50 protein-coding genes and 1 pseudogene (1 of these 51 running past the window's edge) are annotated in these 57,671 nt (G+C 64.1%); 20 read left to right on the forward strand and 31 right to left on the reverse strand.

What is annotated here, in order from left to right:
• On the forward strand, positions 1 to 483 hold the 3' portion of the coding sequence (gene hpaH, locus C8K18_RS19330; RefSeq protein ID WP_107708899.1) for a 2-oxo-hept-4-ene-1,7-dioate hydratase. The gene continues 321 nt to the left of window position 1, outside the view; only the last 483 of its 804 coding nucleotides appear in the window; its start codon lies off the left edge, out of view; the stop codon is at positions 481 to 483.
• 8 nt (positions 484 to 491) lie between these two features.
• Positions 492 to 1,295, forward strand: coding sequence for a 4-hydroxy-2-oxoheptanedioate aldolase (gene hpaI / locus C8K18_RS19335; RefSeq protein WP_107708901.1), 804 nt, complete (start codon positions 492 to 494; stop codon positions 1,293 to 1,295).
• A 33-nt stretch (positions 1,296 to 1,328) separates the two neighbouring features.
• Here hpaI and C8K18_RS19340 read toward each other — a convergent pair whose 3' ends face one another.
• Positions 1,329 to 3,662, reverse strand: coding sequence for a bifunctional diguanylate cyclase/phosphodiesterase (locus tag C8K18_RS19340; RefSeq protein WP_107708903.1), 2,334 nt, complete (start codon positions 3,660 to 3,662; stop codon positions 1,329 to 1,331).
• 92 nt (positions 3,663 to 3,754) lie between these two features.
• Positions 3,755 to 5,023: a DUF2252 domain-containing protein gene (locus C8K18_RS19345; protein WP_107708905.1), complete on the reverse strand. Its 1,269-nt coding sequence runs from the start codon at positions 5,021 to 5,023 to the stop codon at positions 3,755 to 3,757.
• Between the two features lie 394 nt (positions 5,024 to 5,417).
• Here C8K18_RS19345 and C8K18_RS19350 point away from each other — a divergent pair, with 394 nt between their 5' ends.
• From C8K18_RS19350 to C8K18_RS19365, 4 genes are all read left to right on the forward strand, one after another.
• On the forward strand, positions 5,418 to 8,135 hold the full coding sequence (locus tag C8K18_RS19350) for a response regulator (protein ID WP_107708907.1): 2,718 nt from the start codon (positions 5,418 to 5,420) through the stop codon (positions 8,133 to 8,135).
• A 211-nt stretch (positions 8,136 to 8,346) separates the two neighbouring features.
• On the forward strand, positions 8,347 to 8,607 hold the full coding sequence (locus tag C8K18_RS19355; protein ID WP_006049309.1) for a hypothetical protein: 261 nt from the start codon (positions 8,347 to 8,349) through the stop codon (positions 8,605 to 8,607).
• Positions 8,608 to 8,925: 318 nt separating this feature from the next.
• Positions 8,926 to 9,168: a hypothetical protein gene (locus C8K18_RS19360; RefSeq protein ID WP_006049308.1), complete on the forward strand. Its 243-nt coding sequence runs from the start codon at positions 8,926 to 8,928 to the stop codon at positions 9,166 to 9,168.
• The gene (locus C8K18_RS19365) at positions 9,168 to 10,085 is read left to right on the forward strand and encodes a formate/nitrite transporter family protein (RefSeq protein WP_006049307.1); all 918 of its coding nucleotides are present in this window, start codon (positions 9,168 to 9,170) and stop codon (positions 10,083 to 10,085) included. The genes C8K18_RS19360 and C8K18_RS19365 overlap by 1 nt, the downstream gene beginning before the upstream one ends.
• Before the next feature lie 35 nt (positions 10,086 to 10,120).
• On the opposite strand, the gene C8K18_RS19370 is transcribed toward C8K18_RS19365, so the two are convergent.
• Positions 10,121 to 11,371, reverse strand: a complete 1,251-nt coding sequence (locus C8K18_RS19370; RefSeq protein WP_053859494.1) for an arsenic transporter — start codon at positions 11,369 to 11,371, stop codon at positions 10,121 to 10,123.
• A 298-nt stretch (positions 11,372 to 11,669) separates the two neighbouring features.
• On the opposite strand from C8K18_RS19370, the gene C8K18_RS19375 reads away from it, so the two are divergent.
• The 4 genes from C8K18_RS19375 (at position 11,670) to dinB (ending at position 14,973) form a co-directional block, all read left to right on the forward strand.
• On the forward strand, positions 11,670 to 12,233 hold the full coding sequence (locus C8K18_RS19375) for a YceI family protein (RefSeq protein ID WP_107709079.1): 564 nt from the start codon (positions 11,670 to 11,672) through the stop codon (positions 12,231 to 12,233).
• Between the two features lie 59 nt (positions 12,234 to 12,292).
• Positions 12,293 to 12,871 (forward strand): YceI family protein, encoded by a 579-nt coding sequence (locus C8K18_RS19380; protein WP_107708909.1) that lies wholly within the window; start codon positions 12,293 to 12,295, stop codon positions 12,869 to 12,871.
• Positions 12,872 to 13,030: 159 nt separating this feature from the next.
• Entirely contained in the window at positions 13,031 to 13,738 is a 708-nt protein-coding gene (locus tag C8K18_RS19385; protein ID WP_006049303.1) for a hypothetical protein, read from the forward strand.
• Positions 13,739 to 13,806: 68 nt separating this feature from the next.
• On the forward strand, positions 13,807 to 14,973 hold the full coding sequence (gene dinB / locus C8K18_RS19390) for a DNA polymerase IV (RefSeq protein ID WP_107708911.1): 1,167 nt from the start codon (positions 13,807 to 13,809) through the stop codon (positions 14,971 to 14,973).
• On the opposite strand, the gene C8K18_RS19395 is transcribed toward dinB, so the two are convergent.
• The 6 genes from C8K18_RS19395 to C8K18_RS19420 form a co-directional block, all read right to left on the reverse strand.
• Entirely contained in the window at positions 14,940 to 16,430 is a 1,491-nt protein-coding gene (locus C8K18_RS19395; RefSeq protein ID WP_107708913.1) for a heavy metal sensor histidine kinase, read from the reverse strand. The two genes, dinB and C8K18_RS19395, sit on opposite strands and share 34 nt — an antisense overlap.
• Positions 16,427 to 17,131 (reverse strand): heavy metal response regulator transcription factor, encoded by a 705-nt coding sequence (locus tag C8K18_RS19400; protein WP_006049300.1) that lies wholly within the window; start codon positions 17,129 to 17,131, stop codon positions 16,427 to 16,429. The genes C8K18_RS19395 and C8K18_RS19400 overlap by 4 nt, the downstream gene beginning before the upstream one ends.
• Entirely contained in the window at positions 17,128 to 18,636 is a 1,509-nt protein-coding gene (locus C8K18_RS19405; RefSeq protein WP_107709081.1) for an efflux transporter outer membrane subunit, read from the reverse strand. Before C8K18_RS19405 ends, C8K18_RS19400 begins: the two co-directional genes overlap by 4 nt.
• 50 nt (positions 18,637 to 18,686) lie before the next feature.
• Complete coding sequence (locus C8K18_RS19410; RefSeq protein ID WP_006049298.1) at positions 18,687 to 19,910, reverse strand: efflux RND transporter periplasmic adaptor subunit; 1,224 nt, start codon at positions 19,908 to 19,910, stop codon at positions 18,687 to 18,689.
• An 88-nt stretch (positions 19,911 to 19,998) separates the two neighbouring features.
• Positions 19,999 to 23,202: an efflux RND transporter permease subunit gene (locus tag C8K18_RS19415; RefSeq protein WP_006049297.1), complete on the reverse strand. Its 3,204-nt coding sequence runs from the start codon at positions 23,200 to 23,202 to the stop codon at positions 19,999 to 20,001.
• A 235-nt stretch (positions 23,203 to 23,437) separates the two neighbouring features.
• On the reverse strand, positions 23,438 to 23,872 hold the full coding sequence (locus C8K18_RS19420) for a VOC family protein (protein WP_029966336.1): 435 nt from the start codon (positions 23,870 to 23,872) through the stop codon (positions 23,438 to 23,440).
• A 128-nt stretch (positions 23,873 to 24,000) separates the two neighbouring features.
• Between C8K18_RS19420 and C8K18_RS19425 the strand changes: the two genes are divergently transcribed.
• Both C8K18_RS19425 and C8K18_RS19430 read left to right on the forward strand, forming a co-directional pair.
• Positions 24,001 to 24,876 (forward strand): LysR family transcriptional regulator, encoded by an 876-nt coding sequence (locus C8K18_RS19425; RefSeq protein WP_006049295.1) that lies wholly within the window; start codon positions 24,001 to 24,003, stop codon positions 24,874 to 24,876.
• A gap of 118 nt (positions 24,877 to 24,994) precedes the next feature.
• Positions 24,995 to 25,630, forward strand: coding sequence for a LysE family translocator (locus C8K18_RS19430; RefSeq protein WP_107708915.1), 636 nt, complete (start codon positions 24,995 to 24,997; stop codon positions 25,628 to 25,630).
• A 6-nt stretch (positions 25,631 to 25,636) separates the two neighbouring features.
• Here the strand turns inward: C8K18_RS19430 and C8K18_RS19435 are convergent, their stop codons facing one another.
• From C8K18_RS19435 to C8K18_RS19450, 4 genes are all read right to left on the reverse strand, one after another.
• On the reverse strand, positions 25,637 to 27,334 hold the full coding sequence (locus C8K18_RS19435) for a SulP family inorganic anion transporter (RefSeq protein ID WP_107708917.1): 1,698 nt from the start codon (positions 27,332 to 27,334) through the stop codon (positions 25,637 to 25,639).
• A 495-nt stretch (positions 27,335 to 27,829) separates the two neighbouring features.
• Positions 27,830 to 29,032 carry a DUF2252 domain-containing protein gene (locus C8K18_RS19440; RefSeq protein WP_107708918.1) on the reverse strand — a complete coding sequence of 401 codons (1,203 nt, stop codon included), beginning with the start codon at positions 29,030 to 29,032 and terminating at the stop codon, positions 27,830 to 27,832.
• Between the two features lie 42 nt (positions 29,033 to 29,074).
• On the reverse strand, positions 29,075 to 30,037 hold the full coding sequence (ftrA, locus tag C8K18_RS19445; RefSeq protein ID WP_006049291.1) for a transcriptional regulator FtrA: 963 nt from the start codon (positions 30,035 to 30,037) through the stop codon (positions 29,075 to 29,077).
• Between the two features lie 51 nt (positions 30,038 to 30,088).
• Entirely contained in the window at positions 30,089 to 30,496 is a 408-nt protein-coding gene (locus C8K18_RS19450; RefSeq protein WP_107708920.1) for a rhodanese-like domain-containing protein, read from the reverse strand.
• Positions 30,497 to 30,852: 356 nt separating this feature from the next.
• On the opposite strand from C8K18_RS19450, the gene ald reads away from it, so the two are divergent.
• A complete protein-coding gene (ald, locus tag C8K18_RS19455) occupies positions 30,853 to 31,971 on the forward strand; it encodes an alanine dehydrogenase (protein WP_006049289.1) in 1,119 nt (372 codons plus the stop codon).
• Between the two features lie 196 nt (positions 31,972 to 32,167).
• Here ald and C8K18_RS19460 read toward each other — a convergent pair whose 3' ends face one another.
• Entirely contained in the window at positions 32,168 to 33,478 is a 1,311-nt protein-coding gene (locus C8K18_RS19460) for an MFS transporter (RefSeq protein ID WP_044020996.1), read from the reverse strand.
• A gap of 241 nt (positions 33,479 to 33,719) precedes the next feature.
• Here C8K18_RS19460 and C8K18_RS19465 point away from each other — a divergent pair, with 241 nt between their 5' ends.
• Together C8K18_RS19465 and C8K18_RS19470 are read left to right on the forward strand one after the other, a co-directional pair.
• On the forward strand, positions 33,720 to 35,798 hold the full coding sequence (locus C8K18_RS19465) for a bifunctional diguanylate cyclase/phosphodiesterase (RefSeq protein ID WP_053859503.1): 2,079 nt from the start codon (positions 33,720 to 33,722) through the stop codon (positions 35,796 to 35,798).
• Between the two features lie 82 nt (positions 35,799 to 35,880).
• Positions 35,881 to 36,687, forward strand: a complete 807-nt coding sequence (locus tag C8K18_RS19470) for a hypothetical protein (protein WP_107708922.1) — start codon at positions 35,881 to 35,883, stop codon at positions 36,685 to 36,687.
• A 27-nt stretch (positions 36,688 to 36,714) separates the two neighbouring features.
• Here the strand turns inward: C8K18_RS19470 and C8K18_RS19475 are convergent, their stop codons facing one another.
• The 5 genes from C8K18_RS19475 to C8K18_RS33345 form a co-directional block, all read right to left on the reverse strand.
• Positions 36,715 to 37,158, reverse strand: a complete 444-nt coding sequence (locus C8K18_RS19475; RefSeq protein ID WP_006049285.1) for a polymer-forming cytoskeletal protein — start codon at positions 37,156 to 37,158, stop codon at positions 36,715 to 36,717.
• 49 nt (positions 37,159 to 37,207) lie between these two features.
• Positions 37,208 to 37,585 carry a hypothetical protein gene (locus C8K18_RS19480; protein WP_107708924.1) on the reverse strand — a complete coding sequence of 126 codons (378 nt, stop codon included), beginning with the start codon at positions 37,583 to 37,585 and terminating at the stop codon, positions 37,208 to 37,210.
• Positions 37,578 to 38,588, reverse strand: a complete 1,011-nt coding sequence (locus tag C8K18_RS19485; protein WP_107709083.1) for a M23 family metallopeptidase — start codon at positions 38,586 to 38,588, stop codon at positions 37,578 to 37,580. Before C8K18_RS19485 ends, C8K18_RS19480 begins: the two co-directional genes overlap by 8 nt.
• A gap of 236 nt (positions 38,589 to 38,824) precedes the next feature.
• Positions 38,825 to 39,688, reverse strand: coding sequence for a 4-hydroxy-tetrahydrodipicolinate synthase (gene dapA, locus C8K18_RS19490; RefSeq protein ID WP_053859506.1), 864 nt, complete (start codon positions 39,686 to 39,688; stop codon positions 38,825 to 38,827).
• A 126-nt stretch (positions 39,689 to 39,814) separates the two neighbouring features.
• The gene (locus tag C8K18_RS33345) at positions 39,815 to 40,093 is read right to left on the reverse strand and encodes a hypothetical protein (RefSeq protein ID WP_044020994.1); all 279 of its coding nucleotides are present in this window, start codon (positions 40,091 to 40,093) and stop codon (positions 39,815 to 39,817) included.
• Between the two features lie 20 nt (positions 40,094 to 40,113).
• Here C8K18_RS33345 and C8K18_RS19500 point away from each other — a divergent pair, with 20 nt between their 5' ends.
• On the forward strand, positions 40,114 to 41,406 hold the full coding sequence (locus C8K18_RS19500) for an aspartate carbamoyltransferase (protein WP_006049281.1): 1,293 nt from the start codon (positions 40,114 to 40,116) through the stop codon (positions 41,404 to 41,406).
• A gap of 61 nt (positions 41,407 to 41,467) precedes the next feature.
• On the opposite strand, the gene C8K18_RS19505 is transcribed toward C8K18_RS19500, so the two are convergent.
• Positions 41,468 to 42,310 (reverse strand): alpha/beta hydrolase family protein, encoded by an 843-nt coding sequence (locus tag C8K18_RS19505; protein WP_107708926.1) that lies wholly within the window; start codon positions 42,308 to 42,310, stop codon positions 41,468 to 41,470.
• Between the two features lie 185 nt (positions 42,311 to 42,495).
• Entirely contained in the window at positions 42,496 to 43,272 is a 777-nt protein-coding gene (locus tag C8K18_RS19510) for an NAD(P)H-dependent oxidoreductase (protein ID WP_107708928.1), read from the reverse strand.
• Positions 43,273 to 43,348: 76 nt separating this feature from the next.
• Here C8K18_RS19510 and C8K18_RS19515 point away from each other — a divergent pair, with 76 nt between their 5' ends.
• Positions 43,349 to 44,257 carry a LysR family transcriptional regulator gene (locus tag C8K18_RS19515; protein ID WP_107708930.1) on the forward strand — a complete coding sequence of 303 codons (909 nt, stop codon included), beginning with the start codon at positions 43,349 to 43,351 and terminating at the stop codon, positions 44,255 to 44,257.
• An 18-nt stretch (positions 44,258 to 44,275) separates the two neighbouring features.
• Here C8K18_RS19515 and C8K18_RS19520 read toward each other — a convergent pair whose 3' ends face one another.
• Positions 44,276 to 45,169 carry an aldo/keto reductase family oxidoreductase gene (locus tag C8K18_RS19520; RefSeq protein ID WP_107708932.1) on the reverse strand — a complete coding sequence of 298 codons (894 nt, stop codon included), beginning with the start codon at positions 45,167 to 45,169 and terminating at the stop codon, positions 44,276 to 44,278.
• Between the two features lie 117 nt (positions 45,170 to 45,286).
• Here C8K18_RS19520 and C8K18_RS19525 point away from each other — a divergent pair.
• From C8K18_RS19525 to C8K18_RS19535, 3 genes and pseudogenes are all read left to right on the forward strand, one after another.
• Positions 45,287 to 46,182: pseudogene (locus C8K18_RS19525) on the forward strand (LysR substrate-binding domain-containing protein).
• A gap of 104 nt (positions 46,183 to 46,286) precedes the next feature.
• Positions 46,287 to 47,513, forward strand: a complete 1,227-nt coding sequence (locus tag C8K18_RS19530; RefSeq protein WP_006049275.1) for a sensor histidine kinase — start codon at positions 46,287 to 46,289, stop codon at positions 47,511 to 47,513.
• A gap of 270 nt (positions 47,514 to 47,783) precedes the next feature.
• Entirely contained in the window at positions 47,784 to 48,161 is a 378-nt protein-coding gene (locus C8K18_RS19535; RefSeq protein WP_006049274.1) for a DUF2917 domain-containing protein, read from the forward strand.
• A 104-nt stretch (positions 48,162 to 48,265) separates the two neighbouring features.
• On the opposite strand, the gene C8K18_RS19540 is transcribed toward C8K18_RS19535, so the two are convergent.
• The 9 genes from C8K18_RS19540 to C8K18_RS19580 all read right to left on the reverse strand — a co-directional run bounded on the left by C8K18_RS19540 (position 48,266) and on the right by C8K18_RS19580 (position 57,645).
• Entirely contained in the window at positions 48,266 to 48,847 is a 582-nt protein-coding gene (locus tag C8K18_RS19540) for a hypothetical protein (RefSeq protein WP_107708934.1), read from the reverse strand.
• Positions 48,848 to 49,079: 232 nt separating this feature from the next.
• Entirely contained in the window at positions 49,080 to 50,282 is a 1,203-nt protein-coding gene (gene pcaF / locus C8K18_RS19545; RefSeq protein WP_053859514.1) for a 3-oxoadipyl-CoA thiolase, read from the reverse strand.
• 371 nt (positions 50,283 to 50,653) lie between these two features.
• Positions 50,654 to 51,634 (reverse strand): D-erythronate dehydrogenase, encoded by a 981-nt coding sequence (gene denD / locus C8K18_RS19550; protein ID WP_107708937.1) that lies wholly within the window; start codon positions 51,632 to 51,634, stop codon positions 50,654 to 50,656.
• Positions 51,635 to 51,684: 50 nt separating this feature from the next.
• Entirely contained in the window at positions 51,685 to 52,470 is a 786-nt protein-coding gene (otnI, locus tag C8K18_RS19555) for a 2-oxo-tetronate isomerase (RefSeq protein ID WP_006049270.1), read from the reverse strand.
• 76 nt (positions 52,471 to 52,546) lie between these two features.
• Positions 52,547 to 53,881, reverse strand: coding sequence for an MFS transporter (locus tag C8K18_RS19560; protein WP_107708939.1), 1,335 nt, complete (start codon positions 53,879 to 53,881; stop codon positions 52,547 to 52,549).
• Between the two features lie 73 nt (positions 53,882 to 53,954).
• Entirely contained in the window at positions 53,955 to 54,653 is a 699-nt protein-coding gene (locus C8K18_RS19565) for an aldolase (protein ID WP_107708941.1), read from the reverse strand.
• The gene (gene otnK, locus C8K18_RS19570; protein WP_107708943.1) at positions 54,653 to 55,960 is read right to left on the reverse strand and encodes a 3-oxo-tetronate kinase; all 1,308 of its coding nucleotides are present in this window, start codon (positions 55,958 to 55,960) and stop codon (positions 54,653 to 54,655) included. Before otnK ends, C8K18_RS19565 begins: the two co-directional genes overlap by 1 nt.
• Before the next feature lie 15 nt (positions 55,961 to 55,975).
• Entirely contained in the window at positions 55,976 to 56,866 is an 891-nt protein-coding gene (gene ltnD, locus C8K18_RS19575; RefSeq protein WP_107708945.1) for an L-threonate dehydrogenase, read from the reverse strand.
• 74 nt (positions 56,867 to 56,940) lie between these two features.
• The gene (locus tag C8K18_RS19580; RefSeq protein WP_107708947.1) at positions 56,941 to 57,645 is read right to left on the reverse strand and encodes a FadR/GntR family transcriptional regulator; all 705 of its coding nucleotides are present in this window, start codon (positions 57,643 to 57,645) and stop codon (positions 56,941 to 56,943) included.
• Positions 57,646 to 57,671: the final 26 nt, after the last annotated feature.

The following is a 57,671-nucleotide window of genomic DNA, read 5'->3' on the forward strand; positions in this document are numbered from 1 at the left end:
GAACTGGCGTTCGTGCTGAGCAAGCCGCTCAAGGGCCCGGGCATCACGCTATTCGATGTGCTCGACGCCACCGCGTACGTCACGCCCGCCGTTGAAATCATCGACGCGCGCATCGAGCAGTTCGACCGCGACACGCGCGCGCCGCGCAAGGTGTACGACACGATTTCCGACTTCGCGGCCAATGCGGGCATCGTGCTCGGCGGGCGTCCGGTGCGTCCGCTCGATGTCGATCTTCGCTGGGTCGGCGCGCTGCTGTATAAAAACGGCGCTGTCGAAGAAAGCGGACTCGCGGCCGCAGTGCTCAACCATCCCGCCACGGGCGTCGCGTGGCTCGCGAACAAGATTGCTCCGTACGACGAAATGCTCAACGCAAACGACGTGATTCTGAGCGGCTCGTTCACGAGCCCGATCGCCGCGAAGGCGGGCGACACCTTTCACGTCGACTATGGTCCGCTCGGCGGAATTGGTTTGAACTTCATTTGAGTGCGCACATGTCCTTGCCGCAAAACACATTCAAACGCGCACTGCGCGAAGGCACGCCGCAATTCGGCTTGTGGGCCGCGCTCGCCGATGCCTACGTGACCGAGTTGCTCGCCACCGCCGGGTTCGACTGGCTGCTGATCGACAACGAACACGCGCCGAACGACGTGCGCAGCACGCTCGCGCAATTGCAGGCGGTGGCCGCGTACGCATCGCATCCGGTCGTGCGGCCGGTGCGCAGCGACAGCGCGCTGATCAAGCAGTTGCTCGACATCGGCGCGCAGACTTTGCTTCTGCCGATGATCGACACCGCCGAACAGGCCGCCGATGCCGTCGCGGCCACGCGCTATCCGCCGCACGGCATTCGCGGCGTGGGCAGCGCATTGGCGCGCGCGTCGCGCTGGAACCGCGTGCCCGATTACCTGAACCGCGCCGCCGACGAACTGTGTGTGATCGTGCAAGTGGAGACCGTGCAAGGCATGGACAATCTGCCGGCGATTGCAGCGGTCGACGGCGTCGACGGCGTGTTTTTCGGTCCTTCGGATCTGAGCGCGTCGATGGGTCTGCTCGGCAAGCCGGGCGATAGAAGCGTGCGCGAAGCGATTCGCGGCGGCATAGAAACCGTGCGGCGTGCGGGCAAGGCCGCAGGTGTGCTCGCGCCGGATCGCGCGATCGCCGATGAATATCTTGCAGCAGGCGCGACGTTTGTTGCCGTTGGAACGGATACGGGGTTGTTGAGCCGCGCGGCGGCGGATCTGGCCGCGTCGTATAAAGGCCAAGCTCAGACGGATGCGGCCGTGAAAGGCGGGTACTAAAAGCGAGCGAGCGGCCGACGATCTAAACGCCGCTCACTCCCCCGCCGGCCAGGGCAACCCTTGCGCCGACCAATCCAACTCCACCCCGATCACCGAGCGCTCATCCGCGAACTGCGCCGCAAGCGTCACTGCAATACAGGGCCGTCCACTCGCGAGCGAAAGATAAGGATTACTGGCAATCGCCACGCCCGGCAGCAGCACGGCATTGCGATAATACGGCCGATGATCCCACCGCGCATCGCGCGGATTGGCCACCGGATGCAGCGACGCGCCTTCCATGCTCCACGCCGGCCCCGGCACTTCAGGACCGACCTGTCGACCCGAATCGTCGAGAACAAAGCAGCTCACGCAACGCTCGAACGACGCAAGAGCAGCGAACGCGCGCTCCATCGCGGCCCCCGCGTGCAGCGCGTCCGCGGCCTCGCGCAGCGCGAGGCGATACGGCTCCACCACAGACTCGAACAACGCGTGCTGATGCGCGCGGCCTTGCGCGATCACATCGAAAGCATCGTCGATTCGCAGATGCACCGAGCCTGGCGACGCGATCTCCGGCGCGGGCCGCCCGAGCAGATAACCTTGCGCGAAGTCCACATTCGACTCAACCGCGAGTATCAGTTCCTCGGTCGTCTCCACGCCCTCCACCACGACTAGCATGCCCGCCTGATGCAGCAGCGACACGAGCTTCGGCAAGATCGGCTGCTCGGTGCCGTGCCCGGTCGCGCGTATCAGTTCGCCGTCGAGCTTGACGATGTCCGGACGGATGCGCAGCAGCCGGTCGAGGTTCGATTGACCGGCGCCGAAATCGTCGACGGCAATCAGGAAACCGTGCTCGCGGTACAACGCCGCCGCGCGCGACATCTCGTCGACGCTGCCGCCGTGCGACTCCAGAATCTCGAGGATCACCTGCTCCGGCGCGAGCCCCACTCTGCGCACGATCCCGGTCAGTTCATCGGCATAGCCCTCGGCGACGAAAGTGGCCGGCAGAATGTTGAGGAAAAGCCAGCCGTCCGAGGGCAGCGACGCGCGCGCGTTCGCCAGATGCACGGCATGACTCGCGCGGTCGAGCACCCCTTCGTCGTTGGCGGGCTTGCGCGCGAACAGCACCGCGGGCGGCAGCAAGGTGCCGTCGTCGAGTTCGCCGCGCAACAGCGCCTCGAAGCCGACCTGCTTCTGATGCGACAAACTGAAGAGCGGCTGAAAGTGCGAGGTCAGGTAATAGTCTTCCCATTTATGCCGCGAGCCGGCCGCGCCCGCTGTGCCGCAGGCGTCCTCGATCAGCAGTTGCAGCGGCGCATCCGGCACCGGCCGCTCCGCGCATACGCGGTTCCTGCCGGACTGCTTCGCGCGTAGCAGGGCTTCGTCGGCGCGATCCAGCAGGACCATGATGTTTTCGTCGCCGCGATGCTCGGCCACGCCGAAGCTCGCGGTCAGATGACCGTCCGGGCGTTCGAGCGCGGCAATCGCACCGCGCAGCCGCTCGGCAAGGCGCAGCGCGCCGGCAAGTCCATCGCAGGACAGCACCGCGAATTCCTCGCCGCCGATCCGGCTCACACTGTCGCCGCGCGTGGTTTGCTCGAGCAGAACCTGCGCGACCTGGCGCAACGCGAGGTCGCCCACCGCATGACCGAACCGGTCGTTGAGCGACTTGAAATTGTCGATGTCGAGAAAAATCGCGCTGGCCTCGCCGCCGCGCGCGAGTTCGGCGAGGCGCCGCTCCGCCTGCGCGACAAACGCACGGCGGTTTTGCAGGCCGGTCAGCGGATCGGTCGCGGCCAGTTGCGCGAGCTGATCCTCGAGCAGAAAGTGATTGCGCCGGAACCCGTAAAAACCGAAATGAAAGACGACGGCGGTAGGCATGCCGATCGCGGCGATCCACATCCACACGACCACATCGACGTCGGCCGTGTGCGGCGCGGCGGGCAGCAAGCCGATCGCCGCCGCATAGAAAAGCGCGCTGCCGACCACGAAATGCGTCGGCGTCAGCCACAGCGGCGCGGCGCAAACCGGGATCACGACCATCGCCGGCAAGGTCCACAGCAACGGCTGCTGCACGCCCGCCACGTTCAGTGCAAGACCAGCGACGAGCGTCAGCGAGAAGGCCACGCCGATCGCGCCGAACGTCCACGTCGATTTCGCGAGCGGAATGGCCAGCACCAGCAAGGCCAGCACGAGCGCGCAGCCGAGCCGGTACGCGAGCGGCTCGGCGGGCCCGGCGACGAGGCCGCGCGCCGCCACCAGACAGAGAAACGCGACGACTGTGAACGCCATCGTCACCGTCGAAAGCGGGCGCTGATGTTCAAGCGAGCGCTGGTGAAAGCGCTGGCGCAGGCCGGCATCGGCGGAGTGCTGCGGCGAGGTCAGGAGCATAGGAAGGGCTAGCAGGCGGGTCCGGTCACTCTACCGATGTATATCGGCAATCATCGGACGAATATTTAGCCCTTCGTGAAAAAAACCGCGCTTCAGCCCTCGCCGACGCCCGTTGCGTATTTGCGGCAATGCTCGAGATAGCCGGCCGCGTGAGTGCTGACCAGTTGGACGATGCTCTTCCACAGCCAGCCGGGCGCATCGAGCGTTTTCGAGCGGTTCTTGCGCAACTCGGCCAGCCATGCCTTGCGTTCGGCGAGGCCCATCTGCCGCGCGTGCGCCTTGCCGACCACGAGCGCGAGAAAGCGCGCCGCCCTGGTCGCTTCGTCGCGGGTCAGTTGCTCGATGGTCAGCTTCATGTCCTGCGGCAGCAGTTCGCGCAACACGACGGGGCGGTCCGTGAGGCGCGCGGGCCTCATCCGTTCGCCGAGCGATGGCGACAGATGCCGCGCGCCTTCCACCACGCGCTCGGCGTGATCGCGCGGCATTCTCACCCCCGAGCAGCGCGGCGCCGCGGCCTGCGCGGCTTCCTTGATGTCGACGAGGCATAGGTCGTCGCCGTCGGCCGCGGCGCCGTCGATGTCGAGCAGCACCGCGTAGCGCAACCGTCCGAGCGAGCTGCAGCCCTTGACCCAGTACGCGGCGTCGAGCACCTGGACTTGCGCGTCGGCGCCCGCCCCGCGCAATGCGGTCGCGAGCGCTGCGATCGACCTGGTCCTGCACAGCTTGTCGATCTCGCGGCGCTCGGTTTTGTCGAGCGGCCAGAAACGCGAACCCAACGGAATATACGGCTCGGCGTCGTCGATACGCTCTTCGGCGAGATGACGCCACGTACGATGGATCGCCTCCTTCATCACGACGCGTACGGCCTCGGGTTTTTCCGCGTGAATGTCGGCCTCGCCCGCGGTTTCGTCGAAGGCGCGTTCGTAGCCGTCGGCGAGCGCTTCCATCATGTGGACGATCGTCACGCCGGGCAGATCGGAGCCGCGCGCGGCCGTCGCAAGCGAGAGCCCGAGGCGGATCAGATCGTGCGCGGGATTGCCGATCACCGTCTGATCGAAGTCGCGCATCTGGATCTCGACGCGCCCGTAGGCATCCGCGACCGGCCCGATGTTGCCGGTATGGCAATCGCCGCAAATCCACACCGCCGGACCTTCGGGCAGCGCGTGGCCCTCGATGCCGTCGAGCCACTCATAGAACCGGCTCGTGCTGCCGCGCACATACGCATGCGCCGAGCGCGCCATTCTCGCGTTGCGGCGCGCGGTCAGGAGCGGCTGCCGGCCGTCGGCGCGAGGCATTTTCCTGGAACGCTTGCTGGGAGATTTCTTCGCCAGCTTGCTGGTTGCGACGGGCTTCTTCGGCATCGTACGGTCCGCTCTTATCGATCTGCGAAGCCGGCGACATTCGCCGTCGCCAGCGCTCGCGGCGCGCATTCGTCGCGCGCGCGTGCACTCGACATCCAGCAGAAAACGAGCCTATCGCGTGAAGGATTCTGTAAGGACGCGCAGCGCAACAACGACCATCGCGCGAACGATGAACCGCCGCAAAAGCAAACACGCAAAGGCTCGCTTCGACAGAAATGCGTATGCGCTTATTGCCGCTTTCGAATGCGCGCGCGAGCGCCGCAGGTAAAACTTGCGAGCGTTTAAGGTGCGCGCGCAACTAAACGGCATACGCGGCGTATCGGCCCTTTACGCGGAGAATGTGAAACGGCAGACTGGACACCCACCTCATTAACGCGATCTCGTGGAGCGACGCATGCCCTTTCCGGCACAAGATCATGGCTGTACAGGCTGGAGCGGCGAAATGGCGCGGCGCATCAGTGAATTCGACTGGGCGGCGACCGGCGTCGGCGCGATCGCGGACTGGCCGCGCAGCCTCACCGCCACGGTGCAGTTGCTGCTCGCTTCTCCAGTGCCGCTCGTGCTGCTGTGGGGCCGCTCCGGCTACATGATCTACAACGACGCCTACGCGGTTTTCGCGGGCGGACGGCATCCGTATCTGCTGGGATGTCCGGTCGAAACAGGCTGGCCCGAAGTCGCCGAATTCAATCGCCACGTCATGACTACGTGCCTCGCGGGCGGCACGCTCTCGTATCGCGACAAGGAACTCGTGCTGCTGCGCGAAGGCAAGCCCGAGGACGTGTGGATGGACCTGTACTACAGCCCCGTCGCCGACGACAGCGGCGCGCCCGCGGGCGTGCTGGCGGTCGTCGTCGAAACGACTGGGCGCGTGCTGACCGAGCGCTGGCGGCAACGCGCCGAAGCGGAACTGCACGAGACCAACGAACGTCTGCAACTCGCGCTCAATACAGGCGCCGTGCTCGGCACTTGCGTCGTCGACATGCAGACCGGAAAGATCACCGGCGACGAGCGCTTTGCCCGCACGTTTTCGTTCTCCGTCGAAGAAGCGGCGGGAGGCGTCGACCACAGCGCCGCCGCCCGAATGATTCATCCAGACGATCAGTCGCTACTCGAACGCCTGAGCGCGGATGCGCTGCAAGAAGGCAAGCCGTTTCGCGCCGAGTACCGGATTCGCCGCCCTGACGGCGACTATGTGTGGGTGCAGGCAAACGGCCAGTGCGAGTTCGACGAACACGGTCAGCCGACACGCTTGCCGGCTGTGCTGATCGATATTCACGAACGCAAGATCGCCGAACAGTCGCTGCGCCAGTTGACGGAGACGCTCGAACAGCGCGTGGCCGACGCGGTCGCCGCGCGCGCGCTCGCCGAAGAACAACTGCGCCAGGCGCAGAAAATGGAAGCGATCGGGAGCCTCACCGGCGGCGTTGCGCACGACTTCAACAACGTGCTGCAAGTGATCAACGGCAACCTGCAGATGATGGCCGCCGACGCGAGCGGCAATCCGGCCACGCTGCGCCGTTTGTCGGCAGCGACCGACGCGGTGAAGCGCGGCGCGAAACTCGCCGCGCATCTGCTTGCGTTCGCGCGGCGCCAGCCGCTCTCGCCCACTGTGCTGAACCCGCGCCGCCTGCTTGCCGGCATGAGCGAGATGCTGCATCGCGCGCTCGGCGAAACCATGCGGATCGAAACCGTATTGAGCGACCATTTGTGGCACGTACAGGTCGATCGCAACCAGTTGGAAAACGCGCTGCTCAATCTCGCCATCAATGCACGCGACGCGATGAAGGCCGACGGCACGCTCACCGTGCGCGCCGCGAACCGCGTGCTGGACGCAGCGTTTTGCAGCGACAAGCCGGAGCTTTCGCCGGGCGAATACGTGGTGTTTTCCGTCACCGATACCGGCGCGGGCATGCCGCCCGACGTGCTCGAGCATGCGTTCGAACCGTTCTTTACGACCAAACCTCACGGTCATGGCACGGGTCTGGGTCTCAGCATGGTGTTCGGCTTCGTGAGGCAGAGCGGCGGGCATACGCTGATCGAAAGCGAGTTGGGGCGCGGCACGACGGTATCGCTGTTTTTCCCGCGCTGCTGCGAGCCCGAAACGGCCGAAGCCGCCGATGAAACCAGCGCGCCGGTGGGCGGCGGCGAAACGGTCCTCGTGGTCGAGGACGATGCCGACGTGCGCCTGACCGCCGTCGAAATGCTGGTGCAGCTCGGCTATAAGGTGCTGACGGCGTCGAGCGGCGACGCGGCGCTCGAATTCATCGACAGCGATGTGCCGATCGACCTGCTGTTCACCGACGTCGTCATGCCCGGCAAGATCAAAAGCGTGGAGTTGGCGCGGCGTGCCGCGGCCCGCTCGCCGTCGGTGCCGACGCTGTTCACGTCGGGCTACACGCGCGATGAAATCGTCCACCACGGCAAGCTCGACGCGGGCATCACGCTGCTCTCCAAGCCCTACCGCCGCGACGATCTCGCGCGCAAGGTGCGCGGCGTGCTGCGCGCCGCCGCCGGCGGAGCTGGCGGCACGGCGGCTGTCGGCAAGATGACGGATCGCGAAATCGCCGCTTGTGTGCCGAGCGTTGCGTATGATCCGGCGAGTGGCGATGCGTCGGGCGTCGCTACGTCGGGCGTCGCTACGTCGGGCGTCGATGCGCCGGGCCTCGCCACGCCGTTGACTCCAACACCCAAGGCAGCCGCAAACGAGAGCGAGTCCGCATCGACCGACGCGCCCGCGCGCTCGCCGGCTCATGTGCTGCTGGTCGAGGACGACGCCGATTCGCGCGAGGCGCTAAGCTGCCTGCTCGGCGCGCTCGGGCTCGATTGCACGTCGGTCGGCAGCGCCGAAGAAGCGCTGCCGCTGCTGCCGGCGCAGCGCTACGACATTCTGTTCACCGACATCACGCTGCCCGGCATGTCGGGCGACAACCTCGCGCGCGCCGTGTTGCGCGAGCAGCCTGACGTGCAGGTGCTGCTGGTGTCCGGCTATGGCGCACAGGCGCCGATCGGCGAGCGCATCCCCGGCGCGCGACTGCTCGGCAAACCGTTCGACCTCGCGCAACTGCGGCGCGAACTCGCGCAATGGGTCAATCCAATCGAAGCGGCATCGTAACGCCGGCACGGCCACGCAAGCGATGAGCTTTTAGCCCCATGCCGCGGAATGCGGCATATATTGTTTTATATCGATGCAAGCACACACGGCGCGAAGTGCGCGACACCTGCGCGCCCTGGTATGATGCCGGGCACGCCTGTTCCGCTGTCGAATGGGCGCCTTGCGAATGGGCGCCTTGCGCCCTCCGCCGCTTTTTGTCACGAGAGTCATCATGCCCGCTCAACACGACCCTGCCGCCAACCCGAGTCCCGCGAAGGCGACGCGCAAAGAGCTGTCCATTACGGTGCGCAATCTTCTGATGGTGGCCGTCGGCGTCATCGTCTTCGCGGCGGTCGCGGGCGTGGTGCTGTACGAGCCGATTGCTTACGGCGACGCCATTCCGAACTTCGGCATCATTCTGATGCTCACGGTGCCGGTGATTGCGGGCGTGGCGTTTCGCGTGGGGCTCGATGCGTGGCTGGATAGGCAGTAAGCGTCATCGCGACGTGAGTTAGCCACGCACTGCCAGTGGCAGTAGCCAATTCCTTCGGCAACATAACCGCAATTTCTAATCGATCTCCCTCGCGCGGTTAGATTCCGCGCGTTGCGTCACCTCCTTGCGCCATCTCGTTGCGTCACCTCGTTGCGCCATCTCAATGCGCCATCTCAATGCGCCGTTCCAGCGCGCAGATCAGACTTCCCAATCCGAGCTTCCCGCCGCACTCCGGTTGTCCTGAAGAATCGGGGAACGCCACTTGCTCGTACGTTATCGCCGTCCACCTTTTTTGTCGCCTCTTATCGGATACGTCAGATGAGCTACCAGAACCTGGACAACGAGATCGCCCATCTCGAGCGGGTGTTCGGGCGGATCTCGGTGAATGACGCGATCCCGCTTTCATACTGGGACAGTCGCTTGCGGATGCTGGCGAATGCGCCGCTCGTGCCCGCGCAACAGGCGCGGCTCGCGCGGCTCGAAGCCACGCTTGCCGCGCTGCGGGAGCCCGAGGAAGCGGTCTGCGAAGCGCCCGGCCCGCGCTCGAAGGATGCCCGCTGATGACCGATGCCACGCGCGAAGAGCAACGGCAGTCATCCGCCGAATCGACGGAATCCGCCGGCAACGACGTCCCGCGAGCCCAGGACGCCGGCGCCGATTCCCCGCATCTGAACGAGGGCGAGCAGGATCAGGCGGCGCATCACACCGCCCCGCACGCGCTCGTGCTGCATGAGATCGTCCGTGAAGAGGGCGAAGCCGCGCTCGAGCGGACCATTGGCGCGCTGATCTGGTCGTCGCTCGCGGCCGGGCTTTCAATGGGCTTTTCGTTTCTCACGCAAGCGGTGCTCGAAGCCGGACTGCCGGATACGTCATGGCGTCATCTGGTGTCGAGCTTCGGTTACTCGATGGGTTTCGTGCTCGTCATCATGGGACGGCAGCAGCTTTTCACCGAAAGTACGCTCACCGTCGTGCTGCCCGTCTTGACGCGGCGCGATCCGAAGACGCTGCTCAAAGCCATGCGCCTATGGGCCATCGTGCTGTTCTTCAATCTCGTGAGCACATGGATTTTCGCCGCGATGCTGCGCATTCCCGATGTGTTCGCGCCCGCCGTGGTGCAGGCATTCGGCGAGGTGTCGCGCGCCGCCGTCGGTTCCGAACATATGCTGCCGACGATGGTGAAAGCGGTTTTCGCGGGCTGGCTGATTGCGTTGATGGTGTGGCTATTGCCGAGCGCGCGTTCGGGCCGCCTGCTGACGGTGCTGCTGATTACCTATGTGGTGGCCGTGAGCCATCTGTCGCATATCATCGCCGGATCGACGGAAGTGGCGTATGCGTTTTTCAGCGGCGACGCGAGTCTGCGCGATTATTTTCTGCGCTTCCTCGTGCCGACGCTCGTGGGTAATACCGTAGGCGGAATGTCATTGGTCGCGCTGCTGAATCACGCGGCGATCGCGCCGGAAATCAACGGTCATCGCTGACGTATGAAAGCGGCGGCGCCGTGATCCACGGCGCGTCAGCCGATCAGAATGCGTGCGCCGAGCGCGAGCACCAGCGCCGGCAGCATCACCACGACGCCCACCTTCAGGAACTTCATGAAGCTCACGTCCTCGCCTTCGCGACGAATCGCGTTGAGCCACAGGATGGTCGCGAGCGAGCCGGTGATCGACATGTTGGGCCCGAGATCGACGCCGATCAGCAGCGCGTCGATCACGCGCTCGGGACTATGCGCCTGCATCACCGTCGAACTCGCGATCAGGCCGGCCGGCAAATTGTTCATCAAGTTGCTGCCGATCGCGATGGCCATGCCGGCCCAGCCTGCCGTGCTCGCTTCGTTGTGCGCGGCGCCCTCCTGCGTCAACGCGGCCAGCATGCGGATTACGCCGGTATGGTCCAGCATTTCGACGAGCACGAAGAGCGCGGCCACGAGCGGCAGCACGCTCCACGATATTTCGCGGATCATCGGCAACGGCGATTTGCGCTCCTGGATCAACACGACGATTGCGGTCAACGCACCGAGTATCGCCGTGGGCAAGCCCAACGGAATATCGAACGCCGATACGGCCAGCAGCACGACGGCCGTCACCGCGATGCCCGCGAGCGCAACGCGTCCACTCGACGAGAGCCGCAGCGGTTCGAGATTCGCCTCGCAGATGCCGGCAAGCGCATCGCGCTGCGTCCAGCGCAGCAGCACGTAAGTTGCGCCGATCGACAGCAGCGACGGCAACGCGAAGCGCATCAGCCACGGCCCGAGCGCGGGCGTGTGGTTGCCGTACAGCACGATGTTGGCCGGGTTCGAGATCGGCAGAACGAAGCTCGCTGCGTTGGCAATGAAAGCGCAGACGAAGAGCAGCGGCAACGGATCGGTCTTCGCTTTCTTCGCGGCGGCAAACACAGCCGGCGTGAGCACGACCGCGGTGGCGTCGTTCGAAAGAAAGGCCGTGATTACCACGCCGACCAGATAGACCAGCATGAAGAGCTTGCGCGGCGAGCCTTGCGCATGATTCACGGCGAGCACGGCGACCCAGTCGAACAGCCCTTCGCGGCGGCCGACTTCGGAGAGCAGCATCATGCCGAACAGAAACAGATAGACGTCGGTGCCCTTGCCGACGGCTTCCATCGCGAGATGAAGCGGCAGCAGCCCGAGCGAGACCAGCAGCACCGCGCCCGCCACCGCCCACACTGCCTCGGGCCATTTGAAAGGCCGCGTGATAACGCCGGCTGTCGCGAAGGCGGCGATGCCCCATGAAAGGAAAATCGAAGTCAAAACTAACGTCCTGAATGATGGTTGTACGTGGGCCGTGCCCGGTGCGCAGGATAACCCAACTCGGTTCGGCCTCCGCCGTTCGTCGGTCCTCGTTGCAACGTGCACGCCCGGACGGCATTAACGTCATCCGTAGAACGATGTGTTCTCTCGCATCCGGCTATTCGGTTCTTCTTGACATCCCTATCATTCGCAGTCAGCGCGGCAACGGCTTGCTCGCCGATTCGCTACGGACTGTTGGCAATCAAATTCCCCACTGTGTGCAATGAACGCGCATGGGTTCGATAGGATGCGTACCATCATGAAAACGATACTTCATCACTCCATCCTGGCGGGCGCCGCCGCGCTATCGCTATTCGGCGCGAGCCTCGCCCATGCCGACGTCGACACCAGCAAAAGCACCGTGATCGCGACGACGAAACAGATGAACGTGCCCGTCGACGGCAAGTTCAGGAAGTTTTCGGCGCAGCTATCGTTCGATCCGGCGAAGCCGACGGCGGGCAGCGCGAACGTGTCGATCGACACCGGCAGCTACGACCTCGGCGCCGACGACTACAACAAGCAGGCGCAAGGCAAGGAGTGGTTCGACAGCGCCGCTTACCCGGCCGCTACCTTTGTTTCCAGCGCGATCGCGCCGGCGGGCGGCAATCAGTACAAGATCACCGGCAAGCTGACCATCAAGGGCAAATCGCAGACGGTGGTCGTGCCGGTCACCATTGCAAGCCAGGGCTCGACGCAAACCTTCGACGGTTCATTGCCGATCAAGCGCTCGCAGTTCGACGTCGGCACCGGCGAATGGAAAGACACGTCCGTCGTCGCCGACGAAGTCGTCATCAAGTTCCACCTCGTCGCCTCCAAAAAGTAATTAGAAACCCGAAGCAAATCATCAAAGCGCCGTAGCGCTTTTCAAACCTGGAGAACATCTTGAAGAAGCAATTCCTGCTCGCCGCCGGCGCTCTCGCCGCCGCTCTGTCGTTCAACGCAATGGCCGCCGACACGTATCAGCTCGATCCGACGCACACGGCCCCGAGCTTCGAAGCGGATCACTTCGGCGGCGTGTCGATCTGGCGCGGCAAGTTCAAGAAAAGCACCGGCACCGTCGTGCTCGATCGCGCGGCGAAAACCGGCACGGTCGATGTGACCATCGACATGAGTTCGGTGGACATCGGCAACGACAAGCTCGACGCGGAACTGGTCGGCGAGAAGTTCTTCGACGTCGCGAAGTATCCGAGCGCGACCTACAAGGGCACGCAAATCCGCTTTGAAGGCGATAAGCCGGTGGAAGTGATCGGCGCACTGACGATGCACGGCGTGACCAAGCCCGTGAACCTGAAGATCGAGTCGTTCAAGTGCTTCGTGAACCCGATGCTCAAGCGCGAAGTGTGCGGCACGGAATCGACGGCGACGTTCAACCGCGACGATTTCGGCGTCGACTTCGGCAAGACGTACGGCTTCAAGATGCAGACCACGCTGCATATCCAGGCTGAAGGGATCAAGCAGTAACCCTCGTTATGGCGGGCGCCGCTGCGCGCCCGCTATAGTCGCTACTTACGCGGCATTATTTCCGCTTTCCCGACGACGCCGGACTTGAGCCGGAAGAGCCGCCGAAATCGCCCGCTTTTCATGCATTTGAACTGCGCGCGCAAATCGTAAAGTCCCCGCATGCAATTGATTTTTGTCGGGAGACAAGCGGTGGTGCAGGTGAAACGGCAGGTAAAAAATGCGGCTCTCGCCGCGGTTGCGGCGATGGCGGCGCTGGTCGCATTGACTAATACGGCGCACGCGCAGGAGATTTATGTGCACGGCGGCACGCTCGGCGCGGGGATCGGCGCTGCGCTGCCGCTCAATTCATGGACGGGCGTGCATGCGGAATTCGAAGGCCTCGGCTTCTCGCATTCGGTCAACGTCAATGAAAACGAGTACGACGGCCACTTGAAGCTGCTGCAAGGCGGCCTCTATCTCGACGTGTTCCCTTTCCGCTCGAGCGGTTTCCGCCTGACGGCCGGTGCGCTGATCAACGACGACGAACTCTCGGCGCACGCCGTGCCGAATGCGCAAGGCAACTACAAGATCGGCGACGACTATGTGCCGGCAGTCGGCCCCGCGCCGTCGGCCACGGTCACGCTGCCGCGCGTGATGCCTTATGTCGGCATCGGCTACGGTCACAAGCCGGTCTCGAAGGGCTTCGGTCTCACTTTCGATGTCGGCGTCGCCTATGGCCGCCCACGCACGCACTACAACGTGCCCGCGATTTATTCGATGTTCACGACGCAGGCGAATATCGACGAGCAGGAACAGAAGATCAATGACAAGGTCGAGCGGTATAAGTTGTATCCGGTGGTGCAACTCGGTGTGAGTTATCGGTTCTAGACCGCACGCGCCGGCACTCCCAACGCCGACCAAGGTACTATTACGCGTACCTTCCGTTTCCGCCCTCCATGAGTTCAGCAAGCCGCCGTATCGCGCATCTCGACATGGACGCGTTCTATGCGTCCGTTGAGCTATTGCGCTATCCGGAATTGCGCGGCAAGGCGGTCGTGATAGGCGGCGGCCGCAACAGCGCGCCTGAAACGCTCGAAGACGGCAGCCGCCGTTTTGCGAAGCTGCGCGATTACGCGGGGCGCGGCGTGGTCACCACGTCCACTTACGAAGCGCGCGCGCTCGGCGTATTTTCCGCGATGGGCATGATGAAGGCGGCCGTGCTCGCGCCCGACGCGATCCTGCTGCCCACCGACTTCGACTCCTACCGTCATTACTCGCGGCTCTTCAAGGCCGCAGTAGCGACGTTCACGGATCGCATCGAAGATCGCGGCATCGACGAAATCTATATCGATCTCACGGAACTGCCGGGCGAGCCGCGCGACATCGCCGCGCGCATCAAGCAGGCGGTCAATGAAGCCACCGGCCTCACGTGCTCGATCTGCGTGGCGCCGAACAAGCTGCTCGCGAAGATCGGCTCGGAGCTCGACAAGCCCGACGGCCTCACGATTCTCACGCCCGAAGACGTGCCGCTGCGCGTGTGGCCGCTGCCTGTGCGCAAGGTCAACGGCATTGGCCCGAAGGCGGCGGAAAAACTGACGGCGCTCGGCATCGCCACGGTCGGCGATCTGGCGGCCGCGGACGCGGGCCTGTTGCAGGATCACTTCGGGCACAGCTACTCGGCGTGGCTCACGCGCGTCGTGCGAGGCGAGGACGAGCGGCCGGTCGTGGTCGAATCGGAACCGAAGTCGATGAGCCGCGAAACCACCTTCGAGCGCGATCTGCATCCGCGTCACGATCGGCCCGCGCTGTCCAGTTCGTTCACCGGCTTATGCGTGCGGGTCGCGGAAGACCTCGTGCGCAAGGGCTATGTCGGCAAAACGGTCGGCATCAAACTGCGCTACGACGATTTCCGCACGGTCACGCGCGACCTGACGCTCGAGACGCCCACCGCCGACGCCGCGGAAATACGCCGCGCGGCCACCGAATGTCTGCGCCGCGTCGAGTTGAACCGCAAGCTGCGCCTGCTCGGCGTGCGCGTGAGCGCACTGAGCCTCGCGAGCGCGCAGCCGCCGCAGCGGCGTCTGCCGGTTCAGGCGGACTTGCCCTTCACGAGCGACGAATAGGAAGCCGGCGAGGAAGCCGGCGCCGATGTACCGCCCGCGTTCGCCGCGGCATTGGCCGTCACGTTCGCACGCGCGGGCGGCGTGACGCTTTCCACATGCGACGCCGCAATCGAAAACGCAAACGTGTTGACGCCGTTCGCGCTCTGCACCGACACGCTGCCGCGATGCATCTCCGCAATCGCCTTCACGATCGCGAGACCGAGGCCGTGATTCTCGCGACTATTCGTGCGCGACGCTTCCACGCGATAAAAACGGTCGAACAGATGTTCGAGCACCGCAGGCTCGATCGGCTCGCCGGGATTCGCGACTTCGATCCGCACCTGCTCCCCCTCGCGCACGATCCTGACGCCGATCGCGGCGCCCGGCTGGCAGTGTTGAATCGCGTTCATCAACAGATTCGTGCAGGCGCGGCCGAACAGCGAGCGGTTCACCTGCGCGACCGCATCGCCATCGAGGCGCGCATGCACGCGAGCCTCTTCCAGCGGAATCTCGAGAAACTCCAGCGTATGCGCGACTTCGGCCGCGAGCGACACTTCCATGAGACCGGTCGCGCGCTCGCCCTGATCGGCGCGCGCGAGAAACAGCATGTCGTTGATGATCGCGCGCATGCGTTCGAATTCCTCGAGATTCGATTGCAGCGTGTGACGCAGATCGTCGACGGAACGATTGCGCGTCAATGCGACTTCGGTCTGACCGATCAGAATGGTCACGGGCGTGCGCAACTCGTGCGCGACGTCCGCATTGAACGACTCGAGCCGGCAATAGGCGCCGTCGAGCCGCTCCAGCGCGCCGTTAAACGAATTCGCGAGGTCGTTCAACTCGTGCGGCAACGAGGCTGTATTCAACCGTTGCGAGCGATTGTTCGGACTGACGGCGGACGCATCGCGCGTGAGACGCGTCAACGGCGCGAGGCCGATACGTGTGACCGAGTAACTGAGTAGAAGCACCGCGAGACTGCCGAGCGCCGACAGCGCGGCGAGCGCGAAGCCGAACACGCGCATCGTGCGAATGTTCGGCAAGTAGCTCGATGCGACCTGCAACTGCATCGGCGGACGCGTCGAATAGCCGGGAATGGAGACGGTGGTGGTGAGCATGTCGTCGCCGCCGCCCGCCGGTTTGACGCGCGCGTAGCCGCCGGGCCAGCTCTTCACGATTGTCCCTTCGATCGGTTTGCCGTAGTTGTAGGACGGCTCGATGCTCGTGACCGCGTACACGGTGCTGCGGTCATGCGGCGTCATGTCGGTGAGCTTTTCGCGCGACATGCGCCATTTGTCAGGCGTCATCCCGTGATTGCAGATCAGCCGCGCGATTTGCGCGCGGTCGTCGAGCGACTCGCGCAAATGGCTTTCGAGCTGCGAGCGCAACACCGCAAAAAGCCCCGCGCCGATGACCGTAAATACGAACAGCGCGACGAGCGCGAACATCAGGGCGAGGCGTCGCGCGATGGAACGGTTCATGACGGCTCCCCGTCTTCGTGCAGTTCGCGCGCTTCGCGCACTTCGAGTACATAGCCCATGCCGCGCACGGTATGCAGCAGCTTCGACGGAAACGGGCCGTCGAGCTTCGCGCGCAAGCGCTTGATCGCCGTCTCGACCACATTGGTATGACTGTCGAAGTTGACGTCCCACACAAGCTCGGTGATGGCCGTCTTCGACAGAATATCGCCTTGTCTGCGGGCTAAAACGCTCAGTAGCTGGAATTCCTTCGCGGTCAGATCGAGCCGTACGCCGTCACGCGTTGCGCGCCGCCCGATCAGATCGACGAACAGATCGCCGACCGAAATCAGCGTGGATTCCTGCGAACGCGTGCGGCGCGCCAACGCATGCAGACGCTCGACGAGTTCGAGAAAAGAGAATGGCTTGGTGAGGTAGTCGTCCGCGCCTTCGCGCAAACCGCGCACGCGGTCGTTCACGTGATCGCGCGCGGTCAGCATGATGACCGGCGTCGACTTGCGCATGCGCAGCGCCTTCAGCACGCTGAAGCCGTCGCGCTTGGGCAGCATGACGTCGAGCACGATCACGTCGTAATCGAATTCGGTGGCCAGATACGTGCCCTCTTCGCCGTCGAGCGCGACGTCCACGACCCAGCCCTGCTCCGTCAAGCCGGAGCGCAGATAGTCCACGACCTTGTGCTCGTCTTCAACGATCAGCAACTTCATGCGCGTCCCCTAGTGTCTGCATTATACGAAACGCCCTGCATTGCCTGTTCAGCGTGCTTGCTCGCTTGTTGCGCGGCGCCCGCGTCCGCGCCCGCGAGCGCGGGGTCCGCGTCCCAGCCGCCGCCCAGCGCCTTCACGAGCGCGACGGACAACGTCATCTGCTGCCCGCGAATCTGCGCGTCCTGGCGCTTGCTGTTGAGCAGCGACTGCTGCGCGGTGATCACGTTCAGATACGCGACGAGGCCGCCGGAATAGCGGTCGTTCGCGAGCCCGAGCAGGCGCTCCGAGTCCGCGACCGCTTCTTCCGATTGCTTCGCCGCGCCGTCGAGCACGGCAAGACCCGTGATGCCGTCCTGCACCTGCTGGAACGCGTTGAGCACCGTCTGCCGATAGTTGGCCTCGGTCGCCTTGTAGCCTTCGCTCGCGAACTGCACGTTGGCCGCGCGCCGGCCGCCGTCGAACAGCACCTGGCCCGCAGCGGCGCCGAGCGTCCACATCAGCGTCGGCGCGCTCAGCAGACTCGCGAACTGCGTGCTTTCCCAACCGATGCCCGGCGTCAGCGTGAGGCTCGGAAAAAACGCGGCTTTAGCGACGCCGATCTGCGCATTGGCCGCCGCCATCGCGCGCTCGGCGGAGGCGATATCGGGCCGGCGTTGCAGCAGATCGCTCGGCACGCCGAGCGCGATGGCCGGCACCGGATAGCTCAACACTTTCGGTTCGATGGCGAATTGCGGCGCGGGCACGCCGACGAGCGCCGCAATCGCGTGCTCGTATTGCGCGCGCTGGTTCAACAGCAATTGCGCCTGCACACGCGTGGTATCGAGCAGCGACTTCTGCTGCAATACGTCGAGGCCCGACACTGCGCCGAGGTCGTGTTCGGCGTTCACGTAGTCGAGCGCTTTCTGTTGAAGCTTCACCGATTGATTCAGCACGTCGATCTCGGTGTCGAGTTCGCGCAGCGAGAAGTAATCGGTCGCGACCTCGGTGGTCAGCACGAGCCGCGCGTTGGCGAGATCGTCCGCCGACTGTTCCGCGGATGCCGCCGCGCCTTCCACCTGACGACGTATGCGGCCGAACAGGTCCGTGTCGTAGTTGATCGTCGGGCCGAGTTGCAGATTGTTTTGCACCGTCGACATGGTCGGCAGCGCGTAGTTGGTGCGCGGCCTGTCCGCCGAAATGCGAAAGCGCGACGCGGATGCCGCGAGGTCCACTTCGGGAACCTGCTGCGCGCGCGTATTGGCCAACGTCGCTTTGGCCTGCTCATAGTGCGCGCTGGCGGCGACGAGCGTCTGGTTCTGCGCGAGCGCCTGCGTTTCGAGCGAGGCGAGCGTGGCGTCGCGATAGACGTTCCACCAGTCCGGATCCATCGGCGCATGCGAAGGCGTCGCGACGCGCCAGTATGAATCCGTGTTCCATGCAGGCGGCACCTCGGCCTGCGGGCGCTTGTAGTCCGGTCCAACGGTACAGGCAGCGAGCATGACCGCGCTCGCCGCAACAGCCGTCATCGCCCCCGCGGCTGCAAAACCGCTCACTGCGCGGCTCGCGCGTTGCGGCTTCACGACGCCTCCTTCCCGCTCTTTTGCGGCTGCGCGATCTCAACATGATCGCCGTCCGCAATCGAATCGCTCGGGTTGATGACGACTCTATCGTTCCCGTCGATGCCGCTTTCTATCTCGAGCGTCTGGCCGAGATCCTGCGCGATCACGATCTTGCGCAACTGCACGTTGCCCTTCGCATCGACCACGGCAAGGCGCGGACCTTCGGCGCGAAACAGCAATGCATTGCCAGGCACCATCCATTCCGCGCGCGCCACCGAAGGCAGCGCGACCTGCACATACGCGCCCGGACGCAGCGTGTTGTCCGGATTCGGCAACGTCACCTCGACTTGCAGCGAGCGAGTGGGCACGTCGATCGCGCCGGAAATGTGCGTGACGCTGCCATGAAACTGCTGACCGGGCAGTTCGGCCTGCGTGACCACCACCTTCTGTCCGACCGATACGTTCTGCGCATACGCCTGCGGCAATTGCACATAGACGCGCAGCGGGTCCGACTGCGCAAGCGCGAACAACGCGCGGCTCGTGCCGCTGCCGGCGTCGATCAGATCGCCGACATCGACATTGCGCTGCGTGACCACACCGGCAAACGGCGCGACGATCCGTTTGAAGGATTCGAGCTGACGCAAGCGCTGCACGTTCGCATCGGCGGCGGCGAGGTTGGCGACGCTCTGCGCGTACGTGCTTTGCCGCTCGTCGAGTTCCTGCTGCGAGACCGCATCGCGTTGACGAAGCTGCTGCCAGCGTTCGAGCGAGCTCTTTGCAAGCGCGAGGCTCGAACTGATCTGCTGACGCTGCGCCGAGGCCTGCGCAAGCTCCTGATCGATCTCGGGCGTATCGAGTTCCGCGAGCAATTGGCCCTGCTTCACGCGCGTGCCGATGTCCGCATACCAGCGCAGCAGATAGCCGGTCGAGCGCGCATAGATCGGCGATTCGACGCTGCCGCGCAGCGTGCCCGGCAAGGTCGTCGCGCCGCCGCTTTCGGCCGGCGTCGGGCTCACAACGTTCACGTATTGCGTGGCGTTCTGCTTCGTCGTCTGCTCGACGGCGCGGTTTTGCATCAGGTTCGCGATCACCGTGCGCAACGCGCCGAGCGCGAGCAACGCGAGCACGATGAAGATGGCGATCTTCGCGCGCTTCCATTCGCGATTACGCGGCGGCAATGCGTGGCCGCTTTCCGTCTCGCGCGACGGAATCGCCAGCGATGCATGAGTTTTTTCGGTCATCTCAGTTGGCCATCTCGGTTAGCTAGCTCCGTGAGTTGAGTAGCCGGTTTCTTGACGTTTTCCACGATTCGCTGTTCACGCTCAGGCTTTAGGCCGGCTCGCCGGCACTACCGCTTTCGCCTGCGCTGTTGCCGTCGTCTTCATGGTCGTTGCGATGACGACGCGCGAGGCGCGTATGAATGCCCGCGAACACGAGCGGCACGAAAAACAGCGTGGACACCGTTGCAAACAGCAATCCGCCGATCACCGCGCGGCCGAGCGGCGCGTTCTGCTCGGCGCCTTCGCCGAGACCGAGCGCCATCGGAATCATGCCGATGATCATCGCGAACGCCGTCATCAGCACCGGACGAATGCGGCTCGCTCCCGCTTCGAGCGCGGCGGTCAGCGGCGGCGCGCCGGCGGACAGGCGCTGACGCGCGAACGCGACCATCAGAATACTGTTGGCGGTGGCGACGCCCATCGTCATGATCGCACCGGTCAGCGCCGGCACACTCAGATGCGTGCCCGTCAGAAACAGCATCCATACGATGCCGGCCAGCGCCGCGGGCAAAGCGCTCACGATGATGAGCGGATCGACCCACGACTGGAAATTCACCACGATCAGCAGATAGACGAGCACGATCGCCATCGCCACGCCGAGGCCGAGACCCAGGTACGAAGTGCGCATCGTTTGTACCTGGCCGCGCACGGTGATCTGACTGCCGCGCGGCAGCGTCGCGCGCGCTTTCTCGACGAGCTTGTCGACCTGATTCGCGACGCTGCCCAGGTCGCGCTTGTCGACGCTCACATACAGATCGATCACGGGCCGGATGTTGTAATGCGTGACGACCGCGAACTGGTTTTGCGGCGATACGCGCACCAGATTGCCGAGCAGTTGCGTCGGTCCCGTTGACGATGCCGAGACCGGCGTGCGCAACAGATCGTCGATGGAAGAAATGCGGTACTGCGGCGTTTGCACCGCCACGTTGTATTCGACGCCGTTGCGGTCGTTGTACCAGAAGCCCGGCGACGTCTGCGAGCTTCCCGATAGCGAAACGAGCAGGTTTTGCGCGACATTGCTCGCGGTGAGATTGAGCTGCTGCAAACGCGTGCGGTCCATTTGCAGGTTGATCGCGGGTTCGTCGAGCTTTTGCTGAATGTGCGTGTCCACCGTGCCGGGAATCAGGCGCACTTCTTTCAACAGCTTGCGCGCGACGTCGAAATTGCCTTGCTGGTCCGCGCCGGCAATCTGCACGTCGACGGCCGCGGGCAAGCCGAAGTTGAGAATCTGCGTGACGATGTCGGCGGGCTGGAAGAAAAACTCGACGCCCGGAAAACGCTGCGGCAGCATCGCGCGCAGTTTGTCCACGTAGACTTGCGTCGGCTCGTGGCCTTCCTTCAACGCGATCTGGATTTCGCCGTCGAGCGTGCCGATTGTCCCTGCATTGCTATATGAAAGATTGATACCGCTATACGGCAGGCCGAGATTATCGAGGATGGTGCCGAGTTCGTTCGCGGGCACCACTTCGCGGATCACCTTCTCGACTTCGTCGGCAAGACGCGCGGTTTCCTCGATGCGCGTGCCGGTCGGCGCGCGCATATGCAGGCGGATATTGCCCGCGTCGACGCTCGGGAAAAAGTCTTCGCCGAGCACGAATGCGAGTCCCATCGAGACCACGCAGAAGCCGAGAAATATGCTGCCGAAGCGGCGGCGGCGCACGAGCAGGCTGCTGAGAATCACAATGTACGCGGCGCGCATGCGCTCGAAGCCGTTGTCGAAACGCCGGTAAATGCGCTGAAAAAGACCGGGTTTTGCAGCGGCTTTCGGTTTGTGCGCGTGGCCCATCAGCAGCATGGCAAGCGTCGGCACGAGCGTGCGCGACAGAATGTACGACGCCAGCATCGCGAACACAACGGCTTCAGCGAGCGGCACGAACAGGTAGCGCGCCACGCCGGTGAGGAAGAACATCGGCACGAACACGATGCAGATGCACAGCGTGGAGACGAGCGCGGGAATCGCGATTTCGCCGGCGCCTTCGAGAATCGCATCGTGCAGATTGGTGCCCATATGCAGATGCCGTTCGATATTTTCGATCGTCACCGTCGCATCGTCGACGAGAATGCCCACCGCGAGCGCGAGGCCGCCAAGCGTCATGATGTTGATGGTCTGCCCGAGCGCATGCAGTGCGATCAGCGACGAGAGAATCGACAGAGGAATCGAAATCGCGATGATGCAGGTGCTGCGCCAGTTGCCGAGGAACAAGAGAATCATCGCGGCCGTGAGCGCGGCCGCCACCACCGCTTCGTGCACCACGCCCTGCACCGCCGCCTTCACGAATACCGACTGGTCGAACAGCGCCGTGATGTTCAGGTCCGGCGGCAATGCCGCGCGCGCCGCCGGCAGTAAACCGTGCAACGTATTGACGATCGACAGCGTCGACGCACTGCCGTTTTTCAGCACCGAAATCAGCACGCCGCGATGACCGTCTTGCCGCACGATATTCGTTTGCGGCGAGAAACCGTCGCGCACGTGAGCGACTTCTCGCAGATAAGTCGTCGCGCCGTTCACCGTGCGCACCGGAATGTCGTTGAGACCTTCCAGCGTCGACGGCGAGCCGTTCATGTTGATCGTGTATTCCTTCGGTCCGATCTTTGCCGTGCCGGTCGGCAGAATCAGGTTTTGCGCGTTGAACGCGCTGACCACATCGAGCGGCGTCAGACCTTTGGCGAGCAATGCGCGCGTATTGAGGTCGACGGAAATCAGCCGCGATTTGCCGCCATACGGATAAGGCACGGCCGCGCCGGGAATCGTCACGAGTTGCGGCCGCAGGAAGTTCAGCGCGGTATCGTTGAGTTGCTGCTCGGAGAGCTTCGTGCTCGACAGGCCGAGTTGAATCACCGGAATGCTGGACGCCGAGTAGCTGATCACGAGCGGCGGCGTCGCGCCCGGCGGCATCTGCTTGAGCTGCGCCTGCTCGACGGCCACGGTCTGCGCGATGGCGGTCTGGATGTTCGCATTCGGCTGCAGAAACACCTTGAGGATCGTGATGCCCGCGAGCGAATTCGACTCGATATGCTCGATGTCGTTGACGGTCGTCGTGAGACTGCGCTCGTTCACCGAGGCGATGCGGTGCGCCATGTCCTCCGCGGACAAGCCGTTGTATGTCCAGATGATGCTGACGACCGGGATGTTGATTTCCGGCAGCACGTCGACCGGCGTGGTGAACAGCACAAAAGGCGTCGCCAGCACAATCAGAATGGCCATCACGATGAACGTGTATGGCCGCTTAAGCGCAACGTTGACAATCCACATGAAACGCGCCTGAAGAAGTGCAGGTCACTGCGGCTGAGCAGCGGGAGGTGGGCGAACTGGCGCTTATGCTAGATCGCCTGGACCAACACCTGCATGGCGCCAAAATGGCGGAATTGTCAGGAAGCTTATCGTAAGGAAAAAGCGTTGACGGGCGGCCCTTTTGCAAAATCAGGCCGCACTTATATTTCAGTTTGCCTACGCGCTCTTCCTGTTTTTACTCGCGCGCTCTACTGCTCTACTTGGCGAACAGCGACGACATATCGGCGAACGCCTTGAATTCGAGCGCATTGCCCGACGGATCGAGGAAGAACATCGTGGCCTGTTCGCCGACTTCGCCCTTGAAGCGCACATGCGGCTCGATGATGAAGTCGATGCCCGCCGCTTGCAGCTTGTCCGCGGCGGCCTGCCATTGCTCCATCGAAAGCACGGCGCCGAAGTGACGCACCGGCACCGCGTCGCCGTCGACCTTGCTCGTCTGGCGATGTCCCGCTTCTTCCGGCGCGAGATGCGCGACGATCTGGTGCCCGTAGAAATTGAAATCGACCCATTGATCCGAGCTGCGGCCTTCGGGGCAACCCAGCAATTCGCCATAGAACTCGCGGGCGGCGGCGATGCTATGGACGGGAAACGCCAGATGGAACGGCGGCAAGGTGGTGTGCGTAACGCTCATGATGTGGAACTCGCTGTAGATGATGCGATGGACGATGGAGATTGACCCGTCAAGTTTAACCACAAGCAAAAGTGATCGGAAACGATATATATTTGAGCTGACCATCACCAGGATCGATCAGTCGAGACATGCTTGCTGAACTTAGAACCTTGATCGCCGTTAGCCAGTACGGCACGTTTTCCGCCGCGGGCGCGCGGATCGGGCTCACGCAGTCGGCTGTCAGCGCGCAGATGCAGCGGCTCGAAGAGGAACTCGGGTTTGCTCTGTTCGACCGCACGGGCCGCTCCGCGATACTCAACGACGCGGGCCGCGAAACGCTCACGCTCGCCGAGGAAATCATCGCGCTCTATGCGCGGCTTTCCGAACGCGGCGCGGTCGCGGCGGAGAGCGGCATGCTGCGCGTGGGCGCGATTGCATCGGCGCAAGTGTCGTTTCTCGCGGACGCGCTCGCGCGTTTTCGCGACGACCGTCCGGGCTGGCGCATTCGTGTCGTGCCCGGCGTATCGCTGAATCTGCTCGGCCAGGTGGACTCGGGCGAACTGGATCTCGCCGTCATCATCAAGCCGCCGTTTGCGCTGCCTTCGGAACTCGAATGGCGCACGCTCGTCACCGAGCCGTTTGTGCTGCTCGTGCCCAAAGCGCTCGCGCGCGGCAAGCGCGGGTGGCGCGAACTGCTCAAGAGCGAGCCGTTTATCCGCTACGACCGCAGTTCGTTCGGCGGGCGGCTCGTCGACCGTTTTCTGCGGCGTTCGCGGCTGAACGTGCACGACGTACTCGAACTGGACGAGTTGCAGGCGATCGCGCAGATGGTCGCGCGCGGCATCGGCATCGCGCTGATTCCCGATACGGCGGGACTCGGCAAGTGGCCTGCGGGCGTCGCCGCGTTGTCGCTCGAAGACGCGACGTTTCATCGCGAGATCGGGCTCGTGCAGCGTCCGCGGCATAGCCGGCAAGCGGTGGCGGATGCACTCGCCGATTGCATCGGGAATGCGGCGCAGGGATAACAACCGCGCGCGGCTCATGCCCGATTGTGCCGATCAGCGCTTCATCAACTGTATCTGTGCGGTCGATGCAGCAGCGCGCAAAATCGTGATTCCTCTGGCCGCCCGCGAGTCTTAACTGATGACGCCCACCGCTTTCCTCACCGCCGATGTCCTGATCGCCTACAGCGCGTACTTCGTCGGCACCGCAAGCCCTGGTCCGAGCAATCTCGCGATCATGTCGCTTGCGATGAGCGCGGGCCGCCGTTCGGCGCTCACGTTTGCGCTCGGCGTGGTGTCCGGATCGTTCTTCTGGGCGCTGCTGGCGTCGCTCGGTTTGTCGGCGTTGCTCGCCACGTATTCGGAATGCCTCGTCGCGATCAAGATTGCGGGCGGCGTCTATCTGCTTTGGCTCGGCTTCAAGTCGGCGCGCTCCGCGTTGGCGCCCGCCGCGTTGCCCGCTGGCGACGCGCGACAGAACGAACCGCTCAAGCGGCTCTATCTGCGCGGCCTGTTGCTGCATCTCACCAATCCGAAAGCGATTCTCGTGTGGATGTCGATCGTTTCGCTCGCGATGTCGCCGACGGGCGGCGCGCATACCGCGCCGGTCGTGCTCGGCTGCATGGCTATCGGCGTGTCGGTGTTCAGCAGCTATGCGCTGCTGTTTTCGACGGCATCCGCGCGGCGCGTGTATCTGGCGATCCGGCGCTGGCTCGACGGCTCGCTCGCGATCATGTTCGGCATTGCAGGCTTCAAACTGCTGACGTCGAAAAGCTGAGGCGCGTTATTTGTCGGCGGGCTCTTCAACGCCTGCCGCGCGCAGCGCTTCATGCAAGGTGCCGAAAATGCAGCTTGCGTCGACAATCGGCGTGATGCCGTGCCGATCCATGTCGGAGCGCAAATAGCGGTTCACGCGCGCAAAAATCACGTGGATGCCGCTACGCTTTAACGCAGTGCATAGCTCGCCGACCGAGCGCGCCGCCGAATAATCGAGGTCGGTAATTGCGCTTGCATCGATCACGAACCAGCGCACCTTCGTCGGCGCATGGTCGATCAGGCGCCGCGTATCGTCGACGAAAAAGTGGTCGTTCGCATAGAACAGGTCGGCGCCGAAGCGATAAACGATCAGTCCCGGCGCGGTCTGTCTGCCGGGAACCGCGGGCACCGGCACCCACATGCCGTCGTCGCCGGGCTCGAGAATCATCGTATGCGGACGGTAACTATGGCGCACGTGCCGCAAGAGCGACACGGCGACCGCAATCAGAATGCCGTGCTCGACGCCGATCAGCACGACGGCCGCAGCCGTGAACACCGCGAGCGCGAATTCGCCCGGACTTTCGCGGCGAATCGCAAACAGCGTCTTGAGATCCACGAGTCCGACGGCGATCGTGAATACGATGCTGGCGAGAATGCAGCGCGGCAAATACTGCAAAAACCGGCTGAAAAACAGCAGCACCACGACGACCACCGCGGCGAACACGATCTGCGCAAACTGGCTGCGTGTGCCGGCGCGATCGGCCATCGCCGTCTGCGTCGGGCTGCCGTTCACGACGAACGCGCCTGAAAATGCTGCGGCTGCGTTGGCCGCCGCGATGCCCAAAAGATCCGCGTTCGTGTCGGCCACCTGATGATGCCGCTCGGCAAATACGCGGCTCGCCGCCGCGCTTTGCGCGACGATCATCACGAAGCAGGAAGCGGCGACCGGCACCAGATCGAGCGTCTGTTGCCATGTCACGGACGGCATGCGAAGCGGCGGCAGCCCGCCCGCGACCGGGCCGAGCACCGCGATGCCGTGCGCGGCGAAACCGTACACATCGCTCGCGACGATTCCCCCGACGACGGCGATCAACGGCATCGGCACGCGCGGCCGCATGCGTTTGAAAAACAGCACGGACGCGACGACCAGCACCGAAACGGCCAGCGTCGGCCTGTTCAGTTGCGCCCACTCGCGCACGACGAGAAGCAGTTGATCCACGCTGCGCGACGCGTGACCGGGCAAGCCGAGCATATCGCCCAGCATCGCAATGCCGACCTGCACGCCGACGCCCGCCAAAAAGCCGACCAGCACCGTGCGCGACAGGAAATCGGCGAGAAAGCCGAGCCGGAAAATGCGCGCGACGAACAGGAGCGCGGCGGTCAGCAATGCGACCATCGCGGCGAGCGACGCGTATTCCGCGCTCGAAACGGGCGCCATGGTCGCGAGGCGGCTTGCGAAGATGGTGGCGGTAGCGGAATCGGCGGCGACGACGAGTTGCCGCGACGCGCCGAAGAACGCGAACGCGATAAGCGGCAGAAAGACGGTGTAAAGCCCGGTAACGGCAGGCATGCCGGCAATGCGCGCATAGCCGAGCACTTGAGGAATATCCATCGACGCAAGCTGGACGCCCGCGAGCGTGTCGCGCATCGCCGCCGCGCGGTTCAATGGAAGCACGCCCTTGAGCACGCCCGCGCGCGCCGTCCAATTCGCCAGAAAATCTCGCATACGCGATGCCGCCCCAGAGCCAGGTTATCGCGCATCGTGCCGCGACCCGGCACTGGAAAGCAAGGCCCGTGGACAAATTGCCAACGGCTAATGCTAATAGCTAGTAGAAAACAGCTAATGGCTAACCCGGCCGGCAACGGAACTCACTTGCCGGCTTTGCTCGAACCCGCGACGTTGAAAATCAACGCTTGAAGTGACCTGTCCGCGGATCGACATGCCGCGCGAAACCGAAAAGCGCCGCAATGCAGATTGGACAGGCGATGAAGAAAACGGCCAACATCTCGCACCCCGTAACCATTTTTTGTTAGTACAAGTCTACGCGATAAGCCGGTGAATTAAATGAGGGAAAACAGCAAATCACTGTTGCCGACTATTACACCATTGTCAGGTAGCGGCGCATTTTAGGCCCTGAAATAGGGCATAAAAAGCGACGAACATGGCATGGGCTGATGAGCGGGCAAGCGTTTGTTTGAAACCGCAAACGTTTCCGCCGCACTACCCTTTGAACGCGCCGCGATCGTAAGCCTCGCAATACGCTTTCCAGTCCGCCGCGACTTGCGCCGCGCATTGCGTCGCGAGTTCGATCAACGGCGCCTGCCAGTCGGTGCGATTGCCGAACGCGATCAACTCATCCGCAATTGACGACTTCTGCCGCCCGCCGCTGCGCAAATGCGCCCATGCGCTCAGTTCCGCCATGCTGACGACGACGCCCTCCAGCCTCGGCAGTTTGCCGTCCCAGTCCTTCAACGCGACGCGGTCTTCCGAAGGCTGCAAACTGCGCAGCACGTACGAGCGCCGATTGAAATCGACCGCGTGCAGAAACGCCTGCGACACCGCCTGATTGCGCCGCTGAATCTCGACGACGCGCTCCGCCTCGCTTCGCCATGCGGGCTGCGGCGTGCGCATATGCGGTACGACTGAAGAAGGCAGCGCTTCTTTAAGGTCGATCAGATAGTTGCCGTCCGGCGAGCCCTTGCCTTCGACGAGAATCACATAACGGTCCACGCCGAGGCTTCCTGTACCCGCGATCCGGCGTGCGACGTCGAGCACGCGATAAAAGCCCGGATCGGTCTCGCCCGCAGCGAACCGCTGCATGAACTGCGTGATTGCGGCACGTCGCTCATCGCTCACGGGCAGCGCTTTCTTGCCGTCCACCTTGAGCGTGCGCGTCTTGCCCTTGAGCGTCGTGCGGCGGTCCAGATGCGCGGCGCGCGTGCGGCTCGCCAATCCATCGAACAGATCGCGCACCATGCCGGACGATGTCTCGCGTTCGACCCAGCGCGCCTTGCCGAGCGCGAGCGCCGCGCCATATGCGTGAACGGCCGTATGACACAGCGCGAGCGCCTGCGCGCGGCTCAGCTTGAGGTCGGCCGCGCCGACCAGCACGCTCGTCAGCAAACGCACGAGTTCGTACAGATTCGGCGCGAGGCACGCTTCATCAAAGTCGTTGTTGTCGAAATAGACGAGGCGGTTATCCGCTTTGTAGCTGCCGAAATTTTCGAGGTGCATGTCGCCGCAAATCCAGACGGGCGGTGCATCGTCGAGTAACGCCTGTCGCGGCAGGCGCTCATAAAACAGATGACATGTACCGCGCAAAAACACGAAAGGCGAAGCACACATCGCCTTGTATTTCATGGCCAGCCGTTCGGGATCGCGCCCGGCGTTAAAGCGCGCGATAGTCTCTGCGATGTCGATCATCTGGTTTCCTTGCAAGCGGCGTGGCGTGCAGTCCTCGCGCACCTACGCCGTCGGCGCGCCGAACTTCTTACGATACGCTCCGGGACTCGTCAGCGCGATGCGCCTGAAGTGCCGGCGCAGCGATTCCTCGGAACCGAAGCCGGCGAGTTCCGCGACGCGCGCCATCGGCAGCGCGCCCTGCGCTTCGAGCAACTCACGCGCGATGGCGACGCGCTCGCGCACCAGCCATTCGTACGGGGCCATCCCCGTCGCGTCATGAAACTGGCGTTGCAGCGTGCGCGGACTCATCGCCGCGCGTTCGGCGAGCGAGCGCAGCGTGTGCGGCAACGCGGGATGACCGCGCACCCAGTCCATCAGCCGCGTGAGGCGTCCGCTTTCGTCGTGCGGCACCGGGCGCGGCACGAATTGCGCCTGGCCGCCCTCGCGATGCGGCGCGACCACGAGCCGCTGCGCGACCCGGTTCGCGACCGCGCTGCCATGATCGCGCCGCACGAGATGCAGCAACATGTCGAGCCCCGCCGCCGATCCCGCCGACGTGATGATCTGCTTCTCGTCGACATAGAGCGCGTCCGGCTGCACGCGCAGATGCGGATAGCGCTCCTGCAATTTCGCGGCATAACGCCAGTGCGTCGTGACGGTCTTGCCGTCGAGCACGCCCGCGGCGGCCAGAACGAACACGCCAGAACAGATCGAACACAGGCGCGCGCCGCGACGATGCGCGGCGCGGATCTTCTTGAGCAACGGCTCAGGCGGCAGTTCATCCACATGACGCCAGCCGGGTATCACGATGGTGTCGGCGCGATCCAATAGCCTCAGCGTGTACGGCGCGGCGATCGTGATGCCGCCCGCCGCGCGGATCGGACCGGGCTCCGCTGCGCAGACCGCGAAGCGATACCAGTCCACGCCGAGTTCCGGGCGTTCGAGCGCGAACAGTTCGGTCACGCAGCCGAATTCGAAGGTGCAAAGCCGGTCATAGGCCAGCGCGACGACAAGATGATTGTGCATGGCGTGATGTTACCGCTCCGCCCGCGAACGCGGCTGCTTCAATGCGCGCTTTCAGGCGGCCGCGGCCGCATTCAGTTCGAAGCCCTCGTCGAGCCAGCCGGTCACGCCGCCGATCATGACTTTTACCGGACGCCCGAGTTGCGCGAGCCGCATCGCACCACGCGTCGCGCCGTTGCAATGCGGGCCCGCGCAGTAGGTCACGAACAACGTCTCGGGCGGATAGCCGGCGAGCTTCGACGCCACGATCTTGCCGTGCGGCAAATTCAGCGCGCCGGGCACGTGGCCGCGCGCGAACAACGCGGGACTGCGGACGTCGAGCAACACGAAGTCGGCGGCGTTCGGGCCGTGTGCCATCGCCGAGTGCACATCGGCACAATCGGTTTCGAAGGCGAGCGACGCGCTGTAATGCGCGAACGCAGCGGCGCTGTCGGCGGCGGGTATGGCGGATACTTCGGACATGTCTGGCTCCTTCGCGTGTTTGAATGGAGACGATTATCCTGGTGTGGTCCATCAGGCGACAGTGGCCATATCGACAACTTCCGGCAACATCACGCCACGGCCATTGCATCACGGTTCGTCGGTTGGACGTGCCGCGTCCGATCAGCTTGCAACCTCCGCTGTGATCGCTGGCGAACTGATCGCGGCTCCGGCTCTCGATCTAATTGCGTGCACGGCTCCTACAAAAACTCGGGGCAGCCACGCTTTGCGATCAAGCGTATGCTGGGTTCCACTTCTATATATAAGAGACCTACTCGTCCCGTGCCGCAGTGCACGAACGAGTCGTTCAGCGGGCTGTTCCGCAACTGGAGGATGACATGCTGGTTGGCGTACCCAAGGAAATAAAGAACCACGAATATCGGGTGGGACTGACGCCGTCGTCGGTCCGCGAAATGGTGGCGCACGGTCACACCGTTACGGTCGAGCAAGGCGCGGGAAGCGGCATCGGCGCGTCGGACGCCGTCTATGAAAAAGCCGGCGCGACGATCGTCCCGCGCGCGGAAGATGTATTCGCCGCGGCCGAGATGATCGTCAAGGTGAAGGAGCCGCAAGCCGGCGAGCGCGCCATGCTTCGCGAAGGCCAGATTCTTTTCACGTACCTGCACCTCGCGCCCGACCCGCAACAATGCGCCGATCTGATCAGGAGCAAGGCCGTCTGCATCGCCTATGAAACGGTCACGCAGGCCGCCGGCGGCTTGCCGCTCCTTGCGCCGATGTCCGAAGTCGCCGGCCGCATGTCGATCCAGGCGGGCGCGTATTGCCTCGAGCGCGCGCATGGCGGCAAGGGCATCCTGCTGGGCGGCGTCGCGGGCGTGCCGTCGGCGAAAATCGTGATTCTGGGCGCGGGCGTGGTCGGCTCGAATGCGGCGCAGATCGCGGTGGGAACGGGCGCGCAGGTCGTCGTGATCGACCGCAATCTCGACGCGCTGCGGCGCATCGACCGGCTGCTCGGCGCGCGCGTCATGACGGTGTTTTCGAACCAGGACAACGTCGAAAAGCATGTTCTCGAAGCCGATCTCGTGATCGGCGGCGTGCTGATCCCCGGCGCGGCCGCGCCGAAACTCGTGACCAAGGCGATGGTTGAAGCGATGCAGCCCGGCTCCGCAATCGTCGACGTCGCCATCGATCAAGGCGGCTGCTGCGAGACCGCGAGGCCGACCACGCACGCGGACCCGACGTACATGGTCGGCGACGTGGTTCACTACTGCGTCGCCAACATGCCGGGCGGTGTGCCGCGCACGTCGACCTACGCGCTGAACAACGCGACGCTGCCTTTCGCGCTGCAGATCGCCGACAAGGGCTGGCGCAAGGCGTTGCAGGACAACGCGCATCTGCGCAATGGCCTGAACGTCGCGTTTGGCAAGGTGACGTGCAAGGAAGTGGCCGAGGCACTCGACTACACGTGGGAAGCGCCGGAATCCGTCATGACGATGTGAGGCGGCGGCTGAGGGCTGCTGCCGGCGGCTTAGCATGACGCCGGCAGCGGTTGAATTGCTCCGTGGCTCTCGTTGCCGATACCGCCGGCAACGGGAGCGGCTCGCTCGCCGCGGCGCGCGATGTCACGACGCCGCGTCAAACACGCGTGATCTAACATAAACACGCGGCTGTGCGCCATCACGGTCCATCTACCGCTTACTCGACATGCACCTTCACATGCTCCGGCCGCCCCGCTGCATAACCGAACCACGCCGCCACCACGCAAACACCCGCGCACAGCGCAGCCAGGCTGTACAGCGAGCCGGTTGCATGCAACAGCGATCCGGCGATGAACGGTCCGCATGACGCGATCAGATAGCCGATTCCCTGCGCCATGCTCGACAGTTGCGCGGCGACATGCGAGTCGTACGAACGCAATCCGATGACGGTCAGCGCGAGCGTGAACGACGCGCCCTGCGCGATGCCGAGCAGTAACGCGAACATCCACATGATCGGGAAAGGCCCGAAGAAGCAGCCCATCAGACCGAGGCCGGTCAACAGCAGCGCAGCCACGTTCACCACGCGCTGATCCCGCAGACGCACAAGCAGGAACGGCAGCAGCAACGACGCCACCGCCTGCGTGACGACGCTCAGCGAGAGCATGAACCCGGCATCGACAGCGCTCATGCCGCGCGTGCGAAGCACCGTCGGCAGCCAGCCGAACACGATATACGCCAGCGACGATTGCGAACCCATGAACAGCGTGACCTTCCACGCGAGCGGATCGCGCCACAAGCCGCGCACGACGTGCACGCGTCTTCCCGCATGCACGGCTTTGGCAGGCAGATTCACGCCCCACACGAGCGTAGCCAGTGCCACAGGCAACGACCACAGCGCCAATGCCCACGCCCACGCGTTGCCGCCCGCGCCGTCGAACAGATGCGCGATGGCATTGGCCGCCGGCACCGTGGTAGCGGCTGCCGCAGCGGCGCCCGCGCACATCGCGGCGCTGTAGACGCCGGTCATCAGCGCGACGTGGTGCGGGAAATCGCGCTTGACCACGCCCGGTATCAGCACATTCATCAAGCCGATCGCAAAGCAGGCCACGATCTGGCCGACATACAGCACCTGCCATGCGGGAACCACACGCAATGCGGTGCCGATAGTCAGCAGCATCAACAAAGCCAGCAACGCGCGTTCGCTGCCGAGGCGCCGCACGAGCATCGGTGCAAGCGGGCCGAACAGACCGAAGCATAACGACGGCAACGTGGTCAGCACGCTTGCGCCGGTGCGCGACAGGTTCGTCGCCCGCACTGCTTCGAGCAGTATCGGACCGACGCTCGTGATCGGCGTGCGCAGCGAAAAAGCGATCAGCGCGAGGCTCGCGGCAAGCGCGATGCTGCGAGCGCGCGAATCGTGCGGAGCGGCGTCGGCGACCGGCCGCGCGGTGCCACGGCGTTCAGTCGATGCAGTTGCAGCGTCTGCCGCCGCACGCTGGGAATGATCGGAAGGGTTGGGGGCGGTCATCAATGAGGCGGTTGTGGGGTTGCCTGCCATTGTATTCGGCAAAGCGCTGGGCAGCGGGCATCCGGCATCCGGCATCCGCCATACCGCAGATAAGGCATTAGGTATCGACGCGCGACGGCGCCCGGCAGCGCACGCGCAAGGCCGGGCGCGGCAATCGCTAACATATTGAAAATTAATTAAATAAACGCGCCGAATGGTCGATAACTAGTTCAGCCGCTTTTCCATCGCGGTTGGACTTCACATGCAGAGCTCATACAATCCCTGGCTGGTGGCAATGTCGTTTGTCGTGGCGACGCTTTCGTCGTACACGGCACTCGATCTGACCGCCCGCATCTTCGTGCTGGCGTCGCCGCGGCTGCGGCACGTCTGGCGTATGGGCGGCGCGGCGGCGCTCGGCGTCGGCATCTGGTCGATGCACTTCGTGGCCATGCTCGCGTTTTCCCTACCGATTCCGCTCGGCTACGATTTCGCGGAGACCGCTTATTCGCTCGCGCTCGCCATCGGCGCGTCATATCTGGCGCTCTGTCTGACCACGCGCGCGCGGCTGACGGTCGCGCGCCTGATCGGAGGCGGCGCGTTCATGGGCCTCGGCATCGCCGGCATGCACTATAGCGGCATGGCCGCCTTGCGCATGTCGCCCGCCATTAGCTATCGGCCCGTGTGGTTCGCCGCCTCGCTCGCGATAGCGATCGGCGCGTCCACGGCGGCGCTGTGGATGGCGCGCGCCCTCAGCAACGACGACGAACAGTATGTACTGCGCAAACGCTGCGGCGCGGCGCTCGTGATGGCGATTGCGATCAGCGGCATGCACTACGCCGCGATGGCCGCCGCCGACTTCGCGCCGGGCGCGATCTGCGGCGCGGCGGCCGGGGTGAATGCCGCGTGGCTCGCGACGTCGGTGATTCTTTTCACGTTCGCGATTCTCGTCGTGACGTTGCTGCTGTCGCGTTTCGACGCGCGCACGAGTTTCCTCGTCGGCGCGTTGTCGAAGCTCAACGGACAGATCGTGCGCCTTGCCACGCTCGACACGCTGACGGGCCTGCCGAACCGCGCCACGCTGACCGAGCGCATTGAGCGGGCGATTCATGCGGCGCGCCGTCAACGGTCGCTGTTCGCGATCCTCTTCATGGATCTCGACGGCTTCAAGACGATCAACGATTCGCTCGGCCACTCAGCCGGCGATCAGGTGCTGTCCGCGTTCGCGCAGCGTCTGCTCGTTTGCGTGCGCGCGGGCGATACGGTCGCGCGCCTCGGCGGCGACGAATTCGTCGTGCTGTCCGAGAACCTGGCGTCGCGCGACGACGCCGCCACGCTCGCGGAAGGCGTGCTCGAACGCATGCGGCACGATACGTGGGCCGATTCGCAGCCGCTGCAGGTGATGCCGAGCATCGGCATTGCGTTGTTTCCCGAGGACGGCGATACCGTCGACACGCTGCTCAAGCACGCGGACGCCGCGATGTACGAAGCGAAGCGCGCCGGGCGCAGCACGTATCGGTTCTTCGAACGGAGCATGAACGAAGCGGCGATGCGCACGCTGCAGATTCAGAACGCGTTGCGCGATGCGCTTGCCGAACATCATTTCACGCTGCATTTCCAGCCGAAATTCGACGGCAGCAGCGAGTCGCTCGCGGGCGCGGAAGCGCTGATCCGCTTGCACGATCCGCAACTCGGCACGCTCGCGCCGCTCGAATTTATTCCGATCGCCGAACGTTCGGGGCAGATCGTGCAGATCGGCTACTGGGTATTGCGCGAGGCATGCCGGCAAATCAGGCGCTGGATCGCGCAAGGGCTGCCGCCGATCAAGGTGGCCATCAATCTGTCGCCGCGCCAGTTATTGCAGGCCGATCTCGTGCCGACCATGCTCGAGATCGTGAAGACGGAAGGCGTGAAGTGCGATCAGATCATGTTCGAGATCACCGAAACGGTCGCGATGCAGGACGCGCCCCGCACCATCGACATGCTTCGCGAGTTCCAGGCAAGCGGCTTTGAAATCGCCATCGACGATTTCGGCACCGGTTATTCGAGCCTCGCGTATCTGCAGCGTTTTCGCGTGAAGCAACTGAAGATCGACCGCTTCTTCACCAACGGTCTCGACGCGCATGGCCCGGAAGGCAGCGCGATCGTTTCGGCGATCATCGCGCTTGCGCATTCGCTGGAAATGGATGTGGTCGCGGAAGGCGTCGAAACCGAGTCGCAAATGCACATGTTGAAGGCGATGCGCTGCGATGAAATGCAAGGCTTCCTGCTCGGCAAGCCGTTGACCGGCGAAGCCTTCGGCGATCTGCTGCGAGGACGGACGATGACCGCCGACGCCTGCTGATTCGACACGCGGGGAATGCGCGTGAAATGCGTAGCCCGATCCGACGATAAACAATAAAAGCTGCACAGGTGCTGGAGACTTCATGAGATTCGACGTAGCGACGTTTACCGCGTTGTGGCTAATCACGTTTCTGTGCTGCGCACTGATCGCTACCGTGCTTGCGCGGATGTTCGCGCAAGTGAGCGCGTTCCGCTTCTGGGCCGCCGCTTTTTATCTGCTCGCGACCGCTTCCGCATGCTTCGCGTTGCATCTGACATGGCGTACGGATCTGCTGCTCTTTGCAACCGCGGCGCTCGCGCTGCAAAGCCGCATCCTGCTCTGGGCCGGCACGCGTAAACTGTTCGGTGTCCCGGTTTCGTGGTGCACGGCGATTGTCGTGATCGGCGCATTCTGCGTGTTGTATGGCGGGGCGTTGTTGCTCAAGCTGCCCATGCTGCCGCGCGCCGTTCTGCTCGCGCTGTTCTTTGCGCCCTATCGCGCCGCCACGCTCTATGAGGTATGCCGCCGACGTCGTCCGCAACTCGGTCTTGCGCGGACCATCGTCGCGATCGGCGCCGCTATCGCGACGCTCAGTGCCATCGTGCCGCTCATGCTGGTGCTGCTCGACCGCGCGAATCTCGCGTTGCTGCTCGGCAATCCGCAGACCACGTCGGCGGTCTACGCGGTCGTGTTCGCGGGCGACGTGCTGCTCGCGAGCGGCCTCATGGTGCTGGCGTTCAGGCTGCTGATTCTCGAACGCGACATGCTCGCGACGCTCGATCGCAGCGCCAGTCAACGGCTCGCCGTCGTGCGAAATATGCGGGGCATGACGGGCTCGAATGCGGCTCACGATTATCTGACGGGCGCCGACGAACCCGCGCAACGCTGCCCGCTGCCAGGCGCGGTATGAACTTCAGTGCCTTATTGCAGCACGTTATTACGCTTCGTTGAGCGCCATCGAGTTCGATTCGCGTCCGGCGTCGAGCATCGACGTGAGCGGTGTCGGCGCATTGCCTCCGTCGCGCCGCGTGAGCTTGCCGTCCACCGACGCGCCGCAATCCATGCGCAATTGCTGATAGTAGATGTTGCCCGTCACATGCGCGTTGGCCTGCAACTCGACGAAGTGATCCGCTATCACGTCGCCGACAATCTTGCCGTTGACGACCACGTCGTAGCCATGCACGTTGCCTTCGATCGAACCGCGGTCGCTCAGCACGAGCAGCGTCTGGCCGCCGGGCTCGCCGCTGACATTGCCCTTCACGTGGCCGTCGAGACGCAGGCCGTTGGTGAACTGAAGATCGCCGACGATGCGCACGTCGTGTGCAATCAAGGTGGCAAGCTTGGTTTGCTGAATGCCTGCGGCTTTTTTCTTGCTGAACATACGGACTCCGGAAAAAAATGGGTGACGCGAATCACGCGCGGCGGCGCGCCTAGCGTCGCGGCGCTGCCCTGCTCTGGCCGCGCAGGAACTGCAACTGGTCGTTGAGCCGCGCGACTTCCGCAGCGGCGCTGTCCGCTGTTTTCTGCACCGACGCGCGCGCGGCCGACTCTTGCGCCAACGCGAGGCGCGCACGAGCCAGTTCGGTCTCCTCGGCGCTTTTATCGGCAGGAACCGGCAGGCATTGCCTGAGCGGCAGACCGGCGCGCCACGCGTCGGCGGCGATCACCGCGGCCGCGCCGGCCAGCGCGCTCAGCCCGCAGACAAGCGTCCACACGACGATGCGAACGCGCAGCGGGCGTACGGGCGCGAGTGCATAAGCGCCATGCGCCACACGGCTTGCGTCGCGGGAAAGAAATCGGTCAGCCATGAGAAGGAGGCGCGAAAAGCGCGAGATAAGCCGCGGGATCGACGGGCGCGCCGTTGACCAGCACTTCGAAATGCAGATGCGGGCCGGTCGAGCGTCCGGTCGAGCCGACATCGGCAATGTATTGGCGCGGCAGCACGAGGTCGCCGACATGCACGACGATGCGCGACGCGTGGCCGTAACGGGTCATCAATCCGTTGCCGTGATCGATCTCGACGGCATTGCCATAACCCGACTTCTCGCCTGCGAAGACCACCCGGCCACCCGCGGCGGCGAGAATCGGCGTGCCTGTTTTCGCGACCAGATCGAGGCCCGGATGAAAACTCAGCCGATGTGTGAAGGGATCGGTGCGGTTGCCGAACGGCGAACCGAAACGCGCGCCGTCGGCGGGCATGCGGCCGGGGAACGCGGCGTACGCGACCGCGTGTGCCGCCGTCTGCTGCTCGAGCGCGCCGAGCGTCGCGGCGATGCAATCGAGCTGCTCGCCGGTGCGCTCGGCGTCGAGGCGCGCGCCGAGGTATCGCGGCGCGTCGACGCAGCGTCGTGGCGGCAACGAAGGGCCGCCCTCGCCTTCGCTGTCGGTGGCCGATGAATCGCCGCTCGACGCGGGCAGCGTGGGAGAAGCGCCAGGCGAGGCGCCAGGCGAAGCGGCCGGCGAGGCAACGGGCGCGAGCGGCGCTGGGCGCGGCGTATTCAGACGGGTTTCGAAGTCACGCAACGCACCCACTTGCGCGGTGAGGCGCGCAATGCGCGGCTCAATCTGCGCGACCGACGCGTTGAGCTTGCCGAGCTGGTCGATTGCGTAATCGCGCTCGATGCGGTTCGCGCTTTGCATGCCGGAGACGCCGCGCGCGGACCAGTACTTGCCGATCGCAATGCCGGCCGCGAGCGCGAGCACGGCAGCGGCAAGCGCGGCGCCGAGCGCGAGCGCCGTCGCCGAACGGCGCGTGATCAGTCCCACGGAGCCGCTGGAGAGCCGGTCGCGCGCGCGGAACACGAACGCCATCAGCACGCTCCCCGGCGCGAGCGGCATGCAGCTCGCCGCGCACGGCGCGTGAGCGGCACATTCAGGACAAACACGAATCGGACGGACTCGACTGACTGCATGCGGCATCCGCCGGACGGATGCCGGCGGCGATAATCGATAGAGGGCGCCGATTATCGCCTCATCGCCGAAAGCAGCATCTCAAATATTAGGGGCGCATCTCGCTGCGCAGTTCGCCGCGCAGTTTGCCGCTCCGCTCACGCGCGCTCCAACGCGGCGAGACGCTGCGCCAGGATTTCGCTCGCGCGCGTCATCGGCAGGCGAACTTCGTCGCGGATCAGCCCTTGCAGCGCGAGCGATGCCTTCACCGGCGCAGGATTCGGTTCGGCGAACAACGCGTGAATCAACGGCACGAGCGTGTGAAAAATGCGCCGCGCTTCGTCGAGCGCGCCTGCCGCGAGCGCGCGATACAGCGCGACGAAGCGTTCCGTGCGCACATGCGCCGACGCCGCAATCGCGCCGCTGCCGCCCATGCACAGCGTGTTGAACATCTGCAGGTCTTCGCCCGCGAGCACCTGCAAGCGGCCGTCGCGAATCAGCGCGAGCGTGGTGTCGAGGGAACCGGCGCAATCCTTCACCGCCTCAATCCGCGGATGCCCGGCGAGCGCGAGCAATGTGTCGAGTTCAAGCCGCACGCCGGTTCGCTGGGGAATGTCGTACAGCACGACCGGCTTGTCGCTGGCATCGGCAAGCGCCATGAAATGACTGACGATGCCCGCCTGCGACGGCCTCACGTAATACGGCGCGGCCATCAGCACGCCGGCGATCGGCAGCGAATTTAGCTCTTGAATGCGCTCGCGCATGCTCGCGGTGTTGTTGCCCGATACGCCGACGACCACGGGCAACGGCGCATCCTGCGCCGCTTCCAGAATGGTCGCCAGCACCGCGTCCTGTTCCGCGGCGTCGAGCGCGGCTGGCTCGCCCGTCGTGCCGAGCGCCACAATCCCCGCGACATCCGCGTCGGCATAGCGGCGCACGAGCGCGCGCAACGCGGCGTGATCGACCGCGCCGTCGGCGAAAGGCGTGATCAGCGGAATCCAGATACCCGAAAAAATAGACATGTCTTTCCTCTTGCGTCGATGAGCGACCGTATCGATTCCGGCAGCGTGCGAAGGAGAAAGACAGGAAGGACCGCCGAAGCGCGTGATCCGCTGTTCCGTCGCATCTGACGGAACAGCGTGCTCCGGTCAGATGAGCGGCTGTTTTTTGGCTTTGGCGCTGAACTCCGGGCTGCATTGCTCGACGCGCGGCGCGTTCGAGAGCGAGCGGCGTGCGCGGCGTGCGGCCGCCGCGTCTGCGAATGCAGAACGAAGCGCGGTCGACGGGCAGAGTCGGAGAAGTTGGCCGGAGAGCATGAAGCGCAGTGTAACCGCGCCGCGCGCAGCTTGGCAAAGCGCATCTTGAAATTGCTTGACTTCTATCGCGGGCAAATTAATATACGCATCGCGTATATCCGGCGCAGCCACTCCGACAGACAGGTGCCTTCATGAGCGTCCCGCAACAAGCCTTTCTCCGCGACGCCATGCGGCGTCTGAACATGACGCGCGAGACCTTCGCGGGCCGCATCGGCGTGTCGCGAAGAGCGCTGGATACGTGGCTTCTGCCGGACGACTCGCAGGAATCGCGCGCGATGCCGGAGATTGTCGAGCGTTTCGTGTCCGAGATCGTCCTGCATGGCGAGCCGGGTGAAAAGTATACGCAAAGCGTAGATTCGCAATCGCTCGCGAGCCAGATGCTGTGGGAGGGCAAGCCGCAGTTGCTGTCGGTCGATCAGTTCTCGCGCGACTCGGTGGAAGCGCTGTTTCGCGTCGCCGACATCATGCAGCCCATCGCGCGGCGCCGAAAAATCTCGCGCGTGCTGGAAGGCGCGGTGCTCGGCAATCTGTTCTTCGAGGCCAGCACGCGAACCCGCGTGAGCTTCGGCGCGGCCTTCTGCCGGCTCGGCGGTTCCGTCTGCGACACGACCGGCTTCACGTTTTCGTCGATGGCCAAGGGCGAGTCGATCTACGACACGAGCCGCGTGATGAGCGGCTACGTCGACGCGCTGGTGATCCGCCATCCCGAGCAAGGCTCGGTGGCGGAATTCGCGCGCGCGACCAACGTGCCGGTGATCAACGGCGGCGACGGCCCCGGCGAACATCCGAGCCAGGCGCTGCTCGACCTCTACACCATTCAGCGCGAATTCTCGCGGCTCGGCAAGATTGTCGACGGCGCGCATATCGCACTTGTCGGCGACCTCAAATATGGGCGCACCGTGCACTCGCTCGTCAAGCTGCTGGCGCTCTATCGCGGCATCAAGTTCACGCTGATCTCGCCGCCCATGCTGGAAATGCCGGGCTATATCATCGAGCAGATTTCGCGCAACGGGCATGTGATCGAACAGACTCACGATCTGCCGAGCGGGCTGCGCGGCGCCGACGTGGTGTACGCGACGCGCATTCAGAAAGAACGCTTTACCGACGAATCGTTCGAAGGCTACACGCCCGACTTCCAGATCAATCAGGCGCTGGTGGACAGCGTGTGCGGCACCGATACGCTGATCATGCACCCGCTGCCGCGCGATAGCCGGCCGGGCGCGAACGACCTGAGCGTGGACCTGAATCACGATTCGCGGCTTGCGATTTTCCGGCAGACCGATAACGGCATCCCGGTGCGGATGGCGATATTCGCGGTGCTGCTCGGCGTCGAAAAACTGGTTCAGCATTCGATGCGCGACGCGGCCTGGCGACCGCCCGCCTATCTCGGACCGGACGATGCGGTGTTTCATGGCATCGACTGAAGCTGCCTCGGCAGTTTAGTTCGGTTACCGAAATAAATCGCGGCAGTGCTGCGGCAACACATCAAGCTATCGCGCTGCTGCCGTTGCGTCTGAAACCGGCCGCGAAGAACTGCACCTGGTACTGCACTGCATTCGCCCAGTACTTCCACGTATGGCCGCCGGGCCGCTCGGCATACCGATGCGGCACGCCAAGCTCGACGAGCCGCGCATGCAGCATCCGGTTCGAGTGCACGAGCGAATCGTTCGTGCCGCAGTCGATCATCAGCGCCATGTGCGCGCTCGCGAAGCTGCGCGCGTGTTCGACAATCGCCTCGCTGTTCCAGAAGTCCGCGTGCCGCGCCGGATCGCCGAACACCTGATCGATGCCCGGCTCGTCCTCGCAACCGCGCGGATCGACTGCGCCGCTCATGCTGCCGGCCGCGCCGAATTCGTCCGGCCGGTCGAGCGCGATATGCAGCGCGCCGAATCCACCCATGCTCAAGCCGGTGATCGCGCGCGCGTCTTTGGTTGCAATCGTGCGGAAATGCATGTCGATGTAGGCAACGACTTCGGTGCCGACATACGTGGCGTAGCGGCTGCCCGCATCGACGGGACTGTCGATGTACCAGCTTTCGCGCCCGCCGTCCGGCATCACGAGGATCACGCCGTAGCGGTCGGCGAGTTTGCCGATAGGCGAATTGGCGGTCCAGTCGGTGTAGTCGCCGCCCGAGCCGTGCAACAGATACACAACCGGGAAGCGGTCGGCCGCGTTGCTGCGCGCATAGCGGTCGGGCAACACGACTGTCGCTTCCAGAGACTTGTGCATGGCCGCGCTCGGAATGGTCACGACACGGGACTGGAACGCCCATGCGGGAGCGGCGGCAAGCAGCATCGCGATCAGCCAGACAAGACGTGCTGTACTCATATTCGTCGCTCTCCCTTCTACATGTGCGGACAACACAGTCGATGCAGCAGCGGCTCTGCATGCGGGGCGGCAAATTCCAGCGACGACTCTAGCAACGGCGACTTACAGCCAAATTTCAACGAACCCTACGATTCGCTTCACTCCATGCGCGACGCATGCGTGGCGAACATGCGCGCGCGATCCCGCTATTTGACATGCACGCTCAGGCCCTCGCGGCCCGGCGCGATGTCGTCCTTCAGCGTCAACTCGGGAATCTGATAATCGCCGCCGTTCTGCGGACGGAACGGTATCGGCGCCGTATTCCAGAGATTGTCCAGACGCTCGCCGAGCGCATCGCGTACTTCAAGATATTTTTCTTCGTCGATGCGGCTCGTGCGATACACGACGAACGGCGGCAGCACGTCGAAGCCGGGGTAATAGAGAATGCCGTGCTGGATCGGGAACAACACATCGTCGATGGGACCATTGATGCCGCGCGGACTGTAGTGCGATTCCCAGCCGCCCGTGGTGACGACGAGCATCGCGCGCTTGCCGGCTAACATGCCTTCGCCGTAGCGGTCGCCCCAGCGCGCATCGGAATGCTCGCCCACGCCGTACGCGAAACCATAGGCGTAGACGCGCTCCACCCAGCCCTTCATGATCGCGGGCATCGAGAACCACCACAGCGGGAATTGAAAAATGACCGCATCGGCCCATTTCAGCTTCGCCTGTTCCGCGGCGATGTCCGGGCTTTGCAGCCCATTCTCGAATGCATGCTTCGACGCGCGCGACGGGTCGAAGCGTTCGCCTGTTGCAGGCGCGAGGCTATCGGCTGCATCGAGTGGCGCCTTCCAGTTCATCGCATACAGATCGGAGACCTGAACCGCGTGCCCCGCTTCCTGCAGGCGCTTGACGGAGAAGTCCTTCAGCGATCCATTCAACGACCGCGGTTCAGGATGAGCATAAACAATCAGAACGTTCATTTTGCGTCGCCTTGATTCATGTGGGAATGCACCCACGATAGTGGCCGGCGCGGTATATTGGAAATGAATTGCTGATATGACAGGTATAGCCGGGAATAATCTGCGCAAGCTCGACCTGAATCTGCTCGTCACGCTCGACGTACTGCTCGCGGAACTCAACGTGACGCGCGCGGCGGAGCGGCTGAATTTCTCTCAGCCGTCAGTAAGCGTGCATCTCGCGAAACTCCGCGATGTGCTCGGCGATCCGCTGCTGCTGCCGGGGCCGCGAGGCATGCGCGCCACCGCGCGCGCCGAGGCGCTGCGCGAGCCGTTGCGGCAGGCGCTCGAAGCATTGGAGCAAGCGGTCGCGCCCGCGCGTCCTTTCGACCCGGCGCAGGCGACGCAAACCTGGCGCATTGCCGCGACGGACTACGCCGAGTCGACCATCGTTCTCCCGGCGTTGCAAGGACTGCGCACCGCAGCGCCCGGCACGCGGCTGGCGGTCGTCGAGGCCGTGCCGCCGCGTATCGCGAAGCAGGCGGAACAAGGCGAGATCGACCTCGGCTTTCATACCAGCGAAGACGCGCCCGCCGGCTTGCGGCGGCGCGTGCTGTTTGCCGAGCGTTATGTGCTTGCCGGACGCGCGGATCATCCGCGTCTCAAACGGCGGCCCACGTTGGCGCAGTTTTCGAAGCTCGAGCACGTGATCGTGTCGCCGGACGGCGGCGGCTTTGCCGGTGTCACGGACCAGGTTCTGGCCCGCGCCGGTCTCACGCGCAGAGTCGTGCTTTCCGTTCCGCACTTTCTGTTCATGATCTCCGCGCTCGCGAACAGCGACCTCGTGGCGATGGTGCCCGCGCGGCTCGTCCGCGATAACGCTGCGTTACGCGTGGTCGAGTCGCCCGTCGAAGTCCCCGGCTATGAAATGGCGATGCTGTGGCATGAGCGCTCGCATCGCGATCCGGCCCATCAGTGGTTGCGCGCGCATATCGCCGGTTCGGTTTGATGAAGCGTCATGCGCTGACTAGCTCTGGCCGTCAACGTGACCATTGCCGCGGCCGATCGCATCCAGCTTCGCGAGAATCTCGCCGCTCAGTGTCAGGCTGGCCGCCGCCAGGTTCTCGCGTAGATGCGCGACCGACGAGGTGCCCGGGATCAACAGAATGTTGGACGCGCGCTGCAGCAGCCAGGCGAGCGCCACTTGCATCGGCGTCGCGCCGATGGTTTGCGCGATCTCCGTCAAAGCCGACGACTGGATCGGCGTAAAGCCGCCCAGCGGGAAAAACGGCACATAAGCGATGCCTTTATCCGCGAGTTGATCGATCAGCGCGTCGTCGGTGCGGTGCACGAGGTTGTAGTGGTTCTGCACGCAGACAATCTTCGCGATGCGCTGCGCCTCGGCCACTTGCGCCGGCGTCGCGTTGCTCAGGCCGATATGGCGAATCAAACCGCGCTGCTGAAGCTCGGCGAGCGCGGTGATCTGCTTTTCGATCGACCCTTCGCTCGGCGCGTGCACGTCGCCCATCAGCCGCATGTTGACTACCTCGAGCGCGTCGAGCCCGAGGTTGCGCAGATTGTCATGCACGCCGCGCTCCAGATCCTGCGGCTCCTTCGCCGCCAGCCACGCGCCGTCGCTGCCGCGCACCGCGCCCAGCTTCGTGACGATCACGAGATCGGCGGGATACGGATGCAGCGCCTCGCGAATGAGCTGGTTGGTGATATGCGGGCCATAAAAGTCGCTGGTATCGATGTGATTCACGCCTTGCGCCACCGCCTCGCGCAGCACGGCAAGCGCGGCGTCGCGATCCTTCGGCGGGCCGAACACGCCCGGTCCCGCGAGTTGCATTGCGCCATAGCCCATGCGCCGGATCTGGCGGCCGGCGAACGGGAAGGTGTCGGTGATTTCGAGGTTCGGCATCAGGCTCTCCTTGCTGGTAGTTGAAGCGCAGTATGGCCGGGATTGCACCGTTTAATAAAGCGGGCTAACGTGCACGGGTCGTGCAAAAAAACGAACAATCAAAAACGAACCATCGCCATGGAATTAAACGACCTGACCGCGTTCATCTCGGTCGCACGCGCGGGCGGCTTTCGCGACGCGGCGCGCAGCAGCGGCGTTTCCGCTTCGAGCCTGAGCGTCGCCGTGCGCCGGCTCGAAACAAAGCTCGGCTTGCGTCTGCTGAACCGTACGACGCGCAGCGTCGCGCCGACCGAAGCAGGCGTGCGTCTGCTGGAAAAGCTGACGCCGCTTTCAGCGAAATGGAAGCGGCACTCGACGTGCTCAACGGCTTTCGCGAGCAGCCGAGCGGCACGCTCAAACTGAACGTGCCCGCGAGCGCCGCGCGCATCGTGCTGCCCGATATCATCGCGCCGTTTCTGAAAGCGTATCCGGACATACGCGTCGAAGTGTTCGTCGAGGACGGCTTTGTCGACGTGCTTTCGATCGGCTGCGATGCCGGCATCCGTTACGACGAACGGCTCGAGCAGGACATGATCGCCGTGCCCATCGGTCCACGCGTGCAACGCTTTGCGACGGCTGCCGCGCCGGACTACCTCGCGCTTCGCGGACGCCCGCAACATCCGCGCGAGCTGCTTTCGCACGCTTGCCTGCGCGGCCAGTTTGCCGGCGGCGCGATGCCGACCTGGCACTTCGAGCGCGACGGCGACGTGGTGCAACTGAATCCATCCGGGCCCCTGCTCGTGCGGCCGGGAGCAGCAATGGACCTGCTGATCAACTCGGCCGTCGCGGGCGTCGGCGTGATCCATCTGTTCGAACCCATGCTTCGGCCGCATCTCAACAGCGGTGCGCTAGAACCGATTCTCGAACCGTGGTGGCAGCGCTTTTCCGGACCTTTTCTGTATTATCCCGGCCACCGTCATGTGCCGGCGCCGCTGCGCGCATTCGTCGATTTTCTGAGGGACCGCAACGCATGACGTGACCGGCCCGCAATTTCGACGCCACGCCGCCGATTTGCGGTGATAATGAGCTGCCGCCATTGCAGCGACGCACTTCCCAAAACCTGATCGACCGCGCCATCATGAACGACAAACGCGTTAGCCCGCTGCGCAACTTCGCCGGTTTCATTCGCGCCGAGCGGCTCCGACTAACAGAGCAATGGATGAACGCGGTTTTCGGCGACGCCGACCTCGTGGAAGCCGACAAGCTCACGTATCAGCAACTCGCCGACCATCTGCCGGAAATTCTCGAAGGCTTGTGCGCGGCGCTCGATATTGAAGACCTGGAAAGCGTCGAACCGGCCATCGAACGCGATGCCCGAAAGCACGGCCTGGTGCGCTGGCGCCAGGGCTATCGCATCGAAGAACTCGTGCGGGAACTCGACCTTTTCCACCAGGTTCTCGCCGATGCACTCGAAGACTACGCGTCGCGCGACGGCACATTCACGCGCCGGCATGAGCGGCGCGCGCGCCGCATGATCGCCGAAACGCTGAGCGTCGTCACGCTCACGTCGATCAGGGAAGTGGTCAGCGAACGCGACCGCAAGATCGACGAATACACCGGGCGGCTCGAACGCGCCAATCACGAACTCACGCTGAAGCAACGGCTCGTCGGCGAATTGTACGAGTCGCGCATGCACATCACGCGAAGCGTGGTTCACGATCTGCGCAACTTCCTGAACGCGTTTTCGATGGCGCTGCAACTGATCGCCCGCGCGCCCGCGAAAGCCGACACCGCGCTGACTCTGGCCAACCGGCAGGCGGAAGACATGAAGGCGCTCGTCGAGCAGATGGTCGAGTACTCGGTGATACTCGGCGACGGCGCGCCGTTGACGCCCGAACAGGTCGATCTGCATGAACTCTTCGAGGAACTGGTTGCGTCGTCGCGGCCGTCCATCGAGGCAAAGGGGCTGACGCTGCGCTCGGCATTCGATCCGGCGCTGCCCGCTGTGACGTCGAACCGTTTGAAGCTTAAGCAGATCGCCGTGAATCTGCTTACCAACGCAATCAAGTACACGCAATCAGGACAGGTCGAGTTGCACTTTGCGATGGCCGGTCCGGAGCATTGGTCGATTCGCGTGTCCGATACCGGCGTGGGCATCGCGCCCGCCGATGCGGATCGCGTCTTCCATGAATTCGAGCGCGCGGCGGACGACGACATTCCCGGCACCGGGCTCGGACTCGCCATCGTGAAGGAACTGTGCCGTGTGCTGGGCGGACACATCGAGTTCGTGTCGCGCGAGGGCGTGGGCACGACGTTCACGATCCGCTTTCCGTTGACGCTCGAGGAGGAGCGGTTGCAGAACTAACAGCATCCGCCACCGCGGCTACGGAAAATAGCGGCCGAATTCCGTTGACAGAGCGTGCGGCAAAACGGCACACTCGATTCATGTTCACGCACACCTCCATCGCCGTCGCGATTAATCACCCGAAGCGAGCCGTCATCGGCTGGCCTTTGGGAGCATGTGCGCGTTAGCAGTCTGAATCTGTAAAACAAGCCCCCAAGGCCCCGCCGGTAACGGAAGGGGCCTTTTGTTTTGTGGGCGCCTCCGTCAGCCGGCTCTATAACGGAGAGCAAGATGGATCAGGCAAGCCCGCAGTGCATGGACGACGACGCACGTGTTCTGGCGTATCAGCAGGACGAGCGTCTGCCGAAGGTGGTGGTGCATTTCCCCGTCGCGCCTGGCGCGACGCTGACATGGCGTGTCGAAGCCGACAGCACGCTCGCGGTGAACGGTGCGCGTCTTTGGCTGACGCGCGTTAGTTCGCCTTACGATCACTGGTTGGTGCCGGGTCAAACGTTCAGCCTGCAGCGCGGCGAACGCATATGGCTCAGCATCGACGGCGAGCGTACGGCGCATGTCTCGCTGACTTATCTGTTGCCCGCACAGGGCTTGTTCAGGCGTTGTCTAAGCCGGCTCGCCCGCCTGGGCCTGGGACCGCCGACACCGCGTTGACATGCTTCCCGCGTGCGAAACACGCTCGCGAAAAGTGCAACGGCGCGATGGTCTCTTGCAGGCCATCGCGCCGCGCAAATACTCATGCTTTACCGAATTGTGTCTTACTGCGTATCTTGCGGCGTGACCTCGACGGCCGCAGCGGAGACGAACACCGCATGGATCGTATCGCCCACTTTCACACCGGTCAGATCGACTTGCGGACCGGCTTCTAGCGTCTGCGTCTGATAGGCGCCGCGCAGCGTGACGAGGCGCCGTTTGCGGTCGATCTTCTGCACGGTGGCAAGCACTTCAACCTGGCGCGCCGATTCGAAGCCCCCCGAAGCCGGCGCATAAACCTGCGTATCGACACGTTCGCGAATGCCCTTGCCTTTGCCGTCGACACGATCCGCCTTCACGAGCAGCGCGTTCTTGTAGAGCGCATCGACACGATCGCCGACTCTGAGCTTCTCGAAGCCGGCAACTTGCTGACCCACGAGCACGACCACCACGTTACCGCCTGCGCCCTTCAGCGTCAGCGCGCGGCTGCCGGGATCGATACCCACGATCGTGGCCCTCAGATGCACCGGCTGCACCGCGCTCACGATATCTTGCGCGGCGCTCGCCATCGCGTCTTGCGCCCATGCCGGTTGAGCCGCCGCGAGCACCGCTGCTGCCAATGCCGCTGCAATCGTCGCTGACTTCATTTACGCTCTCCTCGATGAATCGCCCTTTATTCAATGCGCATTTCGCATCGCTCAATACGCATATATTCAGGACGCTTGATTAAAGGTGCAGCGCAAAGATTGTACATGCCTTACAGAAAGCTTCAATCGCGCGAAGGGCCGCAGGCATCGATGCAAAAAAACAGCCTCTTCGCTGTTGGGCGAAGAGGCTGTTGTGCGCAGAGCGTTATCTAACGCAGATGCGTTCAGAACATCACACGCGTTCGATGGCGATTGCAATTCCCTGTCCGACGCCGATACACATCGTGCACAACGCGAAGCGCCCTTGCGTGCGCTGCAACTGGTACATCGCCGTGGTGACGAGACGCGCGCCGCTCATGCCGAGCGGATGACCCAACGCGATCGCGCCGCCATTCGGGTTCACGCGTGCGTCGTCGTCGGCCACGCCGAGCGTGCGCAGCACCGCAATGCCTTGCGACGCGAACGCTTCGTTCAGCTCGATCACGTCGAACTGATCGATCGTCATGTTCAAACGCGCCAGCAGTTTTTGCGTGGCGGGCGCCGGGCCGATGCCCATCACACGCGGCGCGACGCCGGCCGTCGCGATGCCGAGCACGCGCGCGCGCGGCGTGAGGCCGAAGCGCTTCGCGGTTTCTTCGTTGGCGAGCAGCAGAGCCGCAGCGCCGTCGTTGACGCCCGACGCGTTGCCCGCGGTCACGGTGCCGTCCGGGCGCACGACGCCCTTCAGTTTCGCGAGCGTCTCGAGGCTCGTTTCGCGCGGATGTTCGTCTTGCGATACGGTGATCGGATCGCCCTTCTTCTGCGCGATCGTCACACCGACGATTTCCTGCGCGAGCGTGCCGTCCTTCTGCGCGCGCGCGGCTTTTTGCTGGCTGCGCAGCGCGAACGCATCCTGATCGGCGCGGCTGATGTTGTAGTCGGTCGCGACGTTTTCGCCGGTCTCGGGCATCGAGTCGACGCCGTACATCTGCTTCATCAACGGATTGACGAAACGCCAGCCGATGGTCGTATCGTAGATGTCCGCCTGGCGCGAAAACGCGCTGGTCGCCTTGCCCATCACGAACGGCGCACGGCTCATGCTTTCGACGCCGCCCGCCACCATCAACGCGGCCTCGCCCGATTTGATCGCGCGCGCCGCGATGCCGACCGCGTCCATGCCCGAACCGCACAGGCGGTTCACGGTCGAGCCGGGCACCGCCTGCGGCAAGCCCGCGAGCAGCAGCGACATGCGCGCGACGTTGCGGTTGTCTTCGCCGGCCTGATTGGCACAGCCGTAGATCACGTCGTCGATGGCGTTCCAGTCGACGTTCGGGTTGCGCTCCATCAGCGCCTTGAGCGGCACCGCGCCCAGATCGTCAGCGCGAACCGACGACAGCGAACCCGCATAGCGGCCGATGGGTGTGCGAATCGCGTCGCACAGGAATGCTTCGGACATGTGATGTCTCCAGTGATGTACTGCGCGCGGCGCCGGCAGAAGCGCACGGATGAGTCGGGCATCGGCCGGACAGGCTGCCGGGCGGTACTCGCGGGAATTCAGCTTAGCGCAGGATAGTGAACGATGCGTTCGAGTCGCTGGCCGTTTTGTTCTTTATGCGAACAGACGGTCATATATCGAACAACAAGACTCGATGATAGGCGCGCGGCGGAAACGCTGTCAAGCGAACGCCGGCTTGCACCAGGGAATACGTGAGAAGCCGGAACGCGCACGGCAAAGTGTCTGACGATTGAGGCGCTCGCACCGCGGCCCGTGTTTGCAAGGCCGCGGCGCGAGGCTGGAGGGACGTTTGAAGGGACGCTAAAGGGACGTCAGCGGAGCGAGATGCCTTCGTCGGCGATATAGCCGCGGATCACATCGGCGAAACTTTGATCGCCGCGCAAGCCGAGCTGCTCGGCGCGCGACGTATCCCATCGTCCGGGCCAACTGCCGACAATCTTTTCCACGCGCGCATCCGCCTGCCACACGATCCGTTTCGCGACTTCGTCGCCGGCCACTTCGCGCAACGCCGCGACCATCTCGTCGACGCTGACTGAAATGCCGGGCAGATTCAGCACGCGCTGGTTGCCGAGCGCGGCGGCATTCAGCTCGAGGCCGGCGATCAGGCATTCAATCGCCTTGCGCGGCGACAGCAGCCACAGGCGCGTCGAGCCGTTGACCGGACACACGGCCTCTTCGCCGTTCAGCGGCTCGCGGATAATGCCGCTCGCGAACGACGACGCCGCTGCGTTCGGCTTGCCCGGCCGCACGCTGATGGTCGGCAGGCGCAGAACGCGTCCGTCGACGAAACCGCGCCGCGAGTAATCGTTGAGCAGCAACTCGGCGATCGCTTTCTGCGCGCCGTACGACGACTGCGGATTGAGCGCCGTATCGTTCTTCACGACCTCGGGCAACTCGCCGCCGTACACCGCGACCGAACTCGTGAACAGCACGCGCGGCCGGTGTCCGCGTTGCCGGCAGACATCCAGCAGCAGACGCGACGCATCCAGATTGATGCGCATGCCGAGATCGAAATCCGCTTCGGCCTGCCCGCTGACGATCGCGGCAAGATGACAAATCGCCGCTGTCTGGCCGTCGATCGCGCGCTCGAGCACGCTGCGCTCGGCGATATCGCCGACTTCGGTGCGCACGCGGCTGTCGCCGAAATCGTTGGCCTGCACGACGTCGAGCAGCACGAGTTCCGTGAGTGCTTGCGGCGCGCCCTGCGCGTCTTTCAACGAACCGCGCGCGAGCAGTTCACGCGCGAGGCGCTGACCGAGAAAACCTGCACCGCCGGTAATGAGTACTTTCATGATTCGCTTGAGTCCTCGTGTTGGGTTATCAGGCCGCGCTCAGGCCGCCTTCACGCTGCGTTCAGATAAGGCTTTAACCAGCCGAGTCCCGCGGACGTCGCGGCGCGCGGCCGGTATTCGCAGCCGATATAGCCGTCGTAACCGAGCGCGTCGATCACCTCGAACAGATATGGATAGTTGATCTCGCCCGTGTCCGGCTCGTGCCGCTCGGGCACGCCCGCGACCTGAATGTGGCCGATGCCCGCGAAATCGCGCCTTAGTTTCATCGCGAGATCGCCTTCGACGATCTGGCAGTGATAACAGTCGAACTGCACCTTGAGATTCGGCGCGCCGACTTCCGCGCAAATGGCTTGCGCTTCATCTTGCCGGTTGAGAAAAAAGCCCGGCATGTCGCGTGTATTGATCGGCTCGATCACGATCGTGATGCCCTCCGCTTGCGCGGCCTTCGCGGCATGCGCAAGGTTTTGCAGATACACCTCGCGATGCCGCTCGCGCGGCTGATCGGCGGCGATCAGGCCGGCCATCACATGCAGCTTGCGATTGCCAATCACCCGCGCGTAGTCGAGCGCGGTGTCGATGCTGCGGCGAAACTCGTCTTCACGTCCCGGCAGCGTCGCGATGCCGCGCTCGCCGCTTGCCCAGTCGCCCGGCGGCGCATTGAAGAGCGCTTGCGTGAGGCCGTTCGCATCGAGACGCGCCTTGATTTCTTCCGCGCGGAAATCGTAGGGGAACAGAAACTCGACCGCTTTGAAGCCGTCTTTCGCCGCGGCGGCGAAGCGGTCCAGGAAAGCGTGCTCGTTGTACATCATCGACAGATTCGCGGCGAAGCGAGGCATGGCGGCAACTCCTTTGAAGCGATGTTCGGCGCGCGGCAAACAACACCAGGCAATGCGTAAGCCGCGCGCAGGACGATTAACGGTTGACCAGTCTCGCGGGCGTGAGCCACGTGGCAATCGCGCCGATCACCAGCATGCCGGCCAGCACATACATGCCGGACTGCGTACTGTGCGTCAGGTCCTTCAGATACCCGATCATATAAGGGCTCGCGAAGCCCGCGAGATTCCCGATCGAATTGATGATCGCGATGCCTGCCGCCGCGGTCGCGCCCGACATGAACGCCGTCGGCAGCGACCAGAAAAGCGGCGCGCAGGTCAGCACGCCGGCTGCGGCGAGCGATAGAAACGCAATCGACACAACCGTGTTGCTCGCGAACGAAGCCGCCACCGTGAAGCCCACCGCGCCGAACAGCGCCGGCACGATCAGATGCCAGCGGCGTTCGCGGCGCTTGTCGGCGCTATGGCCCATCAGATTCATCACGACGATCGCGCAGAGAAACGGAATCGCGCTCAGCAAGCCGATATTGAACGCACCGCTAACGCCTGTCGATTTGATGAGCGTCGGCATCCAGAACGTCAAACCATATTGGCCGGTGACGAAAGCGAAATAGATCAGCGACATCCACCACGTGCGCGGATCGCGGAACACGGCGCGCAGCGAATGCGCATTGGCTTTTTCCTTCGGCTGCGATGCGGCGATTTCATCGCTGAGCAAGCGCTTTTCGGGTTCGCTCAGCCACTTCGCGCTCGCGATGCCGTTGTCGAGATACAGGATCGTCGCAATGCCGATTGCAACCGCGGGAACCGCTTCGATCAGGAACATCCACTGCCAGCCTGCGAGACCCGAGCTGTTATGAAACGACTGCATGATCCAGCCGGACAGCGGATTGCCGAAAATGCCCGACACGGGAATCGCCGACATGAACACCGCAATGATCTTCGCGCGCCGATGCGACGGGAACCAGTACGTCAGATAAAGAATCACGCCAGGATAGAAACCGGCTTCGGCGAGACCGAGCAGAAACCGCAAGATATAGAACTGCGCGGGCGTCTTGACGAACACGAACAGCGCCGACATCACGCCCCAGGTAATCATGATTCGCGCAATCCAGATACGCGCGCCGAGCTTGTGCATCAGAATATTGCTCGGCAACTCGAACAGAAAATAGCCGATGAAAAACACGCCCGCGCCGAGGCCGAACACGGTTTCGCTAAACGCGAGATCCTGCGACATTTGCAGCTTGGCAAAGCCCACGTTCACACGGTCGAGATAAGCGACCACGTAGCACAGCATCAGGAACGGCACGATGCGCCAGAACACTTTCTTGTAGGTACGCTCGATTTCCGCGGCGCCGGGTTGTCCCAGGGCCGCCGCAATCGGCTGGCCCGATACGGCCTGATACGAACTCATGCAATGTCTCCTTGGATGGATGTGTGATGCGTCGCCTTGGGCGATCTAGCTTTGGATGGTCCGTTGCAACCGGCTACCAGCGCGCGCCGAACACGCTGCGCAGTTCTTCGAGCGCGGCTTCGGTAAGCGGCGCGGGCCGCGAATTCGTCATGAGCCACAAACGTGCGGTTTCCTCGAGTTCTTCGAGTGCATACGACGCCTGCGCGACCGAGCGCTCCCACACCACCGGACCGAGCCGCTCGAGCAACACCGCGCGAACGCTGCCGGCCAGCGCGGCGATTTGCGCGGCGACTTCCGGATCGCCTGGCCGGCTGTAACGAATCAGCGGGACGTGGCCCACTTTCATCACGTAGTACGGGGTGATCGGCGGCAGTACGTCGCTCTCGTTCCACACGCCCGCAAGCGTAAGCGCGACGAGATGCGTCGAATGTGTATGCACGATGCCGCGCGCCTCGCTGTTGCGCGCATAGATGCCGCGATGCAGCGCGAGCGTTTTCGACGGCTTGCCGCCCGACACCGCGTTGCCGTCGAGATCGACTTTGGCGATGTCGGCGGGATCGAGGCGGCCGAGGCACGCATCCGTCGGCGTGATGAGCCAGCCGTCGTCGAGACGCGCGCTGATGTTGCCGGCGCTGCCCACGGTATAGCCGCGCTGATAAAGACTCGCGCCCGTTATGCAGATTTCTTCGCGCACGCGCGCTTCGTTGGTTGCGTGGATGGCGGGGGCGCCCTTCGTTGCGCCGGTCGTTGCGCTAGTCAGTTCACTAGTCATCAAGCGGCTCCGTTCAGATGGCGCAGCGCTTTTTCGAAGAAATCCGTTGCGCCGAAATTGCCGGACTTCAGCGCGAGCGCGAGCGGTTGAGAACCGGTCGTCGCAGTCGCCGGCACGCCCGGATCGATCTGCGCGCCGATGCGCAAACTGTGCACGTCGAGCGCCTGCACCACTGCGCCCGATGTCTCGCCGCCAGCCACGACGAACTTGCGCACGCCGCGCTCATAAAGACCGCGCGCAATCGACGCCAACGTGGCTTCGACCAGATGCCCCGCCTTATCGACGCCGAGTTCGCGTTGCACCGCTTTGACTTCGTCGGGCGTGGCGGTTGCATAGATCAGCATCGGCTCGCCTTTGTCGAGGTGCGTCTGCGCGAATGCGAGCGCCTGTTCGACGACGGCCTCGCCGCGCGCGGCCGCGAGCGGATCGATGCGAAACGCGGGACGCGTGTCGCGCCACGCCGCGACTTGCGCGTTGGTCGCTTTCGACGCGCTGCCCGCGAGCACCGCCGACAAACCTTCGACGGCCGGCAGTTGCGCCGCATCGTCTTGCGGCTGAAGCAAGCCCGCGCGGCGAAAGTTGGCCGGCAAACCGAGCGCGATGCCCGAGCCGCCCGTGATCAGCTTGAGATCGGCGCAGGCTTCGCCGAGCACGTACAGATCGGCGTCGGAGACCGCATCGGCGATTGCCATGCGTGCGCCCTGCTTACGCAACGCGTCGAACGATTCGCGCACTGCCGCGGCGCCTTTTGCCACCGCGTCGTAGCGCACGAGCCCGACTTGCGATTGCGTCTGACGTTGCAGCACGCGCACGAGGTTCGCGTCGCGCATCGGCGTGAGCGGATGATTCTCCATGCCGGACTCGCTGAGCAATGCATCGCCGACAAACAGATGCCCGCGAAAAATCGTGCGTCCGTTCTCCGGAAACGCCGGGCATGCAATCGTGAAAGCGCTTGCCTTGTCGTCGGCGCAAAGCGCGTCGAGCAACGCATCGGTCACCGGGCCGATGTTGCCCGCATCGGTCGAATCGAACGTCGAGCAATATTTGAAAACGAACTGGCGGCACCCTTGCGCGCGCAACCAGTCGAGCGCGGCGAGCGATTGCGCGACCGCATCGGCGGCCGGAATCGTGCGCGACTTCAGCGCGACGACGATTGCGTCCGCCGCGATCGTTTCGCCATCCTGAGGAATGCCGATGGTCTGCACGGTGCGCATGCCGCCGCGCACCAGCATATTCGCGAGGTCGGTCGCGCCCGTGAAATCGTCGGCGATGCAGCCGAGCAGCGCGCGTTGGGTCGTAGCCGTCATGGCAGGCGCTCCCGCTTACTTGGCCGCCGGCACGTCGATGCCGGGGAAAATCTTGATGACCGCGGAATCGTCCTCGCCGCCGTGGCCGGCCGTGGACGCCATCATGAACATCTGATGCGCCGCCGCCGAGAGCGGCAACGGGAATTTCGAGCGGCGCGCGGTATCGAGCACGAGGCCGAGATCCTTGACGAAAATATCGACGGCCGACAGCGGCGTGTAATCGCCATTGAGTATGTGCGGCACGCGGTTTTCGAACATCCACGAATTGCCCGCGCTGTGCGTGATGACGTCGTACAGCGCGTCGGGATCGACGCCTTCGCGCAAGCCGAGCGCCATCGCCTCCGCCGCCACCGCGATATGCACGCCCGCGAGCAACTGGTTGATGATCTTCACCTTCGATCCCGCGCCATGCGCCGAGCCGAGGCGGTAGACCTTGCCGGCCATCTTCGCCAGCACGTCCTCGCAGGCCGCATAAGCCGCGGCGGGGCCGGACGTCATCATCGTCATCTCGCCGGATGCCGCGCGCGCCGCGCCACCCGAGACCGGTGCATCGAGCATCTGCAAGCCGGCTGCTTCAACACGCTTGCCGAGTTCGATCGCGAAGTCGGGCGCGACCGTCGCGCTCGCGATCACGACGCCGCCCGGCTTCATCGCCGAAACCGCGCCTTGTGCGCCGAACAGCACCGCTTCGGTTTGCGCAGCGTTGACGACCAGCGTGACGACCACCTCGCATTGCGCGCCGAGTTCGGCGGGCGATGCGCAACCCACGCCGCCCTCCTTCACGAAGGCTTGCAGCACTTCACTGCGCAGGTCGCACGCGTGAACGCGAAAGCCCGCGCGCAGCAACGAGCGCGCGACGCCGAGGCCCATTGCGCCAAGACCGATGACACCAACATTTCTGGACATGCTCGAACCTCTCTGAAGTCTGTTAAGTGCTCACGCGAATCGGCGCGGGAATGCGCCGGGCACAGGGCCTTGCATCAGCGAATGCCCGCTTCCGCGAGCCGCCGTGCGGCGTTGTACATATGCGTTCGCGCCGCATTGCGCGCGGCCATCGGATCGCCCGCGCGAATCGCGGCGGCAATGGCCGCATGCTCTTCGCGCACCTGACGCGAAAAGTCCTCGCGCAACGCTTCATTGCGACGCGTGACGACCGTGCCGGCCTCGAGATACTGGTTCAGGAACGTGAGCGTTTTGAGGAAATACGGATTGCCGGTAGCCGCCGCGATCGCGCGATGAAACGCGACGTCTTCGGTCACGCCGTCTTCGCCCTCGGCGACAGCCTCGTCGATCTTCGCGAGCGCGGCATCAATGGCCATCATGTCGGCGTCGGTGCGGCGCATCGCGGCCTCGGACGCGACTTCGGCTTCGATCGCCCGCCGCAGCGCGAGAATCTGCACGACGGAGCCAGGCTCGACCGCTTCCGCGTAGTCGATACGCAGCGGCCGCACCGTCCCATGCGCCGCGACGAACACGCCGCTGCCCTGACGCGGCTCGACCACGCCTTCATTCTTCAGCCGCGAGATCGCCTCGCGAATCACCGTGCGGCTCACGCCGAACTGTTGCGCGAGCACGGCCTCGGTCGGCAGCTTGCCGCCGCGCGTGAACGTGCCCTTGTCGATCTGCTTGAGAAGCTGCTGCGCGACCGTGTCGCTCAATGCGCGCGCTGGAATCTTGTCGAACATGCACTGCCTCGTTGTCATGTTATCGG

Origin of the sequence: Paraburkholderia sp. GV068 (assembly GCF_003058125.1) — a bacterium.
Lineage (GTDB): Bacteria > Pseudomonadota > Gammaproteobacteria > Burkholderiales > Burkholderiaceae > Paraburkholderia > Paraburkholderia graminis.

Coding starts and splice junctions, on each gene's coding strand:
- dapA (WP_053859506.1), bottom strand. CDS start 39,688: ATGTCTATTTTTTCGGGTATCTGGATTCCGCTGATCACGCCTTTCGCC.
- C8K18_RS19415 (WP_006049297.1), bottom strand. CDS start 23,202: ATGTGGATTGTCAACGTTGCGCTTAAGCGGCCATACACGTTCATCGTG.
- C8K18_RS19560 (WP_107708939.1), bottom strand. CDS start 53,881: ATGAGTTCGTATCAGGCCGTATCGGGCCAGCCGATTGCGGCGGCCCTG.
- hpaI (WP_107708901.1), top strand. CDS start 492: ATGTCCTTGCCGCAAAACACATTCAAACGCGCACTGCGCGAAGGCACG.
- C8K18_RS19430 (WP_107708915.1), top strand. CDS start 24,995: ATGACGCCCACCGCTTTCCTCACCGCCGATGTCCTGATCGCCTACAGC.
- C8K18_RS19340 (WP_107708903.1), bottom strand. CDS start 3,662: ATGCTCCTGACCTCGCCGCAGCACTCCGCCGATGCCGGCCTGCGCCAG.
- C8K18_RS19360 (WP_006049308.1), top strand. CDS start 8,926: ATGAGCTACCAGAACCTGGACAACGAGATCGCCCATCTCGAGCGGGTG.
- C8K18_RS19510 (WP_107708928.1), bottom strand. CDS start 43,272: ATGAACGTTCTGATTGTTTATGCTCATCCTGAACCGCGGTCGTTGAAT.
- denD (WP_107708937.1), bottom strand. CDS start 51,634: ATGAAAGTACTCATTACCGGCGGTGCAGGTTTTCTCGGTCAGCGCCTC.
- C8K18_RS19375 (WP_107709079.1), top strand. CDS start 11,670: ATGAAAACGATACTTCATCACTCCATCCTGGCGGGCGCCGCCGCGCTA.
- C8K18_RS19365 (WP_006049307.1), top strand. CDS start 9,168: ATGACCGATGCCACGCGCGAAGAGCAACGGCAGTCATCCGCCGAATCG.
- C8K18_RS19580 (WP_107708947.1), bottom strand. CDS start 57,645: ATGTTCGACAAGATTCCAGCGCGCGCATTGAGCGACACGGTCGCGCAG.
- C8K18_RS19475 (WP_006049285.1), bottom strand. CDS start 37,158: ATGTTCAGCAAGAAAAAAGCCGCAGGCATTCAGCAAACCAAGCTTGCC.
- C8K18_RS19345 (WP_107708905.1), bottom strand. CDS start 5,023: ATGCCGAAGAAGCCCGTCGCAACCAGCAAGCTGGCGAAGAAATCTCCC.
- C8K18_RS19500 (WP_006049281.1), top strand. CDS start 40,114: ATGAGCGTCCCGCAACAAGCCTTTCTCCGCGACGCCATGCGGCGTCTG.
- C8K18_RS19565 (WP_107708941.1), bottom strand. CDS start 54,653: ATGACTAGTGAACTGACTAGCGCAACGACCGGCGCAACGAAGGGCGCC.
- C8K18_RS19440 (WP_107708918.1), bottom strand. CDS start 29,032: ATGATCGACATCGCAGAGACTATCGCGCGCTTTAACGCCGGGCGCGAT.
- C8K18_RS19470 (WP_107708922.1), top strand. CDS start 35,881: ATGAGATTCGACGTAGCGACGTTTACCGCGTTGTGGCTAATCACGTTT.
- C8K18_RS19395 (WP_107708913.1), bottom strand. CDS start 16,430: ATGAACCGTTCCATCGCGCGACGCCTCGCCCTGATGTTCGCGCTCGTC.
- C8K18_RS19520 (WP_107708932.1), bottom strand. CDS start 45,169: ATGCCGAACCTCGAAATCACCGACACCTTCCCGTTCGCCGGCCGCCAG.
- C8K18_RS19460 (WP_044020996.1), bottom strand. CDS start 33,478: ATGACCGCCCCCAACCCTTCCGATCATTCCCAGCGTGCGGCGGCAGAC.
- C8K18_RS19420 (WP_029966336.1), bottom strand. CDS start 23,872: ATGAGCGTTACGCACACCACCTTGCCGCCGTTCCATCTGGCGTTTCCC.
- C8K18_RS19530 (WP_006049275.1), top strand. CDS start 46,287: ATGAACGACAAACGCGTTAGCCCGCTGCGCAACTTCGCCGGTTTCATT.
- ltnD (WP_107708945.1), bottom strand. CDS start 56,866: ATGTCCAGAAATGTTGGTGTCATCGGTCTTGGCGCAATGGGCCTCGGC.
- dinB (WP_107708911.1), top strand. CDS start 13,807: ATGAGTTCAGCAAGCCGCCGTATCGCGCATCTCGACATGGACGCGTTC.
- pcaF (WP_053859514.1), bottom strand. CDS start 50,282: ATGTCCGAAGCATTCCTGTGCGACGCGATTCGCACACCCATCGGCCGC.
- otnI (WP_006049270.1), bottom strand. CDS start 52,470: ATGCCTCGCTTCGCCGCGAATCTGTCGATGATGTACAACGAGCACGCT.
- C8K18_RS19400 (WP_006049300.1), bottom strand. CDS start 17,131: ATGAAGTTGCTGATCGTTGAAGACGAGCACAAGGTCGTGGACTATCTG.
- C8K18_RS19450 (WP_107708920.1), bottom strand. CDS start 30,496: ATGTCCGAAGTATCCGCCATACCCGCCGCCGACAGCGCCGCTGCGTTC.
- ftrA (WP_006049291.1), bottom strand. CDS start 30,037: ATGCACAATCATCTTGTCGTCGCGCTGGCCTATGACCGGCTTTGCACC.
- C8K18_RS19485 (WP_107709083.1), bottom strand. CDS start 38,588: ATGGCGTTCGTGTTCCGCGCGCGCGACCGGCTCTCCAGCGGCTCCGTG.
- C8K18_RS19350 (WP_107708907.1), top strand. CDS start 5,418: ATGCCCTTTCCGGCACAAGATCATGGCTGTACAGGCTGGAGCGGCGAA.
- C8K18_RS19480 (WP_107708924.1), bottom strand. CDS start 37,585: ATGGCTGACCGATTTCTTTCCCGCGACGCAAGCCGTGTGGCGCATGGC.
- C8K18_RS19465 (WP_053859503.1), top strand. CDS start 33,720: ATGCAGAGCTCATACAATCCCTGGCTGGTGGCAATGTCGTTTGTCGTG.
- C8K18_RS19385 (WP_006049303.1), top strand. CDS start 13,031: ATGCAATTGATTTTTGTCGGGAGACAAGCGGTGGTGCAGGTGAAACGG.
- C8K18_RS19435 (WP_107708917.1), bottom strand. CDS start 27,334: ATGCGAGATTTTCTGGCGAATTGGACGGCGCGCGCGGGCGTGCTCAAG.
- C8K18_RS19540 (WP_107708934.1), bottom strand. CDS start 48,847: ATGAAGTCAGCGACGATTGCAGCGGCATTGGCAGCAGCGGTGCTCGCG.
- ald (WP_006049289.1), top strand. CDS start 30,853: ATGCTGGTTGGCGTACCCAAGGAAATAAAGAACCACGAATATCGGGTG.
- C8K18_RS19505 (WP_107708926.1), bottom strand. CDS start 42,310: ATGAGTACAGCACGTCTTGTCTGGCTGATCGCGATGCTGCTTGCCGCC.
- C8K18_RS19410 (WP_006049298.1), bottom strand. CDS start 19,910: ATGACCGAAAAAACTCATGCATCGCTGGCGATTCCGTCGCGCGAGACG.
- C8K18_RS19515 (WP_107708930.1), top strand. CDS start 43,349: ATGACAGGTATAGCCGGGAATAATCTGCGCAAGCTCGACCTGAATCTG.
- C8K18_RS19535 (WP_006049274.1), top strand. CDS start 47,784: ATGGATCAGGCAAGCCCGCAGTGCATGGACGACGACGCACGTGTTCTG.
- C8K18_RS19425 (WP_006049295.1), top strand. CDS start 24,001: ATGCTTGCTGAACTTAGAACCTTGATCGCCGTTAGCCAGTACGGCACG.
- C8K18_RS19355 (WP_006049309.1), top strand. CDS start 8,347: ATGCCCGCTCAACACGACCCTGCCGCCAACCCGAGTCCCGCGAAGGCG.
- otnK (WP_107708943.1), bottom strand. CDS start 55,960: ATGACGGCTACGACCCAACGCGCGCTGCTCGGCTGCATCGCCGACGAT.
- C8K18_RS19405 (WP_107709081.1), bottom strand. CDS start 18,636: ATGACGGCTGTTGCGGCGAGCGCGGTCATGCTCGCTGCCTGTACCGTT.